This is a genomic window from Rhodanobacter sp. GW835-FHT13D09, from assembly GCF_058793995.1.
In genome coordinates this window covers 56,137-100,558 of sequence record NZ_JBXAGL010000011.1, presented here as the reverse complement: position 1 = coordinate 100,558, position 44,422 = coordinate 56,137, and the positions used below count along the sequence as shown (strand labels likewise).

Here is a 44,422-nt window from a genome sequence, read left to right as displayed (position 1 = left end):
GTAAGGGCGGACACTGTCCGCCGGCTTTTGCCCCGTCATGGCACGAATCGGCGGGCGGTGCCCGCCCTACGGAACGGCCCGCCGCGATGATGCAGGCCCGCGCCACCTGCGTACCGGACATCGCCGTCAACCACCTGGCCGGCAGCCACCACCTGCACCTCGAACACCCGCAGGCCGTAGCCGACTGGGCCTCGCCTGCAGCGTAGGGCGGACACTGTCCGCCGGCTTTTGCCCCGTCATGGCACGAATCGGCGGGCGGTGCCCGCCCTACGGAACGGCCCGCTTCAGGGCTGCTTGAGCCCCAGCACGTCGAGCCCCTGCTCGAAGCGGATGTCGACCGGAATGTGCGCCTGGTCGAGCCGCTTCAGGTCGCCGGCCAGTTCGGCGTCCACGGCGCCCATCTGATCGGTGAGCTGTTTCGCGGCGTCGTAGTCGCCGTCGCCCTGGATGGTCAGCAGCTTCGCCGACAGCGCGTTCATCGCCGCGGTCATCTTGTCGAAGTCGACGCGGTAGCGGCCGGTCTTCTCGTCCCGGCTGAACGCACCCTGCTGCTTGAAGAAGTTGAATCGCACCATGTTCGCCTTGGCGTGCGCGTCGGACGCGCCGAAGCGCACCGAGCGCAGGATGCCGGCGAGGAAGGTGACGTAGTTGTCCATCAGCTTGGCCTTGTCCAGCTCGCCCTTGTCGGCGAGCTTGGTCACCATGTACAGGCCGAGGATGTCCGCCTTGCCTTCCTCGAAGCTGGAGGCCTGGTCCTTCAGCGCCTTGCGCACGGTACTCTTGCCGTCGAGCGTGTTCTTGATGCCCAGCCCGTGCGCCACTTCGTGGAACATGGTGTTCTGGAAGAACGCGTCGAAGCTGAGGTTGTGCTGCTGGTCGTCGGCGATCAGTTCTTTCGCGATCGGCAGCATGATCCGGTCGAACTTCGCCTGCATCACGTTTTCCAGCTGCAGCCGGCGCGTGCCCTTGTTCAGCTGTACCTGCTCGTCATTGGGCAGGTTGATCGCGATGGTCTTGGCGCCGACGTTGGCGTTGCCGCCGTAGTAGACCGCGAAGTAGGCGTTGAGGTCGGCGTCGGAGCCGGGCTTTTCCGCCTTGTACCGGTCGGCCACCGGCAGCTCGCGCTGCAGCTGGGGCAGGTACCTGGCGAAGCGGGCCAGCTTCGCGCTCCAGGCCTGGTCCTTGATCAGCACGTAGGATTCGTAGCTGGCCTTGTAGCCGTACAGCTGGTCCTCGTAGGTCTCGATCGGGCCGATCACGAGGTCGACCGGGTTCTTCTTCATGTCCATCCAGGCGAAGTCGCTGGCCTGGTAGTCGTCGCTGAGCAGCGCGCCGGCGCGCAGCGCAAGGTATTTGCGGAAGCCGGGATCCTTCGCCAGTTTCGCGGCCTGGCGCAGCAGGCCGGCGGTTTTCTCCAGCTCGGCCTTGTACGCCTCGTGGTACGGCACGCTGACCAGTTGGCCTTGTGCGTCGCGGCGCAGCAGGGTGTACAGCGCGGTCTTGTCCTTCAGCGGGGACTTTTCGAACTCCGCCTTGGTCATATCCGCCGGATAGAACTGCGCGCCCGGCGGACGCGCCCCGACCCCATCGACGAACGGCTGGTCGTTGTCGAGCCGGTCCCACGGGCCGTAGTTGATCTCGGCGAATTCGCGCGTGGCCGGGTCGGCGATCTTCTGCAGCAGCGCATTCTTGTCGCCCCACGCCTGCTGCCAGTAGATCGCGTTCATGCTGTCGGCCGCCTCGACCAGCAGCGCGATCATCTTCTTCTGCCGCGCGTCGAACCGCGACAGGTCGGCGGCAAGTTTCACCGTGGCGTAGTCGGCCAGGTGCCGCTGCACCGCCGTGCTGGTCGCGTCGCTGGTCGACGCCGGGGCGGGCGCGCTGGCAGTCGGCGCCGGCGCCAGTTCTTCCTTCGACACCGGTGCCGGCGTGTCATGCTGGGAGGAACAGGCGGCCAGTGCCAGCAGCAGGCACGTGGAAAGCAGACGCCGGACCATGGCGACTCCTTGGCGAAGGGGTCGCCCATGATATCGCGCCATGCCTGCCGGCGGCGCCCGCGCGGCGGATCGTGTGAACCCCATCCCGGTTACGGCGTCGGCCTTGCGGGCCAGGCCTGAGCGGATGCACATGCCGTGCCGCTGCCGTTCGGTTATCGTGCCCCTCCCATCGCCCCGCCACGTCCATGGACCAGCCGCCGACTCCCGCCGCACCGCGCCACCGGGCCGCGCTGGCCTTCATCTACGTCACCGTGCTGCTGGACATGCTGGCGTTCGGCATCATCATCCCGGTGCTGCCGCACCTGATCGAACAGCTGGCCGGCGGCGGCATTGCGAAGGCGGCGTGGTGGGTGGGCATCTTCAGCACGGTGTTCGCGCTCGTACAGTTCGTGTTCTCGCCGGTGCAGGGCGCGCTGTCGGACCGTTACGGCCGGCGGCCGGTGATCCTGATCTCCAACCTCGGCCTGGCGGTGGATTTCGTAGTGCTGGCGCTGGCGCCCACGCTGTGGCTGCTGTTCCTGGCGCGCATCCTGCTCGGCATGACCGCGGCCAGCTTCAGCACCGCCAATGCCTATATCGCCGACATCACGCCGAAGGAGAAACGCGCGGCCGCGTTCGGCATCCTGGGCAGCGCGTTCGGGCTGGGCTTCATCATCGGCCCCGGCGTGGGCGGCTTCCTCGGCGGCATCGCCCTGCGGCTGCCGTTCTGGGTGGCCGCTGCGCTGGCGCTGTGCAACTTCCTGTACGGCTGCTTCATCCTGCCCGAGTCGTTGCCGAAGGAACGCCGCACCCGCCGGCTCGAGCTGCACAGCGCACACCCGTTCGGCTCGCTGAAGCTGCTGCGCCGCCACCCGCAGGTGTTCGGCCTGGCAGTGGTGCTGTTCCTGGTCTACCTGGCGCACTACGTGCTGCAGACGGTGTTCGTGCTGTACGCGGATTACCGCTACCACTGGGGCCCGCAGGCGGTCGGCTACGCACTGATGCTGGTCGGTGCCTGCGACGGCGCGGTGCAGGCGCTGCTTACCGGCCGCCTGGCGCCGCGTTTCGGCGAACGTCGCGTGCTGCTGGCCGGCATGCTGTTCGGCGTCGGCGCGTTCCTGGTGATGGGCGTGGCCGGCACCGGCCGGGTGTTCCTGCTCGGCGTGCCGCTGCTGGCGCTGTGGGGGCTGGCGATGCCGCCGATCCAGTCGATCATGACCCAGCAGGTCGACCCCTCCGAACAGGGCCGGCTGCAGGGCGCGATCGGCAGCCTGGGCAGTTTCGCCGGCATCTTCGGGCCCTATCTGTTCGCGCAGGTCTTCGCGCTGTCGATCACCCCATCCTCGCCTGTCCATCTGCCGGGTGTAGCCTTCGTGCTTTCGGCCGCGCTGATGCTGGCCGGCCTGGCGATCGCCGCCCGGGTGACCCGCCACCTGCCGGCGGTCGCGGCAGCGGACCCCGACGAACTCGCACCCATCGTGCTTCCCGGCGACCTGCCCATGCTGGCTGGCGCTCCTCCACCCGAACACTCCCGCGAACCCCAGGAAGACCAACCATGACGCTTTCCATGTACCAGGCCTCCGTTCCCGTCTTCATCCGCGCACTGGGCAACCTCGCCCACGTGCTGAAGAAGGGCGAGCAGCACGCGAAGTCGAAGAACGTCAGCGATGAAGTGCTGCTGCAGACCCGGCTGATCCCCGACATGCTGCCGCTGATCAAGCAGATCCAGATCGCCTGCGACATGGCCACCCGCGGCACCGCCCGCCTGGCCGGGGTGGAGCCGCAGAGCTTCGAGGACTGCGAGACTACGCTGGAGCAGGCCTACAGCCGCATCGAGCGCTCGATCGCGTACGTCAAGAGCTTCAGGCCGGAGCAGATCGACGGCAGCGAGACCCGCGCGATCCACCTGAAGATGCGCACCGGCGAGATGCATTTCGAAGGCCAGGCCTACCTGCTGCACTTCACCATCCCGAACCTGTTCTTCCACTGCACCACCGCCTACGACATCCTGCGCCAGGCCGGCACCGACATCGGCAAAACCGACTTCATCGGCAACGCCTGAGCCGGCACGGCGACGGCCCGGGGACGGACCGTCGCCGCCAAATCACTAAAATGTGATGCATACTACGTTTATTCATGGATTCATGGCACGATTTATGCCTTGAGGGAGATATCTCCTCCACCACCTTCCGAGCAAGCGTCATGGAACACATCAAATGCATCATCGTCGGCGGCCCACAGCACGGCCTGGTGCTCCGGCGCTTGTGGGACCGGCGCCGCCCGACCCCGCTATCCGTGACCGCCGACGACGGCGAGCCGTGCGTCGTCGCCGCCCGACGGCATGGCCGCAGCATGCATCCGCACTACCTGCTGCTGCACCCGCGCGCCACAGGCGAACAGATCCTGACCATGCTCGCGGCCTGAACTGACCCTGCGGGTCACTTTGGGGCTGCCCCCGCACCTGCCGAGACAGGACAAGATGTCATGGGCCGGCCGCGCTTGTCGGCTGTGCGCGATCGCATCGACAATAGTCGACCGGGCCAATGCCCACCCTAGTCGACGACCGCCCCGGGCACCCATGCTGCGACTGACCGACCTCAAGCTGCCGCTCGATCACGGCGAGGCCGCGCTCACCGCCGCGATCCTCGGGCGGCTGGACATCGACGCCGCCGCGCTCACCGGCTACACCGTCGCCCGGCGCGGCTACGACGCCCGCAAGCGCGGCGCAATCATGCTGATCTACGCGCTGGACATCGACACCCCGCGCGAGGCCGAACTGCTGCGTCGTTTCGCGGGCGACCCGCACGTGCAGCCGACGCCGGACACCGGCTACCACTTCGTCACCAAGGCCCCGCCGCGGCGCGAGCACCGGCCGCTGGTGGTCGGCTTCGGCCCCTGCGGGCTGTTCGCGGGACTGATCCTGGCGCAGATGGGTTTCCGCCCGATCATCCTCGACCGCGGCAAGGAAGTGCGCGAGCGCACGAAAGACACCTGGGATCTGTGGCGCAAGCGCCAGTTGCACCCGGAGTCGAACGTGCAGTTCGGCGAGGGCGGCGCCGGCACGTTTTCCGACGGCAAGCTGCACAGCCAGATCCGCGACCCGCAGCACCACGGCCGCAAGGTGCTCGCCGAATTCGTCAAGGCCGGCGCGCCGGAGGAGATCCTCTACGTCAGCAAGCCGCACATCGGCACGTTCCGGCTGGTGACGATGGTGGAGAACATGCGCGCCACGATCGAGTCGCTGGGTGGCGAGATCCGCTTCAGCCAGCGCGTGGACGATCTGCTGATCGACACCGATGCAACCGGCGGGCGCCGCGTGCGCGGCGTCACCCTGGCCAGCGGCGAACAGCTGCGCGCCGACCACGTGGTGCTGGCGCTCGGCCACAGCGCGCGCGACACGTTCGAGATGCTACATGCACGCAACGTTTACCTGGAGGCAAAGCCTTTTTCGATCGGCTTCCGTATCGAACATCCGCAGTCGGTGATCGACCGCGCCCGCTTCGGCCCGCAGGCCGGCCACCCGATCCTCGGCGCAGCCGACTACAAGCTGGTGCATCACGGCAAAGGAAATCAGGGTGGTCGCGGCCGCTCCGTATACAGCTTCTGCATGTGCCCCGGCGGCACCGTGGTGGCCGCCACCAGCGAGCCCGGCCGCGTGGTCACCAACGGCATGAGCCAGTACTCGCGCAACGAGCGCAACGCGAACGCGGCGGTGGTGGTCGGCATCGAGCCCGCCGACTTCGCGCCGTTCGATGCCAGTGGCAGCCCGCTCGCCGGCATCGCCCTGCAGCGCACGCTGGAAAGCCGTGCCTATATGCTCGGCGGCGAAAACTACAGCGCCCCGGCGCAACGGGTCGGCGACTTCCTCGCCGGCCGCGCCTCGCGCGAGTTCGGCGACGTGCAACCGTCCTACCAGCCCGGCGTCACCCTGGGCAGCCTCGACAGCGCGCTGCCCGACTACGCGATCGCCGCGATCCGCGAGGCGCTGCCCACGTTCGAACGGCAGATCCGCGGCTACGCGATGCACGACGCGATCCTCACCGGCGTGGAGACGCGCACCTCCTCGCCCGTGCGCATCACGCGCGACGACAGCCTGCAAAGCCTCAACACCCGCGGCCTCTACCCCGCCGGCGAAGGCGCCGGCTACGCCGGCGGCATCCTTTCCGCCGCAGTGGATGGCATCAAGGCGGCCGAGGCCGTGGCGCTGAGCATCACCGGCAGCCTGGTTCCGGCCGGCGGTTGATTGCGCCGCATCGCGGCCACATCTTGATCGGATCCGCAGTACTGCCTCACGACCAAGGTACCCCGATGTCCACGCCCGCTCCGCTCCGCATCGACTTCGTTTCCGACGTGTCCTGCCCTTGGTGCGCGATCGGGCTGGCTTCGTTGCAGCAGGCGCTCACGAAGCTGGAGGGCGAGGTTGCCGCGGAAGTCCACTTCCAGCCGTTCGAGCTGAACCCGCAGATGACGGCAGAAGGCGAGGACGCGGTCGAGCACCTGGTGCGCAAGTACGGCAGCACGCCGGCGCAGATGGCGGCGAACCAGGAGGTGATCCGCGAACGCGGCGCGGCGCTGGGCTTCACCTTCGACATGGCGCGGCGCCGCCGCGTCTACAATACCTTCGACGCGCACCGGCTGCTGCACTGGGCCGGGCTGGAAGGCCGCCAGCTCGCATTGAAGCAGGCGCTGTTGCGCGCCTACTTCACCGATGGCGAGGACGTCGGCGCGCACGATACGCTGGTGCGGCTGGCCGCCGAGGTGGGACTGGACGCGCAGCGCGCGCGGCAGATCCTGGCCAGCGGCGAGTTCGCCGACGCGGTGCGCACGCAGGAGGAGTTCTTCATCTCGCGCGGCATCCATTCGGTGCCGGCCACCATCATCAACGGCCGCCACCTGATTTCCGGCGGGCAGCCGCCGGAGGCGTTCGAGCAGGCGTTGCGGCAGATCGCCGCCGCGGAGTAAGCGCGCCCGGCATGTGGGGCGCCGCAACCGATTCCCGCGCGGCGGCAGCGAGCGCAGGTAGCCGAGCGGGACCAGCCGCCACCGACCGCACGGCAGCAGCGGGCTGCCGCCTGCCTGCGGGCGAACACGCAATACCGATAAACTGCCGCCTGTCATCCGGCACCACGTCCGCCGCCGTGCCCACGCGTACCCGCGCCACAGGTTCCCGATCCACCGCATGCTCGCCGACACCACCAAAGACGCCATCCGCGCCGCCTACACGCGCCTGAAGGACGGCCTGCCGGATTTTCGTGCGCGCGCCTCGCAGGGGCGCATGATCGCCGAGGTGGCCAAGGCGCTGGCCGCCGAAGGCGGCGTCGCGGTGATCGAGGCCCCCACCGGCACCGGCAAGTCGATGGCCTACCTGATCGCCGGGGTCGCGGTGGCGCGCTTCCAGAAGAAGAAGCTGCTGATCGCCACCGCCACCGTGGCGCTGCAGGAACAGCTGGTACAGCGTGACATCCCGCTCTACCTCCGGCTCAACGGCATCGAGGCGAAGGTGGCGCTGGCCAAGGGCCGCGGCCGCTACCTGTGCCCGCGCAACCTGCTGATGGCGCGCAACAGCATCAACGACAGCGCGCAGATGGGCCTGGCCGGTTTCGATTCGGATCTCGCGCTGTGGAGCAAGCCGCCGCAGGCGCGCGACAAGCAGGCGCTGGCCATGCTCAGCGCCGCGTTCGACCGCAACGAGTGGAACGGCGACATGGACAGCGCACCGGAGCCGGTCAGCGACCTGCTGCGACCGATGATCACCACCAGCGCCGGCGGCTGCACCAACCGCAAGTGCGGCCAGTTCATGATCTGCCCGTTCTTCGCCGCGCGCCGCGCGGTGGACGACGCCGAGATCATCGTGGCGAACCAGGACCTGGTGCTGGCCGACCTCACCATGCCGGGCGAGGACGAGGGCGACGGTACCCAGGCCTGGGGCGGCGTGATCCTGCCGCGCCCCGACGAGACGCTATACATCTTCGACGAAGGCCACCACGTGCCGGGCAAGGCGATCGACCGCGGCGCGGCCGAGGTCTACATGACCGCCAGCGTGCGCCAGCTGAGCCGGCTCGGCCGGCAGGTGCACGCGGCGTATTCGCTCACCGACAAGGAAAGCCTGGGCAAGCTCACGCTGGACACGGGCGACGCGAAGCTGCAGGAGCTCAGCGACGCGCTGGAAGAGCTGGAGAAGGAGATCCGCCTCGGCTGGCTGCCCGACCCGGCCGAGACCGAACCGATGTACCGCGGCTCGCTGGGCCAGCTGCCCGGCCCGTGGGTGGAACACGCGCGCCTGCTCAGCCTGCTCACCGGCGAGGTGCAGCGCTGGCTTGGCGCGGTGCGCCGCGCGGTGGTCGAGATGACCGACGGCGGGCCGACCCAGGAGGCGCTGGCGCGCGAGCTGGGCATCGCGCTGGAACGCATCGGCAGGCAGGCCAGCTGCTGGCGCGCATGGTCCGGCGACGATCCGGACGACGCGCCGCCGCTGGCGCGCTGGGTCACCCTGCTGGGCGGCGACCAGCAACTGGTCTGCCACGCCTCGGCGGTATCCGCCGCAAGCCTGCTGCGCAGCGTGCTGTGGGGCAACGCCAGCGGCGTGCTGCTGACCTCGGCCACCCTGAGCGCGGGCGGCAACTTCCGCGGCTTCGCCGACGCGGTGGGCCTGCCCGACGACGCGGTGACGCTCAGCCTGCCCTCGCCGTTCGACCTTGCCGCGCAGGCACGGCTGGAGGTACCGGCGATGCGCACGCTGCCCGACGCGCGCGAGGCGCACGCGGAGGAGATCAGCGAGTGGCTGGCGGAAAACCTGGATTGGGACGCCGGCAACCTGGTGCTGTTCACCTCGCGCGCGAAGCTCGACCGCGTGCTGCAGAAGCTGCCGATCGCACAGGTGCGCAGGGTGCGCGCGCAGGGCTCGCTGGGCAAGTCGCAGCTGGTCGCCGAGCATTGCGCCGACATCGAGGCCGGCAAGGGCAGCACGCTGTTCGGGCTGGCTTCGTTCGGCGAGGGCCTCGACCTGCCCGGCAAGCTGTGCGAGACGGTGGTGATCACCCAGCTGCCGTTCGCGGTGCCCACCGACCCGGTTGGCGCCACCTATGCCGAATGGCTGGAATCGCGCGGCCGCAACCCGTTCATCGAGGTCACCATCCCCGAGGCCACGCGCCTGCTCACCCAGTACTGCGGCCGCCTGATCCGCAACGAGACCGACCGCGGCCGCATCGTGCTGCTGGACCGCCGCGTGGTCACCAAGCGCTACGGCGCCGGCATGCTGAAGGCGCTGCCCCCGTTTGAGCGCGTGATCGAACGCAGCCACTGAGCGCGCGCCGCACCGCCTTGCTCCCTCCCCTGCGAAGCAGGGGAGGGCCAGGGAGGGGTTAAGCTTTTGACCTTCCGGCACCCTCGGACCACCCCTCCCAGCCTCCCCCTGCGACCGAAGGAAATCCCTTTGCGGCGCGCAGGGGGAAGAGCAGAGCGGCCACCAGTACGCTCACGTCATGACGAGTTCATCCATGCAAAACCGCATCATCCATCTGCAGAATTGTCCGCCCCAGCCGTGGAAGAACGGCCTCGGCCGCACCCGCGAAATGGCCGTCCAGCCGTCCGCTGCCGGCAGCAGCGATTTCCTCTGGCGCATCAGCATCGCCGAAGTCGACAGTGCCGCGCCGTTCTCCTCGTTTCCCGGCATCGACCGGCAGATCGTGCTGCTCGACGGCGCCGGATTCACGATGACGCTTGACGACGGCCGCGTGCACGAGCTCACCACGCCGTTCGCGCCATTCGCGTTTCCCGGCGAGGCGAAGGTGGCGGTGACACTGGCCGGCGGGCCCACCCGCGACTTCAACCTGATGCTGCGTCGCGCCCGGGTGCGCGGCGCGATCGACGTGTGGCGGGATGCAGGACCACACCTGACCGACCCCGCCACCGTGCTGGTGTATTGCGCCAGCGGCACGATCGGCAGCGTCGACGGCATGCTGCACCCGGGCGACGCCTGGCGGCCGCCTGCCGACGCCGCGGCGCTGACCTTGCACCCGGGCGCGCTGGCGCTGGTCGCGCGGGTCGAGGCCGTCGCCTGACGATTGTCACTATGACGTTGCGCGGCAGCCGCCTATATTCGGCACTTCCCGTCGCCACCGGAGTCCCGCCATGCCCGTGCTGATCCTCGGCCTGCTGATCTTTCTCGGCATCCACTCGCTGCGCATCTTCGCCGACGGCTGGCGCAACCGGCAGCGGGTGCGATTTGGCGAGATGGGCTGGAAAGGCATCTACTCGGTGGCCTCGATCATCGGCCTGGTGCTGATCGTGTACGGCTTCGGCCTGGCAAGGCAGCATCCCGTGCTGCTGTATGTGCCGCCGCTGTGGCTGCGTCACCTCAACGCGCTGTTCACCCTGCTTGCCTTCGTACTGGTGGCGGCCGCGTACATCCCGCGCAACCATCTCAAGGCGAAGTTCGGCCATCCGATGCTGCTGGGCGTGAAGAGCTGGGCGGTCGGTCACCTGCTGGCCACCGGCATGCTGCATGACGTGCTGCTGTTCGGCGCGTTCCTGCTGTGGGCCGTGCTGCTGTTCATCGTGTCGCGCCGACGCGATCGCGCCGCTGGCACGGTCTATCCGGCCGGCACCCTGGCCGGTGACCTGCTGGCCGTGGGGGTCGGCATCGCCGGCTGGGCGGTGTTCGCGCTGTGGCTGCACCTGGGGCTGATCGGGGTGAACCCGATGGCGTGAACCTGTCGCGCGGGGGTGCCGAGAGTCACCTGCGCGCGGGTATCGGGCTGCGCTAAAGTCGGTATCCACACCACCCCTCCGCGAGGATCACCGCATGGCTGGTTTCCTGCTCTGGCTGTTGCTGCTGGTGTTCTGCTGGCCGCTGGCGCTGCTGGCGCTGGTGCTGTATCCGCTCGTGTGGCTGCTGTTGCTGCCGCTGCGGCTGGTCGGCATTACCGTAAGCGCCGCGTTCGCCTTCCTCGCTGCGCTGCTGATGTTGCCCGCCCGCGTGCTGCGCGGGCATCCGGTCTGACGCTCGCCTGCGCGTGGAGAAGCCGCACTCGCCCTCGTGCGAGCGCAACCGCGAACCGATCCTCGGCGTGTTGCGCGAACATTTCGCCGATCGCCGGCAGGTACTGGAAATCGGCAGCGGCACCGGCCAGCACGCGGTGCATTTCGCCGCGGCGTTGCCGCGGCTGAGCTGGCAGGCCTCCGACCGCGCGGAGAACCTGCCCGGCATCCGCGCCTGGCTGGACGAGGCGGCGCTGCCGAACACCCCGCCGCCGCTGGAACTGGACGTCGGCGGCCCTTGGCCGAACGGACCGTTCGACGCGGTGTTCAGCGCCAACACCCTGCACATCATGGCCTGGCCCGAGGTGCAGCGGCTGTTCGCCCGGTTGCCTGCGATCACCACCGACGATGCCGTGCTCGCGATCTACGGACCGTTCAATGAACACGGCCGCTACAGCAGCGACAGCAATGCCGCGTTCGACGCACGGCTGAAGGCGCGCGGCGAGCACATGGCGATCCGCGACGCCGAAGCCGTCGACGCGCTGGCCGACGCCGCCGGTTTCCGCCTGCGCGCCGACGTCGCGATGCCGGCCAACAACCGCTGCCGCGTGTGGCAACGCGTCCACCTATGAGCATCGCCCACACGGCAGACCTGCATGATCGCGCCGAACCGGGTACAAAGGCGGCATGAAGTCGATCGACACGCTGACTCCCTGCCCCTGCGGCAACCCGGCCGGTTACAGCCAATGCTGCGGGCCACTGCACGACGGCGCCATCGCCGCCACCGCCGAACAGCTGATGCGCTCGCGCTACAGCGCCTACGTGCTCAAGCGCGAGGACTACCTGCTGGCCAGCTGGCATGCCGACACCCGCCCGGCTTCCCTGCGGCTGGCCGCGCAGCAGCCGCCGCCGACCTGGCTGGGGCTGGAGGTGCGCCGCCAGCTGGCCATCGACGATGCCCACGCCATCGTGGAGTTCGTGGCCCGCTATCGCCTCGGCGGCGGTCGCGCGCAGCGCCAGCACGAGACCAGCCGCTTCGTGCGCGAGGACGGCCGCTGGTACTACCACGACGGCGAGTTGAAGAGTTGAAGATCTGACGCTCAGAAACCCTGCACGCCGGCCACCCGCAGGCGCGCTGGTCGTCCAGTTGCACCGGCTCCAGCTCCAGCACCGGTGTGATGCGGCCGCTGCGACCGACGGTGAACTCGACGGCACGCACCTCGGCCAGCGCCGACACGGCCGGATACTTCCACGCCACCGCCCAGTCCTGTGACGCCGCGGTCCCAGCCGTCCAGCCGGTCACGCAGCATGGCGAGCTCCTGCCGCGCCCGCACCAGCGACCAGTCGGGGCAATCGGTCGCATGCGCCGCGCCGGCGATGGACAATGCAACACCGGCGGCCAGCGAAAACCATTCCCTGCGCATGCGCCCGTTCCGTTCCGTGGACCTGGCGACAGGCTAGCCCGCGGCCACACGCGCGGGCAGCCGACGATGCCGATCGCCGGCGTAGGCGCCGGACTAGCAGCGCGGGGCGAGCTCGCCGAAGCGCAGCACCGTCTCGCCGTGGAAGCGGCCGCCCGGCCCGAAACGACGTTCTGCGATCACCCCGCCGCCGTCGTGGCCGATCGCCACCACGGTGCTGGCGCGTGTGCCGTACTGCTCGCCGCGGATGAACGCGGGCGACAGCAGGCGCTCGCGCTCCAACCCCACCCCGGTGTCGGGCAATTGCGCATCCGGCGCCTGCCGTTCGTCGGCGAGGGCCCCGAACAGCGGTGCGAAATCCGCGTCGCCGCCGGCGTCGATCCACTGCTGCAGCCGCTGCATCAGCGTGCGGGTTTTCGGCCATGGCGTGTTGAAATCAGCGTTCGACAGGCCGTGCACGCCGGAGGTTACGGCCTGCGCACGCGGATCGGGGCGATTGCCGAGATAGAACGCCGCGCTCGCATCGAAGGTGAGCAGGTTGAACGGACGGTAGCCGGCGGCCGCACGCAGCAACCGTTGCGCGTGCGCGGCGGCATCGGCTTTGCCGATGAGGTAATCGGTGGCGAGCAGGCCGCGCGAAGTGCCCAGCTGCGGATCGCGCGGGTCGCGCACGTTGGTCACCACGCAGCAGCGCCCGCCGTCGGTGACCCCGAGCCAGGTACCGCCTGCCTCGAGGTCGCGCCCGCCGACGATCGGCGCATCGTCCCAGCGCGCCAGCGCCGCACTGGGGCGCGCGTGGAACTCGTCACGGTTGCCGGCCAGCAGCAGACGCCAGCGCGGATGGGTGTTCCAGGCGAAGGCGATCAGGCACATCGCGACGACCCGGGCGGAGCGGGCCATGCCGGGACCCGGCCATGATCACCGCGAACGGTGTCGATCCCGCCGTCACCTGCCGGTGCGGCGAAGCCGCCGCCGTCGAGCCTGGAAACCGGAGCATGGAGCATGGAGTCGCCTGACTGCGCCATCGTGTGTTCCGTCGTGGGCGTGCCGGGCGCATGCCCGTCGGCGACACCGTCGCGGCACGCGGAAGGGCGTCCACTAGAACACAGCGGTTGCCATGCGTCAAAAGGGATTCGGACGGCCATACGCATCCGGTTTCCCGGGATCATCGGGGAGATCCGCCCGCGGGGTCGCCGGCCGGCCGTGGCGAGGTCGTCTCGCCCGGGCCAGCCGGCTCGGTGATAATCCCGACATGCCCAAGCCCGCCTGCCTGCTTCGTCACGCCCTGCCCGCCCTTGCCATCGCCCTGGCTACCGCCCTCGCACCGCCCGCGCTGCAGGCGCGCCAGGACGGGAGGAGCCGCAGCGAGCAGGCCGCGGCGAAGGAGAAGCTGGCCGAATTGCAGCACCGGATGGAAGCGCTGGCGAAGGAGCAGGCCGACACCGCCGCCCGCCGCGGCAGCGCGAATGCGGAACTGGCGCGGCAGGCCAACGCGCTGGCCAGCGCGGCGCGCGCCGTGCGCCAGACCGATGCCGAACTGGCCGCCAAGCAGCAGCAGCTGGACCAGCTGCAGCGGCAGCGCACCGAACTGGGCCGGAAGCTGGATGGCCAGCGCGCCGCGATCGCCGACCTGCTGCGCGCCACCTACGCGCTCGGCCACGGCTCGGACCTGCGCCTGCTGCTGGGCGACGAGGACGTGGCGCGCATCGCACGCGCGCTGGTCTACTCGAAATACTTCCAGCAGGACCGCGTGCGGCGCGTGCAGCAGCTGATGACCGACCTGGCGCAACTGCAGGAGCTGGAGCATGCCATCAGCGCCGAACAGCAGGCGCTGCAGGCGACCAGGACGCAACGCGGGCAGCAGGCTGCGGTGCTGGCGCAGCAGCGCGCAGCGCAGCAGAAGCTGGCCGCCACCACCGACGCGCAGTACCGGGACCAGGCGCAGCGGCTGGCGGCGATGAAACAGAACGCGCAGTCGCTCAACCGCCTGCTCGACAGGCTGCAGAAGGCGATCGACGAAGCCGCCGCCCGCGCCGCTGCCGAGCGCGCGGCGGCGGCGCGCAGGCATCCCGGCCATAAGCCGCCACCGCCACTCGAGGTCGGCAGCGCCGGCGCCAACATCCGCGGCAACCTGCCGTGGCCGGCCAGCGGCGTGGTCAACAGCTACGGCAACGGCGTGCTGATCAAGGCCAGCGGTGGCAGCGAGATCCACGCGGTGGCGCGCGGCCGGGTGATCTACGCCGGTTTCCTGCGCGGCTACGGCATGCTGCTGATCCTCAGCCACGGCAACGGCTGGATGAGCATGTACGGCAACAACGAGGCCCTGCTGCACGCTGTCGGCGACGAGGTCGAGGCCGGCCAGGCGATCGGCACCGCCAGCGCGCCCACCGGCGTCAATACCGGCGTGTATTTCGAGCTGCGCAGGAACAACCAGCCGGTTGATCCGCGCGGTTGGCTGGCCCAGCGCCGCTGACGCGGCCGGCATGGCGTCGCCGGCTGCCGATGAATTACGCTGGCCTTCCGTTGTCAAAGCCGGAAGCTGGTCCTTCCGTCGCGTGACAGCGCGACGTCGCCGCCGTACGGAGCCACCCATGCGTCCATCCCCTCGCCGCCCGTTCACCCTGTTGCTGGCCGTGCCGTTCCTGCTGCTGGCCACGCCGGGCGCCCGCGCGCAGAACGCACCGGCGCGGGCCGCCACGGTCGCGCCGCCGGTCGATCTGCCGGCCGCCACCAGCCGCGTCGCCGCGCCGGCCAGCGCCAGTTCCGTCGACCAGGTCGACCTGGACGACATCCGCAACTTCAGTCGCGTCTACGAGGTGGTCCGCCAGGCCTACGTGGAGAAGGTCGACAACAAGACCCTGATGAAGGCGGCGATCACCGGCATGCTCAGCGGCCTCGACCCGCACAGCGAATACCTGGACAAGGAAGGCCTCACCCAGCTCAACGAGGACACCACCGGCGAATACAGCGGCCTCGGCATCGAGGTGCTGCAGGTCGACGGCGGCCTGCGCATCGTCTCGCCGATCGACGATACCCCGGCGGCACGCGCCGGCATCAAGCCAGGCGACAGCATCGTCAAGGTCAACGGTACCGTGGTCGACGCGCAGAACGTCGGTGAGATGTTCAAGCAGCTGCGCGGCAAGGCGGGCAGCAAGATCGACCTGACCATCGTGCACCAGAACAGCGACAAGCTGATCGACCTGCACCTGGTGCGCGAGAACATCGCGATCAGCAGCGTCAAGGTGCGCGAGCTGGAGCCGGGCTACGCCTACGTGCGAATCAGCCAGTTCCAGAGCGACACCGCCGCCGACCTCGAGAAGAAGCTGGGCCAGCTGATTGCGAAGAATGGGCCGCCAAAGGGCGCGGTGCTGGACCTGCGCAACAATCCCGGTGGCTTGCTTACCGCGGCAGTCGGCGTCAGCGACGATTTCCTCGATGCCGGCACCATCGTCACCACGCGCGGCCGACTGCAGGACGCGAACATGAGCTTCACTGCGCACCCGGGCGACCAGCTCGGCGGCGCGCCGATGATCGTGCTGACCAACAACGGTACCGCCTCGGCCGCCGAGATCGTCTCCGGCGCGCTGAAGGACAACCACCGCGCGCTGATCATGGGCCAGCGCACGTTCGGCAAGGGCGTGGTGCAGACCGTGTTGCCGCTGGACGCCGAGCATGCGGTGAAGATCACCACCGCGCGCTACTACACGCCGAACGGCACTTCGATCCAGGCCGAGGGCATCAAGCCCGATATCGCGCTGGCCGACCTCTCGGTGAACACGTCCGACCATGGCCCGGTGCTGATCAGTTCGGAAGCCGACCTGCCCAACCACCTGGCCAACGAGAAGGCCAAGGCCGGCGGTGACATCAACGACGACGGCAGCGCCGCCGATGCCAAGCTGGCCACCAGCGACTACGCGCTGTCACAGGCGCTGAACGTGCTCAAGGGCATGGCGCTGCGCCAGCCTGCCGCCGCGCACCGCTGAGCGGCACGCCGGCCGCCGGGTGGCGGACACGAAAACGGCCCCGTGCGGGGCCGTTTGCATTGGCAGCAGCCTTGAAGCGCGGGCTCAGGCCGCCGCGACGAACAGGCCGCGCATCTTCTTCATGGCGTTCGCCTCGACCTGGCGGATGCGCTCGGCGGAGACGCCGTACTCGTCGGCCAGATCCTGCAGCGTGGCCTTGTCGTCGTCCAGCCAGCGACGCTGGATGATGTTCCGCGAACGCTCGTCCAGGTGGCCCAGCGCGTCGTTCAGCGTCTGCATCTGGTTGTCGGCATAGTCCTCGTCGGCCACGTTTTCATACGGGTCAGCGCCGTCGTCGACCAGGAACGCCGCCGGGGCCGGCTTGGCGTCGTCGTCGGCATCGGCCGGGGCCTCGAAGCCGATGTCGCGGCCGGACAGGCGCGATTCCATCTCGCGCACGGTCGCCTCGGGCACGCCCAGATCCTTCGCCACCGTGCTCACCTCGGCCGCGTTCATCCAGCCCAGGCGCTTCTTGTTCTTGCGCAGGTTGAAGAACAGCTTGCGCTGCGCCTTGGTGGTGGCGACCTTGACGATGCGCCAGTTCTTCAGAATGAACTCGTGCATCTCGGCACGGATCCAGTGCACCGCGAAGCTGACCAGGCGCACGCCCTGGTCGGGGTCGAAACGCTTGACCGCCTTCATCAGGCCGATGTTGCCCTCCTGGATCAGGTCGGCCAGCTGCAGACCGTAACCCGAGTAGCCACGTGCCACATGCACCACGAAACGCAGGTGCGACATCACCAGCTTCTTCGCGGCGGCCAGGTTGGCCTCTTCAAGGTAGTCGCGCGACAGCGCCTGCTCTTCTTCCGAGCTCAGCACCGGGATCCGATGGACCGCGGAGATGTACGCATCCAGACTGCCGACGACACTCGGCAGCGGGAAGTTGGCGGTCACCAAGGCTTGAGACATGGGTGGAACCTCCTGAATAGCGTCGAAGTTTAGCACTCGGGTGGTTGGAGTGCTAAAGCGCGGGATTGGTTCCGCGCTTTAATGAACCAAATAGTACAGATATTTGCCGCCCTTGTCCAGCGCCCCGTCCGGTCCGACATGAGGCTGGCCAAACGGCGTTCAAGTGGGCGTGAAATGGCCCTGCAATTCGGTTCGCGGCGGCAACGACCAGTCGATCGGCGGCTGGCCGCGGGCTTCCAGGTAGCGGTTGGCGGCGGAAAAGTGGCCGCAACCGAGGAAGCCGCGGTGGGCCGACAGCGGCGACGGATGCACGCTCTTCAGCACGCCGTGCCGCCGCGTGTCGATCAGCTGGCCCTTGCGCTGGGCATAGCTGCCCCACAGCAGGAACACGATGCCCTCGCGCTCGCGGTTCAGCGCATCGATCGCCGCGTCGGTGAAGCCTTCCCAGCCCTTGCCCTGGTGCGAGCCGGCGCGGCCTTCTTCCACCGTCAGCACGCTGTTGAGCAGCAGCACGCCGCGGTCGGCCCATGGCGTGAGGCAGCCGTGGTCGGGGCGCGGGATGCCGAGGTCGCGCTGGATCTCCTTGAAGATGTTTTCCAGCGACGGCGGCACCCGCACCCCGGGGCGCACCGAGAAGCACAGGCCATGCGCCTGGCCCGGGCCGTGGTACGGGTCCTGGCCGAGGATCACCACCCGCACCGCGTCGAACGGGGTGTGTTCGAACGCCGCGAAGATCTCCGGGCCGGGCGGGTAGATCCGCTTGCCGGCCTGCTTCTCCTCGCGCAGGAACGCCGCCAGCGCCTGCATCTCGGGGCGCAGCAGGTAGTCGCCGATGCGCGCCTTCCACGAGGGTTCCAGCCTGACCCGCGCCGCGTCGCTCATGCCCCGGCCGCGTGTTCGCGCAGGTGCTTCGCCACGCGCAACTGGAACAGCAGCTTGGTGACCAGCAGCTTTTCCTCGACCGGCTTCTCGACCAGGTCGTTGGCGCCGGCCTTGATCAGCGCGGCCTGGTTGGCCGGGTTCTCGTCGCCGGTCATCACCAGCACCGGCAGCCGGCCCTTGCCGTAGCCGAACTCCTCGCGCACCAGCTTGAGCAGGTCGCCGCCGGTGAGTTCGCCCTTCAGGCTGACGTCGGTGAGCACCACGTCGGCGCCGACCCGGCCCTGCGTGCGCGAAGTTTCCAGCAGGGCCAGCGCGTCCTCCACGCTGACCACGTGACGCACGGTGAGGCCGATCTTCTCCAGCATGCGGCGGGTGGCCAGCGCCACCACGCGGCTGTCCTCGACGTACAGCACCACGCCCTCGGTGGTGTCCTCCGGCCGCACGTAACCGCGGATGAATTCGGCCAGCGCCTGGAAGCCCAGCGCCTTGTCGAAGTAATCCGTGACGTGCTCGCCCAGCGAGCGGCGATGCAGCCGGTCCTCGACGTCGCCGGAGACCACCACGATCGGCACGTAGGCCTGCGGCGCCGACTCGCGCACGAACCGCGCCAGCTCCAGCCCGTCCATGTCGGGCAGGCGCAGCGCGATGGTGATGAAGTCGAACACGCCTTCGCCGAGCACCTGCTGCGCCTCCGCACCGCTACCGCAGCCGACCACCTCGACGCCGGGCAACTCGGCCAGCAGCACGCGGGTGATCAGCTGGCGCACCACGCGCGAACCGTCGACCACCAGCACCCGCGGTGCATCGGTCAGCAGACGGCCGCTGATATTCGTACTCATGCCTCAGTTCACCCACCTGACCATGGCGATCCTTCGCCCATGAACCGGCGAGCGCACCCCTGCGCCCGCGTCGACTGTCGATCGTGCATCAAACGCGGTGGCGGCGGCTGCGATTCACGTCACCCCGGCACAAGACCGTCATGCCGCCTTGCGCAGTTGCCACGCGCTGACCAGCCGCGCGCCCAGCCAGCCCAGCGCGGCGGCGGCCAGCGGCACCGCCAGCAGCAGCCACACCGGCAGGCCGCCGACCTGCAGCTTGCCATCATAGGCCTGGCTGAGCTGCGCCACCGGTGCGGCCAGCGCGAATTCGATCAACACCGCCAGCAGGGCGGCCAGGATGCCGCTGAACAGGCCGTACCAGATTCCGGCATACAGATACGGTCGCCGCACGAACGCGCCGCTGGCGCCGACCAGCAACAACACGCCGATCTCCTCGCTGCGGTTGGCGATGTCCACGCGCACCGTGTTGCCGACCACCAGCAACGCCGCCAGCGCCAGCAGCGAGGCAAGCACCAGCGCCGCGCGGTTGCCCACGCCGAGCAGCGCGTCCAGCCGTCTTCGCCAACTGCCACTGTCCTGCACCATGTCGACGCCATGCATGCCGCGCACGTCGGCGACCAGCTGCTCCAGCGCCTGCGCGCTCGTCCCGGCACGTGGCTGCAGCTGCAGCACGTACGGCAGCGGGTTGTCGTCCAGCGTCTGCAGCGCGCCGGAAAAGCCCTGCATCCGGGCCAGTTCGTCCATGCCCTGCTGCGGCGTCTTCACCACCACCGCGGCCAGCTCCGCACGGTCGGCGAGCTGCCTGGCCAGCAGCTGCGCCTGCGAGGCGGCCTGGTCGGGCTGCAGGAACACGCTGATCGCCTGGCTCCGGCCCAGCGCATCGCCGAATTTCTGCACGTTGCCCAGCAGCAGGTAGAACGCCAGCGGCAGGGCCAACGCCAGCCCCATCACCGAGATCGTGAGCAAGCTGCCGAACGGGCGCGAGGCGAGCCGGCGCAGGCTGGACGCCGCGCTCCAGCCATGGTGCTCGCGCCAGCTGCCGAAGCGGCTGCCGCGGCTGTGGGCATTGCGCGGTGCAGCGTCCGCCGGCGCGTGCAGGGATTCGGATGACGCGTTCACAGCACCTCCTGCGCGGCCAGGTCGGCGACCAGGCGGCCATGGTCGAGCACGATCACGCGCTTCTTCATGCGCTTGATCAGCGGCAGATCGTGGCTGGCGATCAGCACGGTGGTGCCGACCTGCTGGAATTCTCCGAACAGGCCCATGATCTCCACCGCCAGCTGCGGATCGAGGTTGCCGGTGGGCTCGTCGGCGATCAGCAGGTCGGGCCGCGCCACGATCGCGCGGGCGATGCCCACGCGCTGCTGCTCTCCGGCGGACAGCGTGGCCGGCAACTGCCGCTCGTAGGCGAGCAGGCCGACCTTCTCCAGCGCCGCGTGCACCCGCCGCGCGCGCTCGGCGCGGGCGATGCCGCCGATCGCCAGCGGCAGCTCGACGTTGGCGAACACGCTGCGGTCCATCAGCAGGCGATGATCCTGGAACACCATGCCGATGTGCCGGCGCCACTTCGGAACGCCGCTGTGGCGGATCTTGGCCAGGTTCTTGCCGTCCACGCTGATCGTGCCGTGCGACGGCCGCTCGATCAGGCCGAGCAGCTTGAGCAGGGTGCTCTTGCCGGCGCCGGAGTGCCCGGTGACGAAAGCCATTTCGCCGGTCGGCACCGCGAACGAAAGCTGCGAGAGCGCCTCGTGGCCGCCCTCGTAGCGCTTGCTGACTTGATCGAACTGGATCACCGCGCGTCCCCGAGCCTGCGTGTCGTCACAACGACGGCAAGGATAAGGGATGCCGGCGCCCAGATGCGGCATCCGTCCGCCGCGGGTTCAGCCCGCGGCGGAGGTGAACCTCAGCGGCCGGTGAACAGCCGGGTGAGCCGGCGGAACAACCCCGGCTTCTTCGCCTGGGCGTGCTCGCCCGGCTTGCCGGCGACCGCGGCGACCTGCCGCGACGGCCGGCTGTGCGGTACGCCGGCGAAGTCGGTCGCATTGCGTTCACGCGACGGGCGATGCTCGCCGCGCGGCGCGCGGCTGCCCTCGACGGCCGGGCTGTTGTTCCCCGCGACCTCGACAGCGGCGCCCGGCATGCCCTCGCGACGCCGGTTGCGCCCGCCGCGGCGGCGGCGGCGCTTGTGCGCGGCATCAGCGCTGGCACTGTCGGCGACGGCCGGTGCGGCCACCGCCGGGGCTGCCAGCACCGGTGCCTCGGCGGGCGCGGCAGGCCGGTGCTCGCGCGGCGGGCGCGAATCGCCGCGGCCGCCACTGCGCTCGCCGCGGCCGGCGCCGCCGGAACGGCGCGGCTTCTCGCCGGGGCGCGGCGCCACCACGTCGCCGAACGCGGCGCTGTCGGCGGCGGCGTTCGCGGCGAACTCGGGGTCGATCGCATGCGGCTTCGGCATCACCAGCAGTTCCGGGCCCATCGCCGCCACCGGGATGCTCTGCCCGATGTAGGTCTCGATGTCTGGCAGCGACATCGCGTACAGGTCGCAGGCGAAGCTGATCGCATCGCCCTCGGCGCCCAGCCGCGCGGTGCGGCCGATGCGGTGCACGTAATCCTCGGCCTCGTGCGGCAGGTCGTAGTTGAAGACGTGGCTGACCGCGGGAATGTGCAGGCCGCGCGCGGCCACGTCGGTGGCTACCAGGATGTCCAGCTGGCCGTCCTGGAAGCGCTGCAGCAGTTTCTGCCGCTTCAGCTGCGGCACGTCGCCGGAGATCGCGCCGACACGGCAGCCGTGGCGCTTGACCCGCTCGGTGACGCGCTCGGCGGCGGCCTTGGTGTTGACGAAGATGATGCTGCGGCTCGGCTGGTGCCGGTCGATCAGGTTCAGCAGCAGCGGCATCTTCTCTTCCTTGGCCGGGAAGTAGACCAGCTGGCGCACCTTGTCGGCGGTGACGTTGTCGCTTTCCACCACCACCTTCTCGGCCTCGTGCATGTGCTCGTAGGCCAGCTCCAGCACGCGGTGGCTGAGCGTGGCGGAGAACAGCAGCACTTGGCGCTGCTCGCGCGGCGGCAGTTTGCGGAAGATGAAACGCACGTCCTTGATGAAGCCGAGGTCGAACATGCGGTCCGCCTCGTCGATCACCATCACCTCGACGCTGTTGAGGCTGAATACGCCCTGCTTGTGGTAGTCGAGCAGCCGGCCGGGCGTGGCGATGACGATGTCGCAGCCGTCCTTGAGCTGCTGGCGCTGCTTGTCATAGTCGACGCCGCCGTAGATCAGCGCGGTCTTCAGGCCGGTGTGGCGGCCGATGTTGCGCGCGTCCTTGTCGATCTGGATGGCCAGTTCGCGGGTGGGCGCGATCACCAGCGCGCGCGGGTCGCTGTCCTTGCGGTCGGCCACCGCGGGGGTGGTCAGCAGGCGGTTCATGGTGGCGACCAGGAACGCGCAGGTCTTGCCGGTGCCGGTCTGCGCCTGGCCGGCGACGTCGCGCCCGGCCAGCGCCAGCGGCAGGGTCAGTTCCTGGATCGGCGTGCAGCGGGTGAAGCCGCTGTCGTCCAGGCCCTGCTGCAGCAGCGGATGAAGATCGAAATTGGCGAAGAAGGTGTCGGTGAGTACGGTTTGTGACATATGCGGATGGTTGACCTTGCCTGACGGCGGCGTGATGCGCTGCACCCGCGCCTGGCGCCGGTTCGGCGGAGGACGGTGCAGGACGGTGCGCGATGCGCGGCGAAGCGGCTCAATGTCAGGGTCAACAAGGTCGCGCCGCGGCTGGCGACGCCGTATTTGCCGGCGGTCTGACGGGCGGCCGTGCCGGCCGCCCTTGAATCGTGCCCGGAGTTGCGCTGGAATGAAATCCCGCCGCCATGGCGAGGCCTCGTCCGGCCCAACCCGCGCTTCGTGGGCGCCTGAGTGTAGCCGATGGCGGGCCTGCCCGTCGTCACTCCTTGTTTTTCGGCCCCGGCCGCCCCATTGTCTTCCACCTGCCAATTCTGGCCCCCAGCCACGGAGATCCCCGGTGAGCGACCTGATTACCCATGTGAATGACGACGCCTTCGAACAGCAGGTGCTCAAGTCCGAAACCCCGGTGCTGCTGGATTTCTGGGCGGAATGGTGCGGCCCGTGCAAGGCCATCGCGCCGATGCTGGACGAGATCGCCCAGCAGTACGAAGGCAAGCTGCGCATCGTCAAGGTCAACATCGACCAGAACCAGCAGACCCCGCGCACCTATGGCGTCCGCGGCATCCCGACCCTGATGGTGTTCAAGAACGGCAAGGTCGAGGCCACCCAGATCGGCGCCGTCAGCAAGGGCCAGCTGACCCAGATGATCGACAAGGCCATCTGACCCACCCGTCGTCCGTCCGCTGCGCGCAGCCTGCCCGGCCCGGTCCGGCAGGCTCGCCAGGCTTTACGCCGATACGCAGCGAGTGCTAGATTCATCGCGTCCGTCGGGACAGTCCTGTCCCCCTGCGCCCTCCGCGCGACGCACACCTCCCTTCTGTAATTCAACGGCGCCCCGCGAGGATTGCCCGTGTCCGATACCGAAAACAAAGTCCCGAACGACGCCCAGGGCGCCGACGCCCGGCCCGTGGCCGAAGGCCGCCCCGAGCCGCGCACGCGCGCGCCGCGCCGCACCGCCGCCGCGATCGCGGCGGCGAATGCCGAAAAGGCGGCGGTCGCCGACAAGCCCGCCGTTCCGCCAGCGCCTGCACCGGCTCCGGCACCGGCAGCTCCGGCGCCGGTAGCGGCCAACCTGCCGGCGGCGGTCCGCCCGGCACAAGAGCCGCGCGACTTCGCGCCGCAGACCACGCCTAACCCGGAGTCGCCGCAAGCCCAGGAGAACCCTGGCCAGGCGCAGAATCCAAACCAGGGCCAGAACCAGAACCAGAACAACGGCGGCCGCGAAGGTCGCGAAGGCCGTGGCCGGCGTCGGCGCAACGAGCGCGGCGGCAACCCGAACCAGCAGCAGGGTCGTCCGCAGGGCGGCCATCCGCGGCCCAACCCGAACGGTCTGCCGGTGGACGACGACAACGCCGATCCGGGCAGCAACGACCGGGTGATCAACCTCACCGAGTTGAAGCGCATGAAGGCGCCGCAACTGCTGGAATTCGCCGAGTCGCTCGGCCTGCACGAAGGCGTCGCCCGCGCGCGCAAGCAGGACGTGATCTTCAACGTGCTCAAGGCGCACGCCCGTTCCGGCGGCGGCATCTGGGCCGAAGGCGTGCTGGAAATCCTGCAGGACGGCTTCGGCTTCCTGCGCTCGGCCGACGAGTCGTACCTGGCCGGCCCCGACGACATCTACGTGTCGCCGAGCCAGATCCGCCGCTTCAACCTGCGTACCGGCGACTACATCACCGGCCGCGTGCGTCATCCGAAGGAAGGCGAGCGCTACTTCGCCATGCTGCGCGTCGACGACATCAACGGCGATCCGCCGGAGGCGTCGAAGAACAAGATGCTGTTCGAGAACCTCACCCCGCTGTTCCCGCGCAAGGCGTTCAAGCTGGAGCGCGGCAACGGGTCGAGCGAGGACATCACCGGCCGCATCCTCGACCTGATCGCGCCGATCGGCAAGGGCCAGCGCGGCCTGATCGTCTCCCAGCCGAAGTCCGGCAAGACGATGATGCTGCAGAACATCGCCCAGGCGATCCAGTACAACCATCCCGAAGCGCACCTGATCATGCTGTTGATCGACGAGCGTCCGGAGGAAGTCACCGAGATCGCCCGCACCGTGCGCGCCGAGGTGATCTCCTCCACGTTCGACGAGCCGGCCGTGCGCCACGTGCAGGTTGCCGAGATGGTGATCGAGCGCGCCAAGCGCCTGGTCGAGCACAAGAAGGACGTGATCATCCTGCTCGACTCGATCACCCGCCTGGCGCGGGCCTACAACACCGTGATCCCGAGCTCCGGCAAGGTGCTCACCGGCGGTGTCGACGCCAACGCGCTGCAGCGTCCGAAGCGTTTCTTCGGCGCCGCGCGCAACGTCGAGGAAGGCGGCAGCCTGACCATCATCGCCACCGCACTGACCGAAACCGGCAGCAAGATGGACGAGGTGATCTACGAGGAGTTCAAGGGCACCGGCAACATGGAAGTGCACCTCTCCCGGCGCATCTCCGAGAAGCGCGTCTACCCGGCGATCGACATCAACCGCTCCGGTACCCGTCGCGAGGACCTGCTGATCGACCCGGACATGCTGGCCAAGATCTGGATCCTGCGCAAACTGCTGCACCCGATGGACGAGCTGGCCGCGATGGAGTTCATGCTCGACAAGATGAAGAACACCAAGTCCAACGACGAGTTCTTCAATTCGATGAAGCGCTGAGAGAAAGAAAACGGGCATTGCAAGATCCGATGCCCTTCCCTGCAACGAAACGGCGGCCAGTGGCCGCCATTTCGTTTTGTGCGCCGGCCTGATCCAGCTCAGGGTGCCACCCGCCCGATGCTGCTCTCATGGAGCTCCGACCGCGCATTCCGCGACACCCCCTTTTCGTCGCCTTGCGCCGCCCCCATAGTGTCCGCTCCCCCAACGAGGCGTCGCCCGTGTCCATACCCAGTGCCGTCAAGAGCACCCCGATTGCGGGCCGCCAGCAGTTGGCCGACTACCTCGCCGCCGGCGAGAAGCCGCGCGAGGCGTGGCGCATCGGCACCGAGCACGAGAAGTTCGGCTTCCGCACCGACGACCTGGCGCCGCCGCCGTTCGAGGGCGAGCGCGGCATCCGCGCCCTGCTCGAAGGCATCGCCGCGCGCTACGGCTGGGAGACCGCGCGCGAGGGCGAGATTCCGGTGGCCTTGTCGCGCGACAAGGCCTCGATCACGCTGGAGCCGGCCGGCCAGCTGGAGCTGTCCGGCGCGCCGCTGGAGACCATCCACCAGACCTGCTGCGAGGTGAACTCGCACCTGGAGGAAGTACGCTCGGTCGCCGACGGCATGGGCCTGGGTTTCCTCGGCATGGGTTTCCAGCCGAAGTGGCGCCGCGACCAGATGCCGTGGATGCCGAAGGGCCGCTACAAGATCATGCGCGAGTACATGCCGAAGGTCGGCTCGCTCGGCCTGGACATGATGACGCGCACCTGCACGGTGCAGGTGAACCTGGACTTCTCCTCCGAAGCGGACATGGTGAAGAAGTTCCGCACCAGCCTCGCGCTGCAGCCGATCGCCACCGCGCTGTTCGCCGATTCGCCGTTCACCGAAGGACGTCCGAACGGCTATCTGTCCTACCGCTCGCAGATCTGGACCGATACCGACAAGGACCGCACCGGCATGCTCGACTTCGTGTTCGCCGACGGCTTCGGCTACGAGCGCTACGTCGACTACATCCTCGACGTGCCGATGTACTTCAGCTACCAGGACGGCCGCTACATCGACCTCGCGGGGCAGGACTTCAAGCGCTTCCTGGCCGGGGAGCTGCCCACGCTGCCGGGCGTGCACGCGACCATGAAGGACTTCGCCGACCACCTCACCACCGCCTTCCCCGAGGTGCGCCTGAAGCAGTACCTGGAGATGCGCGGCGCCGACGGCGGCCCGTGGAACCGGCTGTGCGCGCTGCCCGCGTTCTGGGTCGGCCTGCTCTACGACCAGCAGGCACTGGATGCAGCGTGGGATCTGGTCAAGGACTTCAGCCGCGAGGAGCGCCACGCCCTGCGCGACGGCGTGCCGAAGCACGCACTGAAGCTTCCGTTCCGTGGTGGCACGGTACGCGACCTCGCCGAAGAGGCGCTGAAGATCGCCGGCCATGGCCTCAAGCGCCGCGCCCGACTCAATCGCCACGGTGCCGACGAAAGCATCTTCCTCGAACCGCTGGTGGAGATTGCACAGGCCAACCAGACCCCGGCCGAGCGCAAGCTGGAACTGTTCCACGGCCCCTGGCACGGCAGCGTCGACCCGGTGTTCCACGAGTTCGCCTACTGAGCCGCCCAAGCCAAAAAGGCGAGTCCTGCTCTTGCTCCCTCCCCTGCTTGCCCCAAGGGACTTCCTCTGGTCGCAGGGGAGGGCTGGGGTGGGGTCGCTCTTGATGGATGTGTTCGACGTCTTCGCGCGTCTCGTCAATAAGTAGTCTGTTCCACCAGCGACCACGCTACCGACTCGCCCGCCCGCATCGGCTTGCAGGTGGATCCAGCCAGCGGATAGGCGTCCGGCACGGTCCATGGCGTGCGCTCGAGCACGATGCGATCCGTGTTGCGCGGCAGGCGGTAGAAATCCGGGCCGTGGAAGCTGGCAAACGCTTCGAGCCGGTCCAGCCGGCCCGCCTGCTCGAACGCTTCGGCATACAGTTCCAGCGCCGCATGGGCTGTATACAACCCCGCACATCCGCAGGCCGTTTCCTTCGCTTCGCGAGGATGCGGTGCGCTGTCCGTGCCGAGGAAGAAGTGCGGACTGCCGCTGGTCGCCGCCTGCAGCAAGGCGGTGCGATGCGTCTCGCGCTTGAGGATGGGAGCGCAGTAGTTGTGCGGACGGATGCCTCCCTCGAACAGCGCGTTGCGGTTGAGCAGCAGGTGATGCGCGGTAATCGTGGCAGCCAGGTTGGCCGGTGCGTCGCCGACGAAGTCGACCGCGTCGCGCGTGGTGATGTGTTCCAGCACCATGCGCAAGGCCGGGAAGCGCGCCTGCAGCGGCACCAGATGACGCTCGATGAAAACCCGCTCGCGGTCGAAGATGTCAATCGCGGGATCGGTGACCTCGCCATGCAGCAGCAGCGGGAGATCGTGCTTCTCCATCGCCTCGATCACGCGGTACACCCGCGACAGCTCGCGCACGCCGGAATCCGAATTGGTGGTGGCCCCCGCCGGGTAGTACTTCACGGCGAAAACGCCGTCACTCGCCTTGGCGCGTGCGATTTCCTCGACCGCCGTGTTCTCGGTGAGGTACAGCGTCATCAGCGGCTGGAAGCGCGCGCCCGCCGGCAGGCTCGCCATGATCCGCCGACGGTAGTCCTCGGCCTGTGCCACCGTGGTCACCGGTGGCTTCAGGTTCGGCATCACGATGGCGCGGGCAAATCGCTGCGCGGTGTGACCGATCACCGAGGCCAGCGCGGCGCCATCGCGAAGATGCAGGTGCCAGTCGTCGGAGCGGGTGATTTCTAGGCGCGGGGGCGTCATGGTTGGCGAACTCGGGTTGCGATCGGAGATGGCAATGGTATCGCGCCACCATGCTTTGGGTCCGGGCTGCCAGTCCTCCACGAGCAAGAGCTTTCACCCTCCTTCGGAGGGCGAGTCACTTTCTCTCGCTTGCCCGAGAGAAAGTAACCAAAGAGAGGGGCACCCCGCTTCCGCGCCTTGCGGGCATCCTGCCCGCAAGGTTCGCGTGCGGGCTACGGGGTTTGTCGACAGGGCATCCTGCCCTGACGCCAAACTGGTCGGCATCCATGCCGACCACCCTGCGGGCTGATCCTCCACCCGCCCGCCGCTGCAGAGGGGGACCCCGGGTAGAGCGACGCGCATCCTGCGCGTACTTTTCAGAAGAGCCAGATCAAGAGCAGGAGCACAGCCACAGCAAAGCGACGCTTTGCTGTGGCTGTGCCTTTTAGCTTCATCACCGAGTGCGGGCCAGGAGGGCCCGCTGCTCTACCAGGGGCCCCTGTGCGGCGGTGAGTCGGGGTCGACAGGCCGCGCAGCGGGCATCGGCAGGGATGCCGATGCCTTTTCGCCCGGACAGGAGTCCGGTCGAAAAGCCCGACCCCGACTCACGGACTTGCCGCCCATGGATGGGCGGCAAGCGCCAAGCGGGGTGTCGTTTTCTCTTGGTTACTTCTCTTTTGGACAAGCAAAAGAGAAGTAACTCAGGCGCCACAGGCGCACGAAAGCTCTTGCTTCTGCAAAGCACGATGGCTTCCGCGGAAATCGATCCAGATGCCATGCGTGATGGCGCGGCTAGTTGTTCTAGCTTTCAATTATTGACTTAAACTTCGGGAGGCGTGGCCACGTATAACTTTCATTTGCACGTTTGTCCAACGCCTTGAGCAGTGGCTCAGCGCGGAGATTGGCTCCCTTGATCATTTCCTCGCATGAAGCGAGAGAGCAGATCACGGCGTCCGGTGTAAGCGATGAGTGCTCTCGAGTAAGAACCATGTAACCAACTCGAAACCCATTTATCCGTTGATACACATATGCGGTATCTCGAGCCATTACGGCTCCCAGAAGGCCTATCTTCTCGGCGAGAGCCGAATAGAGGACATCTGTTGGTGGGTCGAATGGCTTAAAGGCAATTACAACTCCGTTCGCGGCTTGCTGCTTCATGATGGCGAGTATGCGCAACATCACTTCCCCGCCTTCCACATAGCTGGCCAACTCTCCTGCAATAGCAGCGGCGATGCCCTGACTGTCTCGGAAGCGGCGGTAGTCTTCGGCTATCAAGCTACCAAAGAAGGCCGAGATGATTACGGCTACGAGCGCAATTACTGAGGCGGCCACTTGCTATCCCTTGTGCGCAATGCTCTGCAGGTTGAAAGAAGTCATTACAAAACTGGCACATTATTCCCCGCGCAACCACCGCGCCGCGTCGATCGCATAGTAGGTAAGGATCGCATCCGCCCCCGCCCGCTTGAACGCGGTGAGCGCTTCCAGTACCACCGCCTTCTCATCCAGCCACCCATTCTGCGCGGCGGCCTTCAGCATCGCGTACTCGCCGGAGACCTGGTAGACGAAGGTGGGCGCGCCGAAGGTGTCTTTCACCCGGCGCAGCACGTCGAGATACGGCAGGCCGGGCTTCACCATCACCGCGTCGGCGCCTTCGAGCAGGTCCAGTTCGACCTCGCGCAGCGCCTCGTCGCTGTTGCCCACGTCCATCTGGTAGGTGTGCTTGTTGCCCTTGCCGAGGCTGGCCGCCGAACCGACCGCATCGCGGAACGGCCCGTAGAACGCGGAGGCGTATTTCGCCGAGTAGGCGAGGATGCGCGTGTGGATGTGGCCTGCTGCTTCCAGCGCGCCGCGGATGGAACCGATGCGCCCGTCCATCATGTCCGACGGCGCCACGAAATCCATGCCGGCAGCGGCCTGCGCCAGCGACATCCTGATCAGCGCCTCGACGGTGGGCTCGTTCATCACGTAGCCGGCGTCGTCGATCAGGCCGTCCTGGCCATGCGTGGTGTAGGGATCCAGTGCCACGTCGCCGATCAGGCCCAGTTCGGGGTACTTCGCCTTCAGCGCACGGGTGGCACGATGCATCAGGTTGTCGGGATTCCATGCCTCGGCGGCATCCTCGCTTTTCACCGCAGAGCCCGGCGACGGAAACAGCGCCAGCGCAGGGATGCCCAGGCGCACGCACTCGCCGGCCAGCTTCAGCAGTTCGTCGATGGACAGCCGATCCACTCCGGGCATCGACGGCACCGCCTCGCGCTGGCCTTCGCCCTCGATCACGAACGCGACCATGATCAGGTCGCTGGGCAGCAGGGTGTGCTCGCGCATCAGCGCGCGGGAGAAGGCGTCGCGGCGCATGCGGCGCATGCGGATGGCGGGAAAGCTCATGACAGGTCCTGGCGGGTCGTATCCGCGTATTTTAGGCCACAACGCCGAATCCGCGGCCGTGCCGCGACATCCGCGACACGCCGGCGAAACCGGGTCATAACATTTCCCGGGGCACTCTCGGTACGGCATCCGCCGCCATTCCTCCGGGAGGAAGCCATGAGCACGACCCGAACCGCCACCCCGCCCGCCCACCGGCATCAGCCGCCCGGCGCCCGCTACCTGGGCCGGCACGCTCCGGATGCGTCGCTCGACGTGACCCTGGTGCTGCGGCGCAGGAACCCGCTGGGCACGAGGGTCCCGCCTTCATCGCGCGCCACCCGGCATGCCGACTTCGAGGCGCACTACGGCGCCGATCCGGACGACGTGGACCGCATGCGCAGCTTCGGCCGCCAGCATGGCCTGCAGGAACTGGCCTCGGAGCCGGGGCGGCGGGTACTGCACCTGCGCGGCACGATGCGATCCCTGCAGCAGGCGTTCGGCGTGCAATTGGGACGCTACGAGCTGACTCCCGGCGGGGCGTCCTATGTGGGCTGCGCGCAGGCACCGACCCTGCCGGATCCGTCGGTCATCGCGGTGCTGGGCCTCGACCGGCGCCCGGTCGCGCGGCCGCATTTCTGCGTGGCACAGGCAAAACCGGTGAACACCTACACGCCGCTGCAGGTGGGCCAGCTGTACGACTTTCCCGCCGGCGCGGACGGCAGCGGCCAGGTCATCGCGATCATCGAACTGGGTGGCGGCTACCGGCAGGCCGACCTGGATACCTACTTCACATCCCTCGGCCTGGCCACGCCTTCCATCACCGCCGTCTCCGTCGACGGCGGCAGCAACCAGCCCGGCGGCGCCGCGGACGCGGAGGTGATGCTGGACATCGAGATCGCCGGCGCGCTGGCGCCGGCGGCGAAACTGGCCGTCTATTTCGCCCCGAATACCGACCAGGGCTTCTACAATGCCATCTCGCAGGCCGCGCACGACAGCAGCCTGCCGGCCACGGTGATGTCGATCAGCTGGGGCGCTCCCGAGGACAGCTGGGTCACGGCATCGCGCAACGCGATGGAAACCGCGCTGGAGGATGCCGCCGCACTCGGCGTGACGGTGACCGCGGCGGCCGGCGACAGCGGTTCCAGCGACGGCGCAAGCGACGGCCAGCCGCATGTGGATTTCCCCGCCGCCAGCCCGTCCGTGCTGGGCTGCGGCGGCACGAAGCTGCTCGGCAGCGGCAAGGCGATCAGCAGCGAGGTGACATGGAACGAAACCGCGGCCAATGAGGGCGCCACCGGCGGCGGCGTGAGCACGGTGTTTGCGCTGCCGAGCTGGCAGGCGGCGGCACAGGTACCCACGACAGCTGGAGGCTTCGCCGGACGCGGCGTACCGGACGTCGCGGGCAACGCGGATCCGCTCACCGGCTATGCCGTGCGCGTGGATGGCCAGGACGAGGTCGTCGGCGGCACCAGCGCAGTGGCGCCGTTGTGGGCTGCACTGGTGGCTCGCCTCAACCAGCAACTGGGCCGCACGCTGGGTGCGGCCCAGGTCGCCCTGTACGGCCTCGGCAACGGCGCATTCCACGACATCACCCAAGGCGACAATGGCAGCTACGCGGCGGGTCCGGGCTGGGACGCCTGCACCGGACTGGGCAGCCCGGACGGCGCGGCCCTGCTCGGCGCCCTGCAGGCGGTGCCGGGCAGCCCCATTCCGGCTCCGCCCGGCCACAAACCCAAGCACGGGGGTCACAAGCCCAAACCCGGCGGCCACAAGCCACCCGCCAAGGGCGGCAAGCACAAGGGCAAACCATGAGATCGACCGACCCGCACGGGGCAGCCTGAGGCCGACGGATGCGACCGGTGCTGGACGCTGGAGCGCATTCGCGGCAGGCTTGCTGCTTTCCGTGTCCGCCGATGGAGTCCCGATGCACGTTTCCGCCCCCACCCTTCTCGTCGATCTTGGCGGTACCAATGTCCGCTTCGGGGTGGCCGATCCATCACGCGACAAACCGCTGCTGACCGACAGCATCCGACGCTACCGCGTGGCCGAGCACGACTCGCTGGTGGCCACCGCGAAGCACTACCTCGCCGACACCGGCCTCAAGGTGAGCCGCGCCATCGTGGCCGCCGCCGGGCGCATCGTCGACGGCGAGACGGTCAAGGTCACCAACAATCCCTGGGCGATCTCGGCACAGCAGACGGCCGGCGCGCTGGGCCTGGAATACGTGCACCTGGTCAACGACTTCGCCGCGCAGAGCATGGCGGTGACCCTGCTGCAGGGCGACGACCTGGTCGACGTGGGCACGGTGCCGCGCCCGGTGGTGGGCGCCGAGAACGAGCAGACCTTCGCCATCGTCGGCCCCGGCACCGGCCTGGGCGTCGGCGGCCTGCTGGTGCGCGGCGGCCACTGCAGCGTGCTGCAGACCGAAGGCGGCCACGCCGGTTTTGCCGCGCACACGCCGGAGGACATCGCCATCCTCGACTACCTCAACCACAAGTACGGCCGCGTCTCCAACGAGCGGCTGATCTGCGGCCAGGGCCTGGTGAACCTGTACGACGCGATCTGCCACATGGTCGGTGCGCAGCCCGACGCGCTCAAGCCGGAAGACATCACCGCCCGCGCGAAGGACGGCAGTTGTTCGCTGTGCACGCGCACGGTGGAAACGTTCGCCGGCATCTTCGGCAGCGTCGCCGGCGACCTGGTGCTCACGCTGGGCGCGTGGAACGGCGTTTACCTCACCGGCGGCCTGATCCCGATCCTGCTGCCGTGGCTGGAACGCGGCCGCTTCCGCGAACGCTTCGAGGCCAAGGGCCGCTTCCGCGACATCATGGAGAAGGTGCCGACCCAGGCGATCATGAACCCCGAGCCGGGTCTGCTCGGTGCGGCGGCGCTGGCGGTGCTGGAATCGGGGCGCTCGCTGCTGCCGCGCCACTGAACCGGGAAGGCCGCCATGCCCCGCCACGACACCGCCTTCCTGTTCGACCTCGACGGCACCCTGATCGACAGCGTCTACCAGCACGTGCTGGCGTGGAAGGAGGCGCTGGATCGCGAAGGCGTGGAACTGTCGGTGTGGCGGATCCACCGCAAGATCGGCATGAGCGGCGGGCTGTTCGCGAACATCCTGCTGCGCGAGACCGGGCTGGAAATCACCGAAGAACGCCTCGACCGCCTGCGCCGCTGGCACGCCGACGCGTTCAACCGGCAGCATACCCAGGGCTCGGTGCGGCCGCTGCCGGGGGCGCGCGAGCTGCTGGATTACCTCACGGCGCAGGGTATTCCGTGGGCGATCGCCACCAGCGGACGGATGGAAACCGCAGCGCCCAACCTGGCGGCGCTCAGCGTCGACCCGGCGCAGGTGCCAGTGGTGACGCGCGACCAGGTGCGCCACGCCAAGCCCGATCCGGACCTGTTCCTTGCCGCCGCCGCGCGGCTGGGCGTGGACATCCGGCAATCGCTGGTGATCGGCGACAGCGTGTGGGACATGCTCGCCGCGCAGCGCGCCCGCGCACTCGGCGTCGGCCTGCTCGCGGGCGGCTACGGCCTGGCCGAGCTGCAGCAGTCCGGCGCGTTCCGCGTATACGACGACCCGGCCGACCTGCTGCGCCACATCGACGAAGTGGCCGCGCGCGATTGAGCCTTCGATGGTCGCTGAACCGCACTCACCGGTACCATGAAAATTTAATCTCCCGTGCGCGGCCCGGCGCTAGGCTTCTTCACCAACCGCTTACGGAGCCGCCCATGCGCCGCCTTGCCGTCAGCCTGCCGCTCACCCTGCTGCTCGCCGCATGCTCGCCCTCGCCGGCGCCGCCACAAACTGGTGCCGGCCAGAACGCGCCGGCGGACGCTACGCTCGGCTCGCCCGAATGGTACCTCTGGATCGATCGTTCGCTGCACATCGGCGACAACGGCCACGGCCCCGAACACGGCTCGCCAGCGTGGAACCAGGCGGTGCAGGACAAGCTGGGCCAGGAAGCGCCGCCGTCGAAACCCGGCTCGCCGCAGTGGCAGCAGTCGGTGGATGCGCTGCTGCGGACGCGGCTGCGGCCGTCGTCCTGACCGGGCGGCTCAGCCCGGCGCCAGCAGCGTTTCCAGGTCGCTTTCGTCGAAGCGCAGCCTCTCGCGGGTGCCGCCGCCTTCCAGCACCGCGGCGGCCAGCTCGGCCTTGCGCTCCTTCAGCTGCTCGATGCGTTCCTCCACCGTGCCCGAGGTGATCAGGCGGAACACGAACACCGGCTTGTCCTGGCCGATGCGGTGCGCGCGGTCGCTGGCCTGCGCCTCGGCGGCGGGGTTCCACCACGGGTCGTAGTGGATCACGGTGTCGGCGGCGGTGAGGTTCAGGCCCACCCCGCCAGCCTTCAACGACAGCAGGAACAGCGGCACCTCGCCGTTCTGGAAACGCTGCACCGGCTCGGCGCGGTCGCGGGTGTCGCCGGTCAGGGTGACGTAGCGGATGCGGCGGCGGTCGAGCTCGGCGGCGATCAGTTTCAGCATGCCGGTGAACTGCGAGAACAGCAGCACCTTGCGGCCCTCGTCGAGCAGCGCCGGCAGCATGTCCATCAGCAATTCGAACTTGGCCGACTCATGCACGCCGCGCGCCGCTTCGAGCTTGACCAGCCGCGGGTCGCAACAGACCTGGCGCAGCTTCAGCAGGGCGTCCAGCACCACGATGCCGGAGTGCGCGATGCCGCGCTGCGCGATCACCTCGCGCAATTCCTCCGCCAGCGACAGGCGCAGGCCCTCGTAGAGGTCGCGCTGGCGGCCTTCCAGCACCACGCGGCGGGTGATCTCGGTCTTCGGCGGCAGCTCCTTCGCCACCTGCGCCTTGGTCCGGCGCAGGATGAACGGCGCGATGCGCAGGTTCAGCCGCTGCTGGCATTCCTCGTCGTGCTGCTTCTCGATCGGCACGCGGTAGAAGCGGCGGAACGCACCCTCGTCGCCGAGCAGGCCGGGCACGGCCAGGTCGACCTGCGACCACAACTCACCAAGATGATTCTCCAGCGGCGTGCCGGTGAGGCAGACGTAGCGCGGCGTGCGCAGGCTGAGCAGGGCACGGCGTGCCTGCGTGCGCGGGTTCTTCACCTGTTGCGCCTCGTCCAGCACGATCAGCGCGAAGGCTTGTTTTCTCAGGGCGACCACGTCGCGCGGCAGCAGCGCGTAGCTGGTCAGTACGATGTCCTGCGCGCCGAGCTGGACGAATTCCTCGGCGCGCTGCGGCCCGTGCAATGTCAGTACCTGCAGCATCGGCGCGAAGCGCGCGATCTCCGACTGCCAGTTCGGGATCAGGCTGGTCGGCACCACCACCAGCGCCGGCTGGGTCAGCGTGCCGGCCTGCTTCAGCGCCAAGAGGTGGGTGATCAGCTGCAGCGTTTTCCCCAAGCCCATGTCGTCGGCGAGCACGCCGCCGACGCCGGCCTCGGCCAGCGCATTGAGCCAGCGCAGGCCCTCGCGCTGGTAGGGCCGCAGTTCCACGGTGAGCCCGCCGGGCACCGCGTCGCTGGCGCGCGCGGCGGCATCGCGCAGGCGCGCGGCGAAACCGAGCAGCGGCTCGGCCGCCTCCAGCGTGCCGTCGCCGGGCATCGCCGCAACCAGCTCCTCCAGCCGGCCGGCCTGCACCCGCGGCAGGTGCAGCTTCTTGCGCGGCTTCTCCAGGTACTCGGCCAGCGGCGCCAGCAGCCCGCGCAATTCCTTCAGGCGCACCGGCACGCGCCGGCGCGCATCGACCGGCGCGTACCACACCGCGTCTTCCGGCTCGTTCGGCGCCGGACTGAGGTTCAACTGATGCTCGGCCAGCGCCTGCGCCACCGCGGGCAGCAGGTTGTGCCGCTGGCCATCCAGCTCGATGCCGATTTCCAGGTCGAACGCGTGGTCGTCGGCATCCTCCACCGCCTGGCCGTACCAGTGTACCGGCCCTTCCAGCACCTCGAACGGGAAGCTCGGCGCGTACTCGACCTGGAAGTTCTCCGCTTCGAGCTTGGGCCGCAGGGCCAGCCAGCGCGCCGGCGTGTTGACCTCCAGCGCGCCGGCGTAGCCGGTGCCGGGAAACAGCCAGGCGTCGTCGGGCAGCGTCTCGGCCACGTCCCATGGCAGGCCCTCGGTGTCCACGCCGGGAGTGAGCCCGGCGCGTTCGAGCCGCTCCATCGCGCTGAGTTCCTCCGCGCGGCGGCGGGTGATCTCGACCAGCTGGTCGTTGCGCACACGCCGCACCAGCGGCTCGCCGCCCCGGCCGGGCAGGCGCTCGCCGGCGTAGTCGAAGGCCAGCCGCGCGTAGCCCAGCGGCGGCGTGCCGGCGGCGAGCCGGGCATGCCGGGTCAACGCGTGCAGGATCAGCACCGGCTTCGGCGCCAGCGCCGAGCGGCGCACCTCGCCGAACACCAGCGGCGGCGGTACCCGCGTGGCCAGCCGGCTGCCGGCCAGGCGGCTGCGCAGGCGGCGGCCGTGCTCGTGCTTCAGCGGCGGCAGTTCCAGCCAGTGCGCTTCCTCGGCCGCGGCGTCGAAATGGCCCACGGTGGCGCGCTCGGCATCGAGGTACCACAGCCCGTCGATGCGCAGCAGGCGCTGGCTGTGCGGCAGCACCGGCAGCAGGCGCTGGCTGCCGTCCGCCTCCAGCTGCCAGTGCCAGTTGAGCGGGTGCGACCTGCCGCGCGACAGGCGCAGGCCGGCCAGGCCGCCGAGGAAGCACGGCGCGGTGTCGAGGATCTCGGCCAGCAGGGTGTCGCCGACATGGCCGCCGAGGCGCGCATAGCTGCGGCCCTTGCGCACGTTCTGCGGCAAACCGAGCATGGTCGCGGCCAGGCGCTGCTCGTGCGGCTGCAGCGGCGACTGCGCCAGGTGCCGGCTGTCCAGCGGCACCGGCCGCGCGTAGCGGCCGTGCTCGACCACCGCCAGCAGCACCGGCGCCACGTCCAGCCGGGCAAACGGGGCGCCATCTTCCGGCATCACCTCCAGGAAGAAACCGAGCACGCCATGCTCGTCGGCCTGCGCCGGCTTCGGCGCGGCCAGCAGCCGTCGCCAGGCCTGCGGCAGAGCCTCGTCGTCGCCGGAAGGCGCGGCGACGGCGTGCTGTTTCTCGTCCGGTTGCTGCATGCGCATGCGGTCCGTGGCGACGACCAAAACATTGAGCTTAGCAGCGCGGCGGCAGGATGCGACCGTCGCCGGCGCGACAAATCGCGCCCGCACGCGCGGGTTCAGCCGGTGCCGAACAGTCCGTGCGGATATTCCGGCTTCTGCTCGCGCGCCATCAGCGCCTTGAGTCCGTCGGCCGGGGTGACCTCGCCGTGCAGCACGGCGCGCACGCCGGCGCTGATCGGCAGGTCGAGGCCGTGCTTGTCGGCCAGCCGCGCCACTTCGTCGGCGGTGAGGATGCTCTCCACCACCTGGCCGATCCGCCGCACCGCCTCGTCGATCGCCACGCCCTGCCCCAGCGCCAGGCCGAGCCGGCGGTTGCGCGAGAGGTCGCCGGTGCAGGTCAGCACCAGGTCGCCGAGGCCGGACAGGCCGATCAACGTCTCCGGCCGCGCACCCAGCGCCACGCCAAGGCGCAGCATCTCGTTCATGCCGCGGGTGATCAGGCCGGCGCGGGCGTTCAGGCCCAGCTGCATGCCGTCGGCGATGCCGGTGGCGACCGCCAGCACGTTCTTCATCGCGCCGCCGAGTTCGGCGCCGAGCACGTCGCCGCCGGAGTACGCACGCAGGTTCGGCGCGTGCAGCAGGGAAGCCAGCTGCTGCGCGAACGCCGCGTCGTCCGAATGCACGGTGACCGCGCTGGGCAGGCCGGCGGCCACTTCCTTCGCGAACGACGGCCCGGTGACCACCGCCGCGGCGCGACCGGGCAGCCGTTCGGCCACCAGTTCGTGCAGGAAGCGGCCGGTGCCCGGCTCGAAGCCCTTGGTCGCCCAGGCGATCGCGGTGCCCGCCTCGAGCAGCGGGGCCAGTTCGACCAGCATCGCGGCGAACGCATGGCTGGGCACCACGATCAGCACGATCCCGGCGCCGCGCACGGCGGCAGCCAGCTCGCCCTCGTAGCTCAGCTCCGCCGGCAGCTCGATGTCGGGCAGGTAGCGCTGGTTGCGACGGCTCGCCGCGATCGCCGCCAACGCCGCGCGGTCGCGCCCCCACAACGTGGTGGGCACGCCGTTGCGCGCAGTCAGCGCCGCCAGCGCGGTGCCCCAGGAGCCGGCCCCGAGGATGGTCAGCTTCGGGTTTTCAGCCATGCACGCGGCTCAGCTGTTGAGCATCGCCGGGGCGTCGTCGCCGCCCATCGCGCGGCGCTGCTGCTCGGCGAACAGCGCGTCGAAGTTGATCGGCTGCAGCAGGAACGGCGGGAAGCCGCCTTCCAGCACCAGCGAGGAAATCACCTGGCGGGCATACGGGAACAGCAGGTTCGGGCAGTAGCTGCCGATGATCCCGGCATGATCCATCTCGCTGAAACCGGCGATGCCGAACAGGCCGGCCTGCTCCACCTCGGCCAGGTAGGCGGTGCGCTGGCCGACGGTGCAGGTCAGGGTGAGGCTGAGCACCACCTCGTACAGGTCGTTGCCCAGGTCGGTGGCTTTCTGGCCCAGGTTCAACTGCACCTGTGGCTGGTCCTTCTCGTCGAGCTCCTGGAAGATCTGCGGCGCGTTCGGCGCCTCGAAGGACACGTCCTTCACGTAGATCTTCTGCATCACCAGCTGCGGCTGACTGGCCTGGCCGTTGGCCTGGTCGTTGGTGATTTCTTGTGCCATCGGGGGTTCCTCGGGTTTCGGTGTCGTGTATAAAAAGAGGTCGATTGTTCCATACAACACCACCGCGCGCACGCCGGGAACCGCCTGGCCGGCCCCGGCGGATTGCGCACGGCCTTGTTTTTCTGCGAGAATGCGCGGCTCGCCTCTGTCGGCCCGGTACTTCCGGGCGGTCCGCCACGCGGTACGGACCTCACGATCACGCGTTGCGACAACTCCAGCATCGCGTGGCGCATGGCGCCGCTGGGCCGATCTCACCCTGGCCAACGGGTGTCCATCAGGAATTACGGAGGTCGTCATGGCCCGTGTATGTCAAGTCACCGGTAAGGGTGTGCAGAGCGGCAACAACGTCTCGCACGCCAACAACCGTACCCGTCGCCGCTGGTTGCCGAACCTGCATGAGCGTCGCTTCTGGGTGCCCAGCGAGAACCGCTGGATCAAGCTGCGCGTTTCCAACAACGCCCTGCGCACGATCGACAAGAATGGCATCGAGGCCGTGATTGCCGAGATGCGCGCCCGCGGCGAAAAGGTCTGAGGATTGAGCCATGGCTAACAAATCACAAGACAAGATCCGCATGATCTCCTCGGCCGGCACCGGCCACTTCTACACCACGCAGAAGAACAAGAAGAACACGCCGGAAAAGTTCGAGTTCAAGAAGTACGATCCGGTCGTGCGCAAGCACGTGATCTACAAGGAAGGCAAGATCAAGTGACCAAATGGCCCACGCGCGCAGCGCGTGGCTAGCCATTTGGTCATCCCTGCGAAGGCAGGGATCGCTTTTGCTTTTGCTTCCGCATCTGCAACAGCGACACCGATGCCTCAAAGGAAACCCGCCCGCGTGGCGGGTTTTCTTTTGCCCGCCGGTCGGGATAGTTACCACCCGCACCGGCCGGCCAGCCGTCCTTCGTCCCGCCCGAGTCCTCCAAAAACAAAACCCGCCGAAAGGCGGGTCTTGCCGGAACACCTGTACCGCGCGTCGATCAGGCCGCCGCGACGCTGTAGCCCTTGAGCCGCTGCGCGAACTCCTGCAGGGCACGGATGCCGCTTTCCTCGGCTTCGTGGATCCATTGCTGCAGGCCTTTCAGCGCCTGCTCGGCACCGCGCTGTTCCATCAACGCCGCCAGACGGGTGCGGAAGTCGCACACGGTCTTCAGCGTCGGGCGTCGCGCCAGCACGGCCTGCATGCGGTCGCGGCCTTCGTTGTCCAGCCAGCGGCCGCCGTCAGCCAGCGCACGGCGCATGCGGCGCGGCATCGATTTGATGCTCTCGCCGGCGTGCTGCGCCTCGTCACTGATGGTCGGCAGGATCACGCCACGGTAGTAGTCGGTCATCGCCTGGAAGCGATGGGTCAGCACGGCCTTGAGCGTATCGGCATCCGGCAGGCGCACGTTCGGGCGCACGTCCAGCGACGGCGCCACGCGCAGCACCTTGGCCAGGCCGACCGCACGCAAGCCGCAGATCGCCGCCCAGCCGATGTCGAACTCCCACTTGCGCAGCGCGAACTTGGCCGAGCTGGGGAAGGCATGGTGGTTGTTGTGCAGTTCCTCACCGCCGATCCAGAAGCCCCACGGGATCAGGTTGCGCGCGGTGTCGGCGCTCTCGAAATTGCGGTAGCCGGCCCAGTGTCCGACGCCGTTGACGAAGCCGGCAGCCCAGAACGGGATCCACACCATCTGCACCGCCCACAGCGCGGCGCCGATCACGCCGAACAGGGCGAGGTCGATCAGCAGCATCAGGGCCGGCCCCCAGTACGGGTGCGCGCCGTAGACGTTGTGCTCGACCCAGTCGTCCGGGGTGCCGCGACCGTACTGCTCCATGTCCTGCTTCGACTCGCAGGCATCGCGATACAGCGAGACGCCATCCCAGAACACCTTCTTGATGCCGTAGATCATCGGGCTGTGCGGGTCTTCCGTGGTCTCGACCTTGGCGTGGTGCTTGCGATGCACCGCCACCCACTCGCGGGTGACCATGCCGGTGGTCAGCCAGCCCCAGAAACGGAAGAAGTGCGCCAGCGCCGGGTGGAAGTCCACGCCGCGATGGGTCTGGCTGCGATGCAGGTACAGCGTCACCGTGAAGATGGTGAGCTGGGTCACGACCAGCATGTAGACCAGCATCTGGCCCCAGCTTGCGCCGGTGAGACCGTCATTCAGGAAATTGAGTACAGCGTCGAACATGGAAGGCACCGGGTGAGGGACGGGGCAGTGTAGATCGGGGGTTTCCATACCCGCCAGCACGGCGAACCACGAATGGTAGCAGTCGGTCAAGAGCGGGGCGCTAAGGTGACGTTATTCGCGCCAGCAGCCTGCGCCTGTTGTCTAACGGTGGGGGCGCCGTGACAATCACGCAATGACCCCGCCTCTCGCCGATTCACCCCGCACCGTCCTGCGACTGCACCGGCTCAGCCGCCGCCGCGCCAGCCGCGCCGCCGTGCAGGATCTCAGCCTGGAGCTGCAAGCCGGCCAGGTGATGGGCTTGCTTGGCGTGAACGGCGCCGGCAAATCCACCACCTTGTCGATGATCGCCGGCGCGCTCAAGCCCGACAGCGGCGGCATCGAGCTGAACGGCGAGGATTTCCTGGAACATCCGGAACGGGCCCGCACCCAGATCGGCTGGCTGCCGGAACGCGCGCCGATGTGGGCCGCACTCAGCGTCGAGGAACATCTCGACGCGCACGGCCGCCTGCGTGGGCTGGGCGGCGCCGCGCTGCGCCAGGCGCGCAGCGCGATCATCGCGCGGCTGGAACTGCAGCCGCTGGCCCGGCGCCTGGCCGGCGTGCTGTCGCAGGGCCAGCGCCAGCGCCTCGGCCTGGCCTGTGCGCTGCTGCACCGCCCCGCTCTGCTGGTGCTGGACGAGCCGGCCAACGCGCTCGATCCGGTGCAGGTGGCCGCGCTGCGCACGCTTATCCGCGAGCAGGCCGCGACGGGCACCGCGGTGATCCTGTCCACCCACCTGCTGGCCGAAGTCACCGCGGTGTGCGACCGCGTGGCGATCCTGCACGAAGGCACGCTGCGTCACGATGGCCCGGTGCTGGCCGACGACCACGCCGCACTGGAAAAAACCTTCTTCGGAGTCGCGATGAACGGCGGCACCGAACCGGCGCGCGCCGCATGAGCCACGCTTTCGCGAACACCGTCGCCGTGACGCGACTGGAATGGCGCCGGCTGCTGGTGCGTCCGCTGGCCTGGGTGCTGGCCGCGCTCACCGTAGCCTGGCTGGCGTGGAACTTCACCCTGCTGCTGGGCGGCTTCCTGGCCGGGCAGATCCAGCGTGCGGCACTGCCGGACGGCCCCGGCTTCACCGACCTGGTCGGCGTGCCGCTGCTGGCCCAGCTGGCCCAGCTGGCGTTCCTGGTGGTGCCGCTGCTCACCATGTCGACGCTCGCCGGCGAGCGTCGCAACGGCACCCTGCCGCTGCTGTTCGCCGCCGGCGTGCCGGCCTGGCGCATCGTGCTGGGCAAGTACCTCGCAGTGCTGGCCTGGCTGCTGCTGTGGCTGGTACTGACCCTGGCGATGCCGCTGGCGCTGATGCACGCCACCCACTTCGACTGGGGCAAGCTGGCCGCCGCCACGCTGGGCCTGGCGCTGATGCTGGCGGCGCTGGCCGCGGTCGGCGTGGCCTGTTCGAGTTTCGCCTCGCATCCGGCGCTGGCCGCCGCCGCCGCGCTGGTGATCGCGCTGGCGCTGTGGAGCGTGAACCTGGGCGCGCAGATGGCCGGCGTCAACGGCGGCGCGATCAACTGGCTGGCGATGAGCACGCACCTGCAGCCGCTGCTGCGCGGGCTGGTCTCGAGCACCGACATCGTCTGGTTCGCGCTGCTGATCGTGCTGGCGCTGGCGCTGGCCACGCGCCGGCTCGACGCCGACCGGGAGCGCGGCTGATGCGCCATCTATCCAGACGTCTGGACGGCTGGCTGTTCGCGCTGCTGCTGGCACTGGCGGCCGCGGCGGTCGGCTACCTCAGCACGCGCTACGCGCACCAGGCCGACTGGACCGCGAACGGCCGCAGCAGCCTGTCGGCGGAAAGCCGCGCGGTGCTGGCCCGCTTCGATGGCCCGGTGGAGATCGTCAGCTACGCCAACCCGCAGGGCAACCTGCGCCAGACCGTTGCCGGCTTCCTGCAGCGCTACCAGGCGGTGAAGAGCGACCTCACACTGCGCTTCGTCGATCCGCAACTGGACCCGGCGAAGATGCGCGAGCTGGGCATCACCGTCGACGGCTCGTTGATCCTGCACTACAAGGATCGCGAGCAGAGGCTGGACGAGCTGTCCGAGCGCAGCCTCACCAACGCGCTGGAACGGCTGCTGCGTGGCAGCGACCGCATCGTGGCCTTCGTCACCGGCGACGGCGAACGGCGCGCCGACGGCCAGGCCAACGCCGACCTCGGCATCTTCATCACGCAGCTGGAAGCACGCGGCATGCGCGCGGTGCCGCTGAACTTCGCACAGGTCAGTGCGGTGCCCGAGCACACCGACCTGGTGGTGCTGGCCAGCCCGAGCCTGGCGCTGCCGCCGGGCGCGGTGCAGGCGCTGGTCGCCTACCTGCAGAACGGCGGCAACCTGCTGTGGCTGAGCGAGCCCTCGAACGACGACCTCGGCCTCGGTCCGCTGGCCGCCGCGCTCGGCGTGCGCGTGCTGCCAGGTGTGCTGGTCGACGGTTCCGGCGCCGCGCTGGGCCTGCACGACCCGCGCCTGATCGCGCTGGGCAGTTACCCGCCGCAGGCGATCACCCGCGGTTTCACCTTGACCACGCTGTTCCCGCAGGCCTCCGCGCTGGCCCAGCTGGCGCAGGGCGACTGGGCGGCGAAGCCGTTCCTGCGCTCCGGCGCGCAGAGCTGGACCGAGTTCCAGCCGATCGACAACAGCAAGCCCTCGGACATCCGCTACGACGCCGACGCCGGCGAACTGAAGGGGCCGCTGGACTTCGGCTTCGCGCTGAGCCGGCTGTCGCCCAGCCCGGACAAGAGCGAGCAGCGCGCAGTGGTGATCGGCGACGGCGACTTCCTCTCCAACACCTTCCTCGGCAACGGCGGCAACCGCGCGCTGGGCGAGCGCGTGTTCGACTGGTTGCTCGGCGACGACAAGCTGGTCCAGCTGCCGCCGCGCGGCGCGCCGGACCGGCTGCTGCAGATCTCGCAAGCCGAACTGAACGCGCTGAGCCTCGGCTTCCTGGTCGTGCTGCCGCTGTTGCTGCTGCTCGCCGGCGGCCTGATCGCTTGGCGCCGGCGGCGGCGCTGAGCGATGAAGCGCG

41 protein-coding genes (1 of these 41 cut by a window edge) are annotated in these 44,422 nt (G+C 68.9%); 26 read left to right on the top strand and 15 right to left on the bottom strand.

Features of this window, described 5'->3' with window-relative positions:
• Positions 1 to 284: 284 nt before the first annotated feature.
• A complete protein-coding gene (locus AC1Q5A_RS14535; protein ID WP_492701817.1) occupies positions 285 to 1,997 on the bottom strand; it encodes a DUF8614 domain-containing protein in 1,713 nt (570 codons plus the stop codon).
• Between the two features lie 185 nt (positions 1,998 to 2,182).
• Here AC1Q5A_RS14535 and AC1Q5A_RS14530 point away from each other — a divergent pair, with 185 nt between their 5' ends.
• The 11 genes from AC1Q5A_RS14530 to AC1Q5A_RS14480 all read left to right on the top strand — a co-directional run bounded on the left by AC1Q5A_RS14530 (position 2,183) and on the right by AC1Q5A_RS14480 (position 12,044).
• Positions 2,183 to 3,535 (top strand): TCR/Tet family MFS transporter, encoded by a 1,353-nt coding sequence (locus AC1Q5A_RS14530; RefSeq protein ID WP_492701815.1) that lies wholly within the window; start codon positions 2,183 to 2,185, stop codon positions 3,533 to 3,535.
• Positions 3,532 to 4,038, top strand: a complete 507-nt coding sequence (locus AC1Q5A_RS14525) for a DUF1993 domain-containing protein (protein WP_492701813.1) — start codon at positions 3,532 to 3,534, stop codon at positions 4,036 to 4,038. Before AC1Q5A_RS14530 ends, AC1Q5A_RS14525 begins: the two co-directional genes overlap by 4 nt.
• A 140-nt stretch (positions 4,039 to 4,178) precedes the next feature.
• Positions 4,179 to 4,400 (top strand): hypothetical protein, encoded by a 222-nt coding sequence (locus AC1Q5A_RS14520; RefSeq protein ID WP_492701811.1) that lies wholly within the window; start codon positions 4,179 to 4,181, stop codon positions 4,398 to 4,400.
• 154 nt (positions 4,401 to 4,554) lie between these two features.
• Entirely contained in the window at positions 4,555 to 6,219 is a 1,665-nt protein-coding gene (locus tag AC1Q5A_RS14515) for an NAD(P)/FAD-dependent oxidoreductase (RefSeq protein ID WP_492701809.1), read from the top strand.
• A gap of 65 nt (positions 6,220 to 6,284) precedes the next feature.
• Complete coding sequence (locus AC1Q5A_RS14510; RefSeq protein WP_492701807.1) at positions 6,285 to 6,938, top strand: DsbA family oxidoreductase; 654 nt, start codon at positions 6,285 to 6,287, stop codon at positions 6,936 to 6,938.
• 217 nt (positions 6,939 to 7,155) lie between these two features.
• Positions 7,156 to 9,279 (top strand): ATP-dependent DNA helicase DinG, encoded by a 2,124-nt coding sequence (gene dinG, locus AC1Q5A_RS14505; protein ID WP_492701805.1) that lies wholly within the window; start codon positions 7,156 to 7,158, stop codon positions 9,277 to 9,279.
• 193 nt (positions 9,280 to 9,472) lie between these two features.
• Positions 9,473 to 10,036 carry a HutD/Ves family protein gene (locus tag AC1Q5A_RS14500; protein ID WP_492701803.1) on the top strand — a complete coding sequence of 188 codons (564 nt, stop codon included), beginning with the start codon at positions 9,473 to 9,475 and terminating at the stop codon, positions 10,034 to 10,036.
• Positions 10,037 to 10,106: 70 nt separating this feature from the next.
• A complete protein-coding gene (locus tag AC1Q5A_RS14495; protein WP_492701801.1) occupies positions 10,107 to 10,685 on the top strand; it encodes an NnrU family protein in 579 nt (192 codons plus the stop codon).
• Between the two features lie 94 nt (positions 10,686 to 10,779).
• Positions 10,780 to 10,977 (top strand): hypothetical protein, encoded by a 198-nt coding sequence (locus tag AC1Q5A_RS14490; RefSeq protein ID WP_492701799.1) that lies wholly within the window; start codon positions 10,780 to 10,782, stop codon positions 10,975 to 10,977.
• A gap of 13 nt (positions 10,978 to 10,990) precedes the next feature.
• Positions 10,991 to 11,587: a DUF938 domain-containing protein gene (locus AC1Q5A_RS14485; RefSeq protein WP_492701797.1), complete on the top strand. Its 597-nt coding sequence runs from the start codon at positions 10,991 to 10,993 to the stop codon at positions 11,585 to 11,587.
• Between the two features lie 55 nt (positions 11,588 to 11,642).
• Complete coding sequence (locus AC1Q5A_RS14480; RefSeq protein ID WP_492701795.1) at positions 11,643 to 12,044, top strand: YchJ family protein; 402 nt, start codon at positions 11,643 to 11,645, stop codon at positions 12,042 to 12,044.
• A gap of 428 nt (positions 12,045 to 12,472) precedes the next feature.
• Here the strand turns inward: AC1Q5A_RS14480 and AC1Q5A_RS14475 are convergent, their stop codons facing one another.
• The gene (locus AC1Q5A_RS14475) at positions 12,473 to 13,249 is read right to left on the bottom strand and encodes an NRDE family protein (RefSeq protein ID WP_492701846.1); all 777 of its coding nucleotides are present in this window, start codon (positions 13,247 to 13,249) and stop codon (positions 12,473 to 12,475) included.
• A gap of 379 nt (positions 13,250 to 13,628) precedes the next feature.
• On the opposite strand from AC1Q5A_RS14475, the gene AC1Q5A_RS14470 reads away from it, so the two are divergent.
• Both AC1Q5A_RS14470 and AC1Q5A_RS14465 read left to right on the top strand, forming a co-directional pair.
• Positions 13,629 to 14,849, top strand: coding sequence for a murein hydrolase activator EnvC family protein (locus tag AC1Q5A_RS14470; RefSeq protein ID WP_492701794.1), 1,221 nt, complete (start codon positions 13,629 to 13,631; stop codon positions 14,847 to 14,849).
• A 118-nt stretch (positions 14,850 to 14,967) separates the two neighbouring features.
• The gene (locus AC1Q5A_RS14465) at positions 14,968 to 16,359 is read left to right on the top strand and encodes a S41 family peptidase (protein WP_492701792.1); all 1,392 of its coding nucleotides are present in this window, start codon (positions 14,968 to 14,970) and stop codon (positions 16,357 to 16,359) included.
• 84 nt (positions 16,360 to 16,443) lie between these two features.
• Here AC1Q5A_RS14465 and rpoH read toward each other — a convergent pair whose 3' ends face one another.
• The 6 genes from rpoH to rhlB form a co-directional block, all read right to left on the bottom strand.
• Positions 16,444 to 17,307 carry an RNA polymerase sigma factor RpoH gene (gene rpoH / locus AC1Q5A_RS14460; protein WP_114343301.1) on the bottom strand — a complete coding sequence of 288 codons (864 nt, stop codon included), beginning with the start codon at positions 17,305 to 17,307 and terminating at the stop codon, positions 16,444 to 16,446.
• 159 nt (positions 17,308 to 17,466) lie between these two features.
• The gene (ung, locus tag AC1Q5A_RS14455; protein ID WP_492701789.1) at positions 17,467 to 18,189 is read right to left on the bottom strand and encodes a uracil-DNA glycosylase; all 723 of its coding nucleotides are present in this window, start codon (positions 18,187 to 18,189) and stop codon (positions 17,467 to 17,469) included.
• Positions 18,186 to 19,028, bottom strand: coding sequence for a response regulator (locus AC1Q5A_RS14450; protein ID WP_492701787.1), 843 nt, complete (start codon positions 19,026 to 19,028; stop codon positions 18,186 to 18,188). Before AC1Q5A_RS14450 ends, ung begins: the two co-directional genes overlap by 4 nt.
• A 138-nt stretch (positions 19,029 to 19,166) precedes the next feature.
• Positions 19,167 to 20,147, bottom strand: coding sequence for a permease-like cell division protein FtsX (gene ftsX, locus AC1Q5A_RS14445; RefSeq protein WP_492701785.1), 981 nt, complete (start codon positions 20,145 to 20,147; stop codon positions 19,167 to 19,169).
• A complete protein-coding gene (gene ftsE, locus AC1Q5A_RS14440) occupies positions 20,144 to 20,821 on the bottom strand; it encodes a cell division ATP-binding protein FtsE (RefSeq protein ID WP_492701783.1) in 678 nt (225 codons plus the stop codon). Before ftsE ends, ftsX begins: the two co-directional genes overlap by 4 nt.
• A 110-nt stretch (positions 20,822 to 20,931) precedes the next feature.
• The gene (gene rhlB / locus AC1Q5A_RS14435; RefSeq protein ID WP_492701781.1) at positions 20,932 to 22,650 is read right to left on the bottom strand and encodes an ATP-dependent RNA helicase RhlB; all 1,719 of its coding nucleotides are present in this window, start codon (positions 22,648 to 22,650) and stop codon (positions 20,932 to 20,934) included.
• A gap of 388 nt (positions 22,651 to 23,038) precedes the next feature.
• On the opposite strand from rhlB, the gene trxA reads away from it, so the two are divergent.
• From trxA to AC1Q5A_RS14420, 3 genes are all read left to right on the top strand, one after another.
• Complete coding sequence (trxA, locus tag AC1Q5A_RS14430; protein ID WP_114343285.1) at positions 23,039 to 23,365, top strand: thioredoxin TrxA; 327 nt, start codon at positions 23,039 to 23,041, stop codon at positions 23,363 to 23,365.
• 186 nt (positions 23,366 to 23,551) lie between these two features.
• Positions 23,552 to 25,339, top strand: a complete 1,788-nt coding sequence (rho, locus tag AC1Q5A_RS14425) for a transcription termination factor Rho (protein WP_492701778.1) — start codon at positions 23,552 to 23,554, stop codon at positions 25,337 to 25,339.
• Between the two features lie 218 nt (positions 25,340 to 25,557).
• The gene (locus AC1Q5A_RS14420) at positions 25,558 to 26,925 is read left to right on the top strand and encodes a glutamate--cysteine ligase (protein ID WP_492701776.1); all 1,368 of its coding nucleotides are present in this window, start codon (positions 25,558 to 25,560) and stop codon (positions 26,923 to 26,925) included.
• Positions 26,926 to 27,059: 134 nt separating this feature from the next.
• Here the strand turns inward: AC1Q5A_RS14420 and pyrC are convergent, their stop codons facing one another.
• The 3 genes from pyrC to hemB form a co-directional block, all read right to left on the bottom strand.
• Positions 27,060 to 28,112, bottom strand: a complete 1,053-nt coding sequence (pyrC, locus tag AC1Q5A_RS14415; RefSeq protein WP_492701774.1) for a dihydroorotase — start codon at positions 28,110 to 28,112, stop codon at positions 27,060 to 27,062.
• Between the two features lie 780 nt (positions 28,113 to 28,892).
• Positions 28,893 to 29,423 (bottom strand): hypothetical protein, encoded by a 531-nt coding sequence (locus AC1Q5A_RS14410; RefSeq protein WP_492701772.1) that lies wholly within the window; start codon positions 29,421 to 29,423, stop codon positions 28,893 to 28,895.
• 60 nt (positions 29,424 to 29,483) lie between these two features.
• The gene (hemB, locus tag AC1Q5A_RS14405; RefSeq protein WP_492701770.1) at positions 29,484 to 30,476 is read right to left on the bottom strand and encodes a porphobilinogen synthase; all 993 of its coding nucleotides are present in this window, start codon (positions 30,474 to 30,476) and stop codon (positions 29,484 to 29,486) included.
• A 156-nt stretch (positions 30,477 to 30,632) separates the two neighbouring features.
• Between hemB and AC1Q5A_RS14400 the strand changes: the two genes are divergently transcribed.
• The 4 genes from AC1Q5A_RS14400 (at position 30,633) to AC1Q5A_RS14385 (ending at position 34,511) form a co-directional block, all read left to right on the top strand.
• Positions 30,633 to 32,267 carry a S53 family peptidase gene (locus AC1Q5A_RS14400; protein WP_492701768.1) on the top strand — a complete coding sequence of 545 codons (1,635 nt, stop codon included), beginning with the start codon at positions 30,633 to 30,635 and terminating at the stop codon, positions 32,265 to 32,267.
• 112 nt (positions 32,268 to 32,379) lie between these two features.
• Complete coding sequence (glk, locus tag AC1Q5A_RS14395; protein WP_492701766.1) at positions 32,380 to 33,390, top strand: glucokinase; 1,011 nt, start codon at positions 32,380 to 32,382, stop codon at positions 33,388 to 33,390.
• A gap of 15 nt (positions 33,391 to 33,405) precedes the next feature.
• Positions 33,406 to 34,089, top strand: a complete 684-nt coding sequence (locus AC1Q5A_RS14390) for an HAD family hydrolase (protein ID WP_492701764.1) — start codon at positions 33,406 to 33,408, stop codon at positions 34,087 to 34,089.
• A 104-nt stretch (positions 34,090 to 34,193) separates the two neighbouring features.
• Complete coding sequence (locus AC1Q5A_RS14385; protein ID WP_492701762.1) at positions 34,194 to 34,511, top strand: hypothetical protein; 318 nt, start codon at positions 34,194 to 34,196, stop codon at positions 34,509 to 34,511.
• A gap of 9 nt (positions 34,512 to 34,520) precedes the next feature.
• Here the strand turns inward: AC1Q5A_RS14385 and AC1Q5A_RS14380 are convergent, their stop codons facing one another.
• The 3 genes from AC1Q5A_RS14380 to secB form a co-directional block, all read right to left on the bottom strand.
• Positions 34,521 to 37,538, bottom strand: coding sequence for a DEAD/DEAH box helicase (locus AC1Q5A_RS14380; RefSeq protein ID WP_492701760.1), 3,018 nt, complete (start codon positions 37,536 to 37,538; stop codon positions 34,521 to 34,523).
• Positions 37,539 to 37,639: 101 nt separating this feature from the next.
• On the bottom strand, positions 37,640 to 38,665 hold the full coding sequence (locus AC1Q5A_RS14375) for an NAD(P)H-dependent glycerol-3-phosphate dehydrogenase (protein WP_492701758.1): 1,026 nt from the start codon (positions 38,663 to 38,665) through the stop codon (positions 37,640 to 37,642).
• 9 nt (positions 38,666 to 38,674) lie between these two features.
• Complete coding sequence (gene secB / locus AC1Q5A_RS14370; protein ID WP_492701756.1) at positions 38,675 to 39,178, bottom strand: protein-export chaperone SecB; 504 nt, start codon at positions 39,176 to 39,178, stop codon at positions 38,675 to 38,677.
• 295 nt (positions 39,179 to 39,473) lie between these two features.
• Here secB and rpmB point away from each other — a divergent pair, with 295 nt between their 5' ends.
• Together rpmB and rpmG are read left to right on the top strand one after the other, a co-directional pair.
• A complete protein-coding gene (gene rpmB / locus AC1Q5A_RS14365) occupies positions 39,474 to 39,710 on the top strand; it encodes a 50S ribosomal protein L28 (protein WP_007513766.1) in 237 nt (78 codons plus the stop codon).
• Positions 39,711 to 39,720: 10 nt separating this feature from the next.
• Positions 39,721 to 39,888 carry a 50S ribosomal protein L33 gene (rpmG, locus tag AC1Q5A_RS14360; protein ID WP_007513765.1) on the top strand — a complete coding sequence of 56 codons (168 nt, stop codon included), beginning with the start codon at positions 39,721 to 39,723 and terminating at the stop codon, positions 39,886 to 39,888.
• A 268-nt stretch (positions 39,889 to 40,156) separates the two neighbouring features.
• On the opposite strand, the gene AC1Q5A_RS14355 is transcribed toward rpmG, so the two are convergent.
• Complete coding sequence (locus AC1Q5A_RS14355; protein ID WP_492701754.1) at positions 40,157 to 41,350, bottom strand: DesA family fatty acid desaturase; 1,194 nt, start codon at positions 41,348 to 41,350, stop codon at positions 40,157 to 40,159.
• A gap of 172 nt (positions 41,351 to 41,522) precedes the next feature.
• Between AC1Q5A_RS14355 and AC1Q5A_RS14350 the strand changes: the two genes are divergently transcribed.
• The 4 genes in view from AC1Q5A_RS14350 to AC1Q5A_RS14335 are tightly spaced (at most 3 nt apart) and all read left to right on the top strand, a layout consistent with a single transcriptional unit that may run on beyond the window.
• On the top strand, positions 41,523 to 42,287 hold the full coding sequence (locus AC1Q5A_RS14350) for an ABC transporter ATP-binding protein (RefSeq protein WP_492701752.1): 765 nt from the start codon (positions 41,523 to 41,525) through the stop codon (positions 42,285 to 42,287).
• Positions 42,284 to 43,054 (top strand): ABC transporter permease, encoded by a 771-nt coding sequence (locus tag AC1Q5A_RS14345; protein ID WP_492701750.1) that lies wholly within the window; start codon positions 42,284 to 42,286, stop codon positions 43,052 to 43,054. Before AC1Q5A_RS14350 ends, AC1Q5A_RS14345 begins: the two co-directional genes overlap by 4 nt.
• Complete coding sequence (locus AC1Q5A_RS14340) at positions 43,054 to 44,409, top strand: GldG family protein (protein ID WP_492701748.1); 1,356 nt, start codon at positions 43,054 to 43,056, stop codon at positions 44,407 to 44,409. Before AC1Q5A_RS14345 ends, AC1Q5A_RS14340 begins: the two co-directional genes overlap by 1 nt.
• A 3-nt stretch (positions 44,410 to 44,412) precedes the next feature.
• Positions 44,413 to 44,422: the beginning of a hypothetical protein gene (locus tag AC1Q5A_RS14335; RefSeq protein ID WP_492701746.1), read on the top strand. 482 nt of this gene lie beyond the right edge of the window; the window shows 10 of its 492 coding nt (coding positions 1–10); the start codon lies at positions 44,413 to 44,415; its stop codon lies beyond the right edge, outside the window.

What these genes read in the sequence shown, in the direction of transcription:
- AC1Q5A_RS14495 (WP_492701801.1), top strand. Translation starts at nt 10,107, where the DNA reads ATGCCCGTGCTGATCCTCGGCCTGCTGATCTTTCTCGGCATCCACTCG.
- hemB (WP_492701770.1), bottom strand. Translation starts at nt 30,476, where the DNA reads ATGAGCTTTCCCGCCATCCGCATGCGCCGCATGCGCCGCGACGCCTTC.
- AC1Q5A_RS14490 (WP_492701799.1), top strand. Translation starts at nt 10,780, where the DNA reads ATGGCTGGTTTCCTGCTCTGGCTGTTGCTGCTGGTGTTCTGCTGGCCG.
- AC1Q5A_RS14385 (WP_492701762.1), top strand. Translation starts at nt 34,194, where the DNA reads ATGCGCCGCCTTGCCGTCAGCCTGCCGCTCACCCTGCTGCTCGCCGCA.
- AC1Q5A_RS14450 (WP_492701787.1), bottom strand. Translation starts at nt 19,028, where the DNA reads ATGAGTACGAATATCAGCGGCCGTCTGCTGACCGATGCACCGCGGGTG.
- AC1Q5A_RS14375 (WP_492701758.1), bottom strand. Translation starts at nt 38,665, where the DNA reads ATGGCTGAAAACCCGAAGCTGACCATCCTCGGGGCCGGCTCCTGGGGC.
- AC1Q5A_RS14480 (WP_492701795.1), top strand. Translation starts at nt 11,643, where the DNA reads ATGAAGTCGATCGACACGCTGACTCCCTGCCCCTGCGGCAACCCGGCC.
- AC1Q5A_RS14525 (WP_492701813.1), top strand. Translation starts at nt 3,532, where the DNA reads ATGACGCTTTCCATGTACCAGGCCTCCGTTCCCGTCTTCATCCGCGCA.
- AC1Q5A_RS14380 (WP_492701760.1), bottom strand. Translation starts at nt 37,538, where the DNA reads ATGCAGCAACCGGACGAGAAACAGCACGCCGTCGCCGCGCCTTCCGGC.
- AC1Q5A_RS14470 (WP_492701794.1), top strand. Translation starts at nt 13,629, where the DNA reads ATGCCCAAGCCCGCCTGCCTGCTTCGTCACGCCCTGCCCGCCCTTGCC.
- AC1Q5A_RS14535 (WP_492701817.1), bottom strand. Translation starts at nt 1,997, where the DNA reads ATGGTCCGGCGTCTGCTTTCCACGTGCCTGCTGCTGGCACTGGCCGCC.
- AC1Q5A_RS14530 (WP_492701815.1), top strand. Translation starts at nt 2,183, where the DNA reads ATGGACCAGCCGCCGACTCCCGCCGCACCGCGCCACCGGGCCGCGCTG.
- rpoH (WP_114343301.1), bottom strand. Translation starts at nt 17,307, where the DNA reads ATGTCTCAAGCCTTGGTGACCGCCAACTTCCCGCTGCCGAGTGTCGTC.
- dinG (WP_492701805.1), top strand. Translation starts at nt 7,156, where the DNA reads ATGCTCGCCGACACCACCAAAGACGCCATCCGCGCCGCCTACACGCGC.
- AC1Q5A_RS14500 (WP_492701803.1), top strand. Translation starts at nt 9,473, where the DNA reads ATGCAAAACCGCATCATCCATCTGCAGAATTGTCCGCCCCAGCCGTGG.
- AC1Q5A_RS14515 (WP_492701809.1), top strand. Translation starts at nt 4,555, where the DNA reads ATGCTGCGACTGACCGACCTCAAGCTGCCGCTCGATCACGGCGAGGCC.
- AC1Q5A_RS14350 (WP_492701752.1), top strand. Translation starts at nt 41,523, where the DNA reads ATGACCCCGCCTCTCGCCGATTCACCCCGCACCGTCCTGCGACTGCAC.
- AC1Q5A_RS14520 (WP_492701811.1), top strand. Translation starts at nt 4,179, where the DNA reads ATGGAACACATCAAATGCATCATCGTCGGCGGCCCACAGCACGGCCTG.
- AC1Q5A_RS14510 (WP_492701807.1), top strand. Translation starts at nt 6,285, where the DNA reads ATGTCCACGCCCGCTCCGCTCCGCATCGACTTCGTTTCCGACGTGTCC.
- ung (WP_492701789.1), bottom strand. Translation starts at nt 18,189, where the DNA reads ATGAGCGACGCGGCGCGGGTCAGGCTGGAACCCTCGTGGAAGGCGCGC.
- AC1Q5A_RS14340 (WP_492701748.1), top strand. Translation starts at nt 43,054, where the DNA reads ATGCGCCATCTATCCAGACGTCTGGACGGCTGGCTGTTCGCGCTGCTG.
- secB (WP_492701756.1), bottom strand. Translation starts at nt 39,178, where the DNA reads ATGGCACAAGAAATCACCAACGACCAGGCCAACGGCCAGGCCAGTCAG.
- glk (WP_492701766.1), top strand. Translation starts at nt 32,380, where the DNA reads ATGCACGTTTCCGCCCCCACCCTTCTCGTCGATCTTGGCGGTACCAAT.
- AC1Q5A_RS14355 (WP_492701754.1), bottom strand. Translation starts at nt 41,350, where the DNA reads ATGTTCGACGCTGTACTCAATTTCCTGAATGACGGTCTCACCGGCGCA.
- pyrC (WP_492701774.1), bottom strand. Translation starts at nt 28,112, where the DNA reads ATGACGCCCCCGCGCCTAGAAATCACCCGCTCCGACGACTGGCACCTG.
- AC1Q5A_RS14390 (WP_492701764.1), top strand. Translation starts at nt 33,406, where the DNA reads ATGCCCCGCCACGACACCGCCTTCCTGTTCGACCTCGACGGCACCCTG.
- rpmB (WP_007513766.1), top strand. Translation starts at nt 39,474, where the DNA reads ATGGCCCGTGTATGTCAAGTCACCGGTAAGGGTGTGCAGAGCGGCAAC.
- AC1Q5A_RS14345 (WP_492701750.1), top strand. Translation starts at nt 42,284, where the DNA reads ATGAGCCACGCTTTCGCGAACACCGTCGCCGTGACGCGACTGGAATGG.
- AC1Q5A_RS14475 (WP_492701846.1), bottom strand. Translation starts at nt 13,249, where the DNA reads ATGTGCCTGATCGCCTTCGCCTGGAACACCCATCCGCGCTGGCGTCTG.
- AC1Q5A_RS14400 (WP_492701768.1), top strand. Translation starts at nt 30,633, where the DNA reads ATGAGCACGACCCGAACCGCCACCCCGCCCGCCCACCGGCATCAGCCG.
- rpmG (WP_007513765.1), top strand. Translation starts at nt 39,721, where the DNA reads ATGGCTAACAAATCACAAGACAAGATCCGCATGATCTCCTCGGCCGGC.
- AC1Q5A_RS14465 (WP_492701792.1), top strand. Translation starts at nt 14,968, where the DNA reads ATGCGTCCATCCCCTCGCCGCCCGTTCACCCTGTTGCTGGCCGTGCCG.
- rhlB (WP_492701781.1), bottom strand. Translation starts at nt 22,650, where the DNA reads ATGTCACAAACCGTACTCACCGACACCTTCTTCGCCAATTTCGATCTT.